Below are 57,671 nucleotides of genomic sequence, written 5' to 3'. Positions count from 1 at the left end.
CAAAAGCACCGAAATTCCCTCCTCTGACTAAAGACGCGATTACAACTAGAGATTAATCCTGGCGTTTGAAGTGGGTGCAGATAACATCAATCGCTTGTGCAGGAATAACAACCTTACCATACTCTTCCATAACTGCCGGAGTCATTGAGGAGCCTTCACCAAATTCAGCAAGCAAAGCAATCAATGCCGCATGTTTGGTGGAATCTACCTCATCTGGCTCAAAATGCAAGAACCACTTGTCTTTATAAGAATAAAGTCTCCCAGCATCCGTAACATGCTGACGCAACATATGTGCAGCTTCAATGAGCACTTCAAAGTCCTTGAATGCATAAACGATGGAATCGCTTTGCTCGAGTGTAACTTCCATTTCATATACTTCTTCAGGAAGATCATCTTCATGACCTGAACCATATTGTTGCGGATCATATTTTCCACGTGTGACAATGACAACCATCCCTTGAGCGGGAAGTGCGAATACTTCGACAGCAAGTGGACCTGTGGCATCAAATCCAAGTTCGGAATAGGCCTGGTCCATCATTTCAGTGAACAGTTCATGAACCTTAGGTATTTCCTGCCACATATCTTCTTTTTGTATTCCGCGCTCGCTCAGATCGTCAAAGGTCAGGAAAATCCGTATCTTATCGTGACTTAGTCGTTCTATTTTCATACAGGATCTCCCCTTTATAAGCAAGTCTTATAACAGATTATGAAGCACAAAACAATATGTGCTGAAAATAAATCTATGTAGTTATGTTATCATTTTATACCTCTAAATGCACGAAGTAAAATCGACAAAAAAAGAATCATTCCACAGCCAATCCAGACTGTGGATGATTCTAATTGGAGGTTTTGGTTTATAAACCCGGTACTGTTGTGTTTGTTTGACTTAAAATTTGCTCAACTTCATGCTTCACATCGGGATTGGTGCGAATAAAATCTTTGAGCATGCTCATATTCGCTTCTTTTTCCTGCGGTGTAATTGCTCTTGCGGTCTTTGCTGCCGGATTTTTGTGAGATTCACCATGTTGATTTTGCTTGCTTGTGAACCCGTCCATACCCGGGAAAGTCATTTCCATCATCTTATGTTTTGCCTGATCCATCATATTTCTTGATGAACCCGATGACATCATGGGCAATTTGCCTTTGGACAGCCATGAACTTGCAGCAACACCAATGACAAGACCCCAAAAAAAGGATGACGTCTTCATTACACCAACCTCCTTCAAGTGTTAAAATCATGTTTAGTGTTTGCGGGAGTGAGCGATCTCATTCCGTATAAATACAGGAAAGCGAGTTGAAATCATGTTCAGACATACCGCCGCATTGATCATTGCTGCAAGTTTGCTGCTGTCAGCTTGTGGGACAGCGGAAGAAAAAACATCTGATAATTCCGTACCAGCGGGCGAATCAACTACCACGGTTCAAGAAGAGCAAGGTAACTCTAACCCAACTGAAACAGAAGAACCCCGAACTGGTGTGCCCGAGCCTTCAACGGAAGATTCAACTGCGACAGAAGAAGAACCTGAATCTTCGGAGAAGGTTTCTACAGAAGAGAAAGTGGAAAAGACGTATCATATGAATCAAAATTATTATATTAAACCAAACGATGAAGCGAGCCCAAACAAAGTGGTCTTGTTAACTTTTGATGATGGACCCAAAGAAGAAAAAATGATTACTTCACTGATCGACACTTTAGATAAACATAACGCTAAAGCGATATTTTTCGTCAATGGATATCGGGTAAAAAGCCATCCGGAATTGCTCAAACTCATACATGAACGGGGTCAGATTGTAGGCAATCATGCCTGGGATCACGAGGATCTCCAAAAAATGTCCAACGCTGAGGCGGCAAAACAGGTTACAGATGTCCAAAAAATAGTGAAGGATACCATTGGTGAGGAACCGCAATTCTTCCGTCCACCTTTTGGTTCGGGGAATGATGCACTGAAGGCTGCTGTGAAGAAAAATGGCATGTTATATATGACATGGTCTAATGGTTCCCTCGATTGGGATAAAAGCACCAAAGACAAACCGGAAAAAGTCATTCAAAATGTACTGGACCAGTTAAATCCCGGAAGCAATATTTTGATGCACGAGTTGCCATGGACGGTTGAAGCATTGGATGAGTTGCTGACCAAGCTCGAAAAGAAAGGTTATTCCTTTGTTGATCCCCGTGCAATTGAATTGTAAGCTCGTTAAATTGTAATTTTGCACATTAAAATAAAACAGCCTTGATCCAATGGATCAAGGCTGTTTCTCTGTGAGTGCTTTTTCCGCGGGCACTCTTAACGTGATGATATGCATCTCCGCAGGACAACCTAGTCGGAGAGGAAGATGATTAGTACCGTATCCTCTGCTAACAAGCATTTTGCCTTCTTGGTGAACGCCCTCCGGACTTCGCTTCAGGGAGTACCACCCGTTCGATACGGGATGATACGCTTTGCTCAGGAACAAAGGTCCGAAAAATGGTAAAACCAATTGTCCGCCATGTGTATGACCGCTTAAAATAAGATCTGCATTTTCTTGCAAGCGAAGGGCCTGCAAAGGATCATGAACGATAGCAATTTTGCAAAAACGGTTACCGATCTGCTGTAGTAATACATCGCCCTGTTTGGAACGATAGTCTATGCCGATCAGGCTCAATCTGTCGTTGCCCCTTTGTAGATATTCCACATCATCCTGAAGGAGCTTAACGTCCGATTCCCGAAGGATTCGCGCAAGTTGAGCGGTACCTGCCCTCTTGTCATGGTTGCCATACACCGTAAATGAAGGAGCAATGTTCGATAAAATTTTCATGTTATGTCTAACCAAAGACCATGAGATTCCTTTTTCCGCAACATCCCCGCCGATGAGAACCCAGTCCACCTTGTTTTTAACGTATTCCAGATCCTTCTGCTTCAGTTTGCGCTTGTGCGTGTCGGATACATACAAAATCATAGCCCCGTCAAAGGATGTTGGCAGATGAGGTACTTCAACCTCTTCTTCAATCATTTGATGAATATGGGCTTCACTCCACATATGAAAAAGTAGTAAAACTCCTATCAAAATGATTAAACCTGCGATTAACAGTACTACCACGGCAAGGGAAGGAACGTATTCAGAGGGGGTGCCCCTTCAACCCCCCACCAAACCAGACTAATCGTTAACATGACAAAAATAAAAATGAGTGAATTGACAAACCTTTTGCTCAATTTTAGCCGACGTGAAGGATGTAATTCTGTCCGTGTAGGAAGCGAACCCGCTTCGGGGATCGATTCTTCCGTTGAATTTGGCGTTTTTTTGGAGCGTGATGGTGCCCTTTGAGGAAGTACTGGACTTTCCAGTTTTTCTGTATAAGGCTTGCGCTGTGATCTAGGTAAAGAAACGGAAGTAATTGGTGTGATTCCGCCAACCTCAGCAGCTGCTGCCGTTTCAGCAACGATGCTTACTTGAGAAGCCACCTGACGCTCGGATTTCTCTTTTTTATCCGATTGACGATGGCGCTGACTGCCATATGTCTTCATTCTACTTAATGGCTGATTCATGATCCCCTCCGAAAACGTATCGCTAATCCGGACACCAAATCAATAATAAAGTGACATAGTATAGGCGCCCATAATGTGCCGGACTGCAAGTAAATCCAACCCAATCCATAACTTGAGACAAACACCCAGCCTGTTGGAATCCAGTGGCGCAAATAACGAATATGGATAACTGCAAATAAAATACTTGTCCAGTAAGGACCGATGGCATGTTGGATGGCTCCACGGAATAATAATTCCTCACACACAGCAACAATGGCTGCTATACATACAATGTGCCAGATCGGACGCCCACGGAACAGCATATCGTTAATTCCACCGTCATCCATGCTTTCCTGAGGTATAACATACGACAGTACCAAGTCCATAACAAGCATAACGCCTGCAAGACCAAGACCCCACCATATAAATTGGTAATTGTCAGGCCATGCGAGTACATCTAACAAGTTTCGTTTCTGCAATAAGATCCACACAACTCCGATAATCAGTGTCAGACCTTGTGTAAAGTATAGATTGATTAAAAGCAAACGCTCGGTAAGCTGCTGTGGCTCAGCCTTCTGAATCTTGAACTTGGGAAACTTGAATTTTTTCATCGGATGCGTCTGTCCTCTTGAGTTAAATTTGATGGATAACAATTACGTTGTCCAATCGGATAGTATACTAAATGATAGCCAAAAAACCAAATAGGTTCAAGGCCTGCCCCAAGTCCTGGTTTTGTGTCCGTGTCATTACTTCATTAAAGCAGTAAAATCCGATTCATCAAACAGCACATATTTCATCTTCTTGTAGTATGTTCAGTAACTATTGTATTGCTTATAATGGCTTTGTTTATGTATGAACCGCAAAACATCTGCAAAACAATTTAAAACATTTAAGCCTATTGACATGCTCATGTCAGCCATGATACATTATGAAAAAATTAGTCACGTTAAACACGATGATGGAAAAAAGACGTTGCTTCGTCTTACAGAGAGCCGATGGTAGGTGTGAATCGGTGGCAGGCAAATGGTCTTGAGCGCTCCTGAGTTATTGCATTGAAATTGGAGTAGGTGCAATCGGTTTAGACCCGTTATCCTCTTCGGTCTTCATTGACCGCTAAGACTGTCGTTGCGAAACGGCGGTGAATTAGGGTGGTACCACGACAACTCTCGTCCCTTATTGCGCAAGCAGTATGTGGATTGAGAGTTTTTTGATTTATTTTAAAGGATATCTGTGGGATCACTCTATTTGTTTCACCTTCCCCCTCTGTTGCGACACCGCGTTGTTGGGCGGAAGAATCAATCTGGTTTTAAGGAATACCTCTTCGCTGAGGTCAGACCTTGACGATATAGATACACATACCTAAGGAGGAAGAAACCATGTACAAAGTGTTAGTGTCGGACCCAATCAGTGATCTGGGTATCCAGCAACTGGTGGATGCAAATGATGTTGTTGTTGAGAAGAAAACCGGTCTTAGTGAAGATGAACTTGTTGCCATTATTGGTGATTATGATGCCCTCTTGGTTCGCAGCCAGACTCGTGTTACAGATCGTATTATGACGGCTGGTACCAACCTTAAGGTGATCGGACGTGCAGGTGTTGGTGTAGATAACATTGATCTGGAAGCTGCTACACAGCGCGGTATCATCGTTATTAATGCACCTGATGGCAATACCATCACAACCTGTGAGCATACGTTTGCCATGATGATGGCATTGGCACGACACATTCCTCAGGCATATGCCAAGACTATTCAGGGTACGTGGGATCGTAAAACCTTCCTGGGTGTGGAATTAAGAAATAAAACGCTCGGTGTACTGGGTATGGGACGGATCGGTAGTGAAGTTGCCAAGCGCGCCAAAGCATTCGGAATGGACATTCTTGCTTACGACCCGTTCCTCACGGAGGAGCGTGCCGAGAAGCTGCAAGTGAAGTTGGCTAGTGTAGATGATATCATTCGCAATGCGGACTTCATGACCGTACACACGCCATTAACACCGGAAACACGGCATATGATTTCACGTCCACAATTCGAAGTGATGAAAAAAGGCATGCGTATCATCAACTGTGCTCGTGGTGGAGTTGTAGATGAGATGGCACTTGTCGAAGCCATCGATCAAGGTATTGTTGCTGGAGCAGCATTTGACGTATTCGAAAGCGAGCCGCCAGCCGCTGATCACCCGTTCCTGAATCACCCAAGCATTATCGTTACGCCTCACCTTGGTGCGTCCACAGTAGAAGCACAAGAGAACGTGGCTATCGATGTGTCGGAACAGGTACTTCACATTTTGCGTAACGAACCGTTTAAAAACGCGGTTAACATGCCGGCTGTTGCACCAACCGTGATGAACAAATTGCAGCCGTATTTCAAACTGGGTGAAACGTTGGGTAGTTTTGCAGCACAGATTACACAAAATGCAGTGCAGGAGATTCGGATCGACTATGCTGGTGAACTTTCTGAAGTAGATACTTCTCCTCTCACTCGTTACATTGTGAAAGGGATTCTCGCCAGACATTTGGGTGGGGAAGCCAACATCGTTAACTCCATGCATCTGGCCAAAATCCGTGATCTGAATGTGGTTGTAAGCCAGACCTCAGCAACTAAAGGATTTACTAACCTGATTACCGTAACATTGGTTACAACTCAGGATGCTGAGGAACGTCGTGTAGCAGGTACATTACTTGCAGGTTATGGAGAGCGTATCGTTCGTCTGGACAAATTCCCGGTAGATATCGCACCGGAAAGTCATCAAATTTTGATCTCCCATAACGATAAACCAGGTATTATCGGACGTGTAGGAACCCTGCTTGGACAAAACGATGTCAACATCGCATCCATGCAGGTTGGACGTAAAATTATTGGTGGTGCAGCGATCATGATTCTGACCGTAGATAAAGCTGTTCCAAAAGATGTGCTTGTGCAGCTTGCTGCGCTGCCTGAAATCAATACTGCTGTTGAAATTGTTCTGGAATAATCAAATATATTCCTATATGTAAAAGGAAAGACGGGCCCCTCGTGGTCCCGTCTTTTTTCGTGTACCCGTTGAAATATCGGTGAAGAAGTTTGCAAACAAAATATTTGTGGAATTGGAAAAGGGGTGCCCCTCAACCCCATATGAACTCCGCTTCTTTTGGTCAATGGAAATAGTCTTAATACGTAATCGAACTATTAACTTAACTGAATAATGTTTAGTGTAGACCCCGGAGGAGACAGAACGGCTGCGCCAACAAGCCCGAATAATTGTAACTGTATTGTAGAACCAGCGGTAACGGTAACCATAAAGTCAGACTGCAGCTGGCTGAGAGAAAGTGCTGGAGATACTACACTCGCTGGAATTGCTGTACCGTTAAGTAAAACCCGAGATTGGATAGCAAGTGCAGCTGTCAGATTTATTTTATATGAGATATAATAACGACCTGCATTGGTTAACGTGAAAGTGTCATTTGTCCCATTGACGGTTATACCTGTGCCAATATTTTGGTTATTCGGTAATGGAACGAGTGTACCACCCAATATTACAACAATCGTACCATTAGTGTTCTCAGCAAAAGCCGAGTTAGATGTTACAGATGTTCCGGTTGCACCAGTGGCTCCTGTTCCACCAGTCGCACCAGTTGCTCCGGTGCTTCCCGTTACGCCGACTCCCGTTGCTCCGGTTATACCTGTCGCTCCGGTTTCCCCAGTAACACCAGTTGCTCCGGTTACACCTGTCGCTCCTGTTCCACCAGTCGCACCAGTTGCTCCAGTACTTCCCGTTACGCCGACTCCCGTTGCTCCGGTTATACCTGTCGCTCCGGTTTCACCAGTCGCACCAGTTACTCCAGTACTTCCTGTTACGCCGACTCCCGTTGCCCCCGTTATACCTGTGGCTCCGGTTATACCTGTCGCTCCTGTTACCCCAGTGACACCAGTAACTCCGGTACTTCCTGTTACGCCGACTCCCGTTGCTCCAGTTATACCTGTGGCTCCGGTTTCCCCCGTCGCACCAGTAACTCCAGTACTTCCCGTTACGCCGACTCCCGTGCCTCCGGTTACACCTGTGGCTCCTGTTCCCCCAGTTGCACCTGTTGCTCCCGTACTTCCCGTTATGCCGACTCCTGTGGTTCCAGTTATACCTGTGGCTCCGGTTTCCCCCGTCGCACCAGTTGCCCCGGTACTTCCCGTTACGCCGACTCCCGTTGCTCCAGTTATACCTGTCGCTCCGGTTTCACCAGTCGCACCAGTTACTCCAGTACTTCCTGTTACGCCGACTCCCGTTGCCCCCGTTATACCTGTGGCTCCGGTTATACCTGTCGCTCCTGTTACCCCAGTGACACCAGTAACTCCGGTACTTCCTGTTACGCCGACTCCCGTTGCTCCAGTTATACCTGTGGCTCCGGTTTCCCCCGTCGCACCAGTAACTCCAGTACTTCCCGTTACGCCGACTCCCGTGCCTCCGGTTACACCTGTGGCTCCTGTTCCCCCAGTTGCACCTGTTGCTCCCGTACTTCCCGTTATGCCGACTCCTGTGGTTCCAGTTATACCTGTGGCTCCGGTTTCCCCCGTCGCACCAGTTGCCCCGGTACTTCCCGTTACGCCGACTCCCGTTGCTCCAGTTATACCTGTCGCTCCGGTTTCACCAGTCGCACCAGTTACTCCAGTACTTCCCGTTACTCCAACTCCCGTGGCTCCTGTTATACCTGTCGCTCCGGTTTCACCCGTGACACCAGTTACTCCAGTACTTCCCGTTACGCCGACTCCCGTTGCTCCTGTTATACCTGTGGCTCCGGTTTCACCCGTGACACCAGTTACTCCAGTACTTCCTGTTATGCCGACTCCCGTTGCTCCGGTTACGCTTATTCCCGTTGCTCCAGTCAATCCCGTTACGCCTGTTGCTCCTGTTTCGCCTGTAGCACCAGTACTGCCTGTTACACTTACTCCTGTGGCTCCTGTGATCCCCGTCGCCCCAGTCAACCCTGCAGGGCCTGTCGCTCCTGTTTCACCTGTAGCTCCAGTACTACCTGTTACACTTACTCCTGTGGCTCCTGTGATCCCCGTCGCCCCAGTCAACCCTACAAGACCAGTCGCTCCTGTTTCACCAGTTGCCCCGGTTGATCCCGTTACGCTTAGTCCCGTGGCTCCTGTAATTCCAGTCGCCCCGGTTAACCCTGTAAGACCAGTCGCTCCTGTTTCACCGGAACTTCCTGTCACTCCAACTCCAGTTGCACCCGTCACACCCGTTGCGCCTGCTCCAGCGATCAACGTGTAATCTGGTGAAGTCCCCGGCGTTCCCGTTGGTGATGCTACATTCGCAATATACGTACTGCCGTTGAACGTTACAACCTGGCCAGCTGGATACGTCGGGGCTACGGCCGGATCAAATGGTACGATACCACTTAAACCTACGCCTGTCGCTCCTGTTACGCCCGATGCTCCTGTAGCTCCAGTACTTCCCGTTCCACCAATGCCGGTTGCTCCTGTAACTCCCGTTGCTCCTGCGCCCGCAAGCAATGTGTAATCCGGCGATGTGCCCGGCGTTCCTGTTGGTGACGCCACATTCGCGATATACGTACTACCGTTAAACGTTACAACTTGACCCGCTGGATACGTTGGGGCTACGGCTGGATCGAATGGTACGATACCACTTAAACCTACGCCGGTCGCTCCTGTTACGCCCGATGCTCCTGTGACTCCGGAACTTCCTGTTACTCCAACGCCAGTTGCACCCGTCACACCCGTTGCTCCTGCTCCAGCGATCAACGTGTAATCCGGTGAAGTCCCCGGCGTTCCCGTTGGTGACGCCACATTCGAGATATACGTACTGCCGTTGAACGTTACGACTTGACCCGCTGGATACGTTGGAGCTACGGCTGGATCGAATGGTACGATACCACTCAAACCTACGCCTGTCGCTCCTGTTACGCCCGATGCTCCGGTGCTTCCGGTTACTCCAACTCCAGTTGCACCCGTCACACCCGTTACTCCTGCTCCAGCGATCAACGTGTAATCTGGTGAAGTCCCCGGCGTCCCCGTTGGTGATGCCACATTCGCAATATACGTACTGCCGTTGAACGTTACAACTTGACCCGCTGGATACGTTGGGGCTACGGTTGGATCGAATGGTACGATACCACTCAAACCTACGCCGGTCGCTCCCGTTACACCTGATGCTCCTGTAGCTCCGGTACTTCCCGTTCCACCAATGCCGGTTGCTCCTGTAACTCCCGTTGCTCCTGCGCCCGCTAGCAATGTGTAATCCGGTGAAGTCCCCGGCGTTCCGGTTGGCGATGCCACATTCGCGATATACGTACTGCCGTTGAACGTTACGACTTGACCCGCTGGATACGTTGGGGCTACGGCTGGATCGAATGGTACGATACCACTTAAACCTACGCCGGTCGCTCCTGTTACGCCCGATGCTCCTGTAGCTCCGGTACTTCCCGTTCCACCAATGCCGGTTGCTCCTGTAACTCCCGTTGCTCCTGCGCCCGCTAGCAATGTGTAATCCGGTGATGTGCCCGGCGTTCCGGTTGGCGATGCCACATTCGCAATATACGTACTACCGTTAAACGTTACAACTTGACCCGCTGGATACGTTGGGGCTACGGCTGGATCAAATGGCACTAGGCCTGTCAATCCCGCCCCGGTTGCTCCCGTTACACCTGATGCACCTGTAGGTCCTGCACCTGCAAGCAATGTATAGTCTGGCGAAGTACCTGGCGTTCCCGTTGGCGAAGCGACATTTGTAATGTAAGTACTGCCACCAAACGTGACGATCTGTCCAGCTGGATATGTTGGTGCTAATGCGGGATCGAATGGCACGATGCCACTTAATCCTGCACCTGTGGCTCCAGTAACACCAGTCGCCCCCGCAGCAGCGATTAATGTGTAATCCGATGAAGATCCCGGTGTTCCTAGAGGACCAGCTACACTCGTAATGTAAGTACTACCGTTATACGTAATTACTTGACCTGCTGGATAACCCGGGGCGAGCGCTGCATTAAATGCCACGGCTCCTGTCAAACCAGCTCCGGTTGCTCCCGTTGCTCCATTGGTTCCACCCGACAGTAAAAGAGTGTAGTCTGGAGAACTTCCTGGTGTACCCAAGGGACCGTTTACATTAGCAACATAAAGACTACCCTCGTAGCTTACTACTTGACCTTGAGCATAAGTTGGTCCCAGTGCAGGATCATATGCAGTAATATTGTTCAAGCCAACACCAGGTGCTCCTGCAGGACCCTGTGCTCCCTGTGGACCAACTGGGCCAACCGGTCCTACTGGTCCAATTCCTCCGGGTGTTCCAGTGGCCCCTGGTACCCCAGGGACTCCCGGGACACCTGGTACCCCAGGGACTCCTGGCACTCCCTGTGGACCGGCTGGTCCGGTAATCCCTCCAGTTCCAAGAGTTGTCGTGGCCCGGCTTAGTGATATGGAGATCGATCGAATTAATCCCACAAGTTTATCTTTTTCTGCAGGAGGTACTTCCAGAAGCAGCGTCACACTTAACAAGTCATCCAGTAAGTTTTGCAAGTTACCTGCGAGATTAATAAGAGGAACAGGGACAACCTCTGAACCTGCAATCGTTAATTCCAATACGGCTTGTAATTCTGCCTTTACTCCGGCACGAAATCCGGATTGATTTACAAAAGTAAGTAACTGGCGTAATCCATTCTGTAATGACAGTATATTGGCTGAAGTCGGCTGACTGATTGCAGCAGGAATAGCCACAGCCAATGAACGCAGTATGGATTCAAACTGCTCCAGTTCGCTTGTGGTTATTGGAATAAACGGAGAGCCCGCTCTAAAAGATCTGCCTTCCAGAAAAGCTTTAATATTGACCCTTTTTCGATCATCGGACATGCTTAACTCAATCCTCCTCTATCTTGCTTGCTTTTCAAGCTTATGTCACATAGGAAGGAAAATTATCTTGGACACTCTTTTTGGTCAAAAAAAGACCATTCATGTTCCACGTTGAACAAGATTAAACGGTAGTCTTCAACAAAAAAACACCCTCCATAAGGGGGTGTTTCCGCACTTTTTGTATGAAATTCAGGCTATTTCGATGAATCCAAAGGAAATTGCAAAATAAACTCTGTTCCTTCGCCAAGCACACTATTGACGGTAATCATGCCTTGATGCGCATCAACAATATTCTTCACAATCGCTAAACCAAGCCCCGTACCTACACTTTCTCCCCGAACACGAGCCTTGTCTGCTTTGTAGAATCGTTCGAAAATAAATGGCAAGTCGGATGAAGGGATACCTACACCCTGATCCTTCACAGAAACTCTGACAAATGGAGCACGAAGATAAGTGACCCGCTCGGCTGAGATCATTACATTTTTGCCAGTAGGCGTATGTCTGAACGCATTATCCAGCAAATTCGTAAATACTTGCTCAAGTCGATCCTCATCTGCCTGTTGAAGTTCAATGGTTGGTTGTTCAAACTTAAATTGTAGTTGAATTCCCTGTTCTTTTGAACGCACCGAGAACTTCCGATATACACGTTCAAGCAGTTCTCCGAGGTCAACTTCCTTCATCACCATGTCCGTGTGTCCAGCTTCCATCCGCGCAAGGTCAAGCAAGTCTTTAACCAGTCTGCCCATCCGTAGAGACTCATCATGAATGACCTGGATCAGTTCTTCGCTCTCTTCCGGTGAGGTAGCCATGCCGTCCAAAAGAGCTTCACTGTAACCTTGCATCATGGATAGCGGAGTTCGTATCTCATGAGATACGTTAGCCACGAAATCACGCCGCATTTTTTCCAGACGCACTTCTTCTGTTACATCTCTTAAGACAGCCACAGCCCCTCTAACAACACTGTCAGCATACAACGGTGCCATCTGAACAGACCAAACACCTTGCTGTACATGAACATTGGAGTTCTGGTCCCCACCTTGCTCCATCACCATTCTGAACAAAGGAAGAAGGGGCTCAGGTACATCACGTGAAGTCTTGTCAGACTGCTCGGACTCTTGTCCTTCGTCCATTTTTGCCCAATCGAGATCATACCATGCCTGCATGATCTTCTCTCCTGGCGGATTCGTCAGAATAACTTTGCCTTCACCATCAAATGTAACCACCGCATCGGTCATACTGCGAAGCACACTCGCCAAATGTTCCTTCTCATGGTTAAGGTTTCGAATATTATCTTCCAGTTGGGCAGCCATATGATTAAATGTGTTGGCAAGTTCACCAATCTCATCACTCGTTACCAGGGAGAGACGTGTTCCGTAGTTCCCTTTGCGAATCGCATTGGCTGCCTGAATCAATTGCTGCATGGGCTGCGTTATTTTGGTGAATAGAAACAATGCAAAAAACGTGGTTAAACTGAATCCGATAATACAGATATAGGTGAACAACCGCTTAATATCTCTGGATTCGGATTCTGCAAAGTTCGTATCAATGTAGGGCAGCAAAAAAAGACCCAGCGCTATAAGGACACAACCCACAAGGCAGATAATAGTGATCCATAACTTCCCGACCAGTGATCTCCAGAAACTAAAACTACTTCGGTACTTCCAGTTTATAACCCACACCCCACACCGTCGTAATCATGGCCGCCGATTCAGGCGATACCTTGTTAAGTTTCTCGCGAAGACGCTTCACGTGCGTATCCACGGTACGAAGATCGCCAAAGAATTCGTAATTCCATACATCTTTGAGCAATTCTTCTCTGGAGAAAACTTTGTCGGGAGATGTTGCCAGGTAGTGCAGCAATTCATATTCTTTTGGTGTAAGACTAATCTCTTCGCCACCAGCGGTTACCCGGTGGGCATCATGCTCAATTACCAGATGCGGGAACACGATGTTGTTACTCGAATTGCTCTCCTTGGAGAGATAAGCTGTCGCGGAAGCTCGACGCAAAATCGCTTTGACGCGATAAATCACTTCACGCGGGCTGAATGGTTTTACAACATAATCATCAGCGCCAACTTCGAAGCCTTGAACCCGGTTAATCTCTTCACCTTTTGCGGTGAGCATCAAAACCGGTGTTGATTTCACCTGACGAAGACGGGTACACACTTCAACTCCATCCATACCCGGCAACATCACATCAAGCAAAATCAGCCCGTAGTCCCCTGCTGTTGCTTTACGCAGTGCAGTTTCCCCATCCTCAGCTTCATCGATTTCATAACCTTCTTTTTCAAGATACATTTTCAAAAGCCTGCGGATTCTCTCTTCGTCATCCACGACCAGTATTCGATTCTCATGTTCAGCCATGCCTCTCCAGCCCCTTTGCAATAACTCCTCATCACTTCTATTATGTTCGATCTGGCGAACAATATTTGAATACCCTTCAATAAAAAGGTACGTTTGTGTTTCCCGCTTCTAAACCCAACCTTTGCAAGACGAGTCTGTCCTAGTCCGCTCCAGCATAAGAATGTAATCCGGCAATGATCAGATTCACTCCAACCAGCGTAAACATGACCACCAGGAAGCCTAGAACTGCAAGCCATGCAGACTTCTGACCTTGCCAACCTCTGGATAAACGCAAATGCAGATACACACTATAATATAGCCATGTAATCAATGCCCACACCTCTTTAGGGTCCCAACCCCAAAAGCGACTCCAGGCAATCTGAGCCCAGATCATGGCAAAAATTAATGCTCCCAGCGTAAATATCGGAAAACCAATGGCAATCGCACGATAACTTATCTCATCCAGATCATCGGCATCAATTCCATCCATCATTGGCTGTAACGCTTGTCCAAGTGGTCTGCGCACAAGAAGTCGTACAATTCCATACAGGATCAGACCTACAATAAGTGACCAAACCACCGTATTCAGCTTACGCCCGGCATTTACCCCGTTCATCCAGGAAGGCGTCTCAAGTAAAGGTTTTTTCATGCCAAGAAACGGTGTCATGCTCTCCACTTCGCTATTATATGGTGCAAAAATCGGAGGCATGCGATAAATCACTTTCTCTATTGTACTATTTTCCTGTACCTCTGTGTCAATGCTGACCGTTTTCTGTACAAAAACCGCCTCGTAACCAGCTGTACGAAAGGCAAATACCGTTCCGATGAATCCGATGACTACAACGATCGTAACCAGGGTGAATTCAACCCATCCTCGTTGACGTCTTGAAGATTTGTCCTTACCACTGAAATCAACAGTACGGAGCAAATACATGAACCCTGCGGCAAAACCCACGGCGAAGAATGCTTCACCAAGCGCCGCCAACGTCACGTGAATTTTCAGCCAGATGGACTGAAGCGCCGGGATTAATGGCTGTACCTCCTGAGGAAATACAGCGGCGTACGCCATAATAATAATGGTAAGTGGTAACGCAAACAAACCCAGTAATGACTTGCGGTATATGGCATATACCACAATAAATGCAACCATAATCATCATGGACAGAAAAGACATGAACTCATACATGTTACTAACCGGGATATGACCTGCCCCAGCCCATCGGGTTACAAAAAATACGATATGTGCCGCCAAGGCGACAGTCGAAGCGATAAAAGCTCTTTTACCCCAGCGATTCATATGGTCCAGAGGATCACGATTACTCCATTTTTTGCCCATGACTGCGACAGCATATAACAAGAATGCAGCACAATAGAGAAAGAAAGATACGATAAATGCGTCGCTGCTGAAATCCAATAAATTCATGCCTGGTTCCCCCCGTTATCCAACGACTTCTCTTCCACTTCCAGATTCATCTGTTTCAAGACGGCCGCAACTTCACGCCTGAAGCCAAACCAGTTTTTGTTGGTATGTCCACCCAAGGTGAGCTGTTTATCATCAAAACGAATCCAGATGCGGCGATGATGCCAATAAAAACCCATGACCAGACCCAACATAACAATACCGGCTCCTACCCACACAAAAGGCATTGCCTTATCCACTCTTATATTGAGATAACTTACGGACTGAATAATATCAACCTTGTCCATGCTGTCTACTTCCAGCTGTAGAGGAATCTCAGCTCCAATCAACTGTTGGTTAATCGCATCTTGTTGAAACCGTTGTTTGTCAATCTGCTTCGCAAAGTACAGATATTGTATCCCCTCTTCGGGCAGATCTGGTCCCTTGATGAGAAAGAGAAAAGCAGGTGCATTAGGTGAAGGCGATTTTGATTTGGGCTGACCATTCTCATCCAATCCAAAGTCCATAAACTTTTCTTTTACCGTGAGCTTATAAGGACCAGCTTCAAATGTTCTTTGGGTATCTACCATATCAATCTTAACTGGCCCATATACTTCACCCGTCTTTGTATTGACCAGATCAGGCGTTACGGACCGAATGGTGGGTGTTAGATCATAATCAAACTGATATGCTTTCAGACCGTTATAATTCAATGGATGATTCACGCGTACATCATGTCTGGCCACCTCAGCTAACTGAGGTTTCTTCGAAAGATCCGAACAGTCTGCTGTACATTCATACAAAACAACTTTTGTTTCGAACAGTTTCGGAACGGTTTTATTGAGGTTACGGAATTGCTCAGGTACTTCTTCCTCACTGTAGAATTCAACATTGAACTGTTCATTTTGCAGATACATCGATGTATTCGGGATCTTTTTGATCTCACCTTCAGGAAAAGCGACGTGCTCGTCCAGATTCAGACCTGGAAGCCCTCGTGCGAGTACCGCCAGCAAAAATATAATGAGTCCAATATGGATGACATATGGGCCCCATCGACTGAATCGCTGTTTCTCTGCGAGTAATGCATCCCCCTGGGTGTGCACGCGGTATCCTTTCTTTTTCAACGGCGTAACCGCTTTCTTAATCCAGTCTTCTGGTGCCTCTTCGATGGTACCTTGGTACACCAGACGCTGTCTTGTCAAAAATTGCGTATGTTTACGTATTCTCTGTTTATTCAGTGCTTTGTAGAGCGGTAGGACGCGATCCAGACTGCATATCACCAATGATGCCCCAATCAGCACCAGCAGTAGAATAAACCACCAGGATTCGTATGTATGGGATAAACCCAACAGATAATAGATATGACCCAATTGACCGTATGTTTCTTTGTAATACACGGAAGGATCAATATTCAAGAATGTACTTTCTTGCGGATAGATTGTACCAAGCATAGAACCTACCAGCGTAAAAACAATCATATAGACGGCAATTTTGACGGATGAAAAAAAGTTCCATATGCGGTCAATGATGTTGGGATTACTACGCTGTGAACGGCGCGCCATGCCATCATAACGCATTTCCAGCACTTCATCCGATTTAGCTTCAGACTCCAGCAGCGGTTTCCCACATGCTTCACATAGTACAGTGCCAACCGGATTCTGGTGTCCGCACTCACATTTGGTATTTTGGAACACGAATAGACCTCCTGTCAGGGCTGCTTCGCCAGTTGCGAAATTTGAGCGTCAAGTGTGTCCAAATCAAGTTGCCCGATATGAATGGTAGAGATTTTGCCCGTGTCGGATACAAAGAATGTTGTTGGCATCGGAGAGATCCCGAAATCACGAACCGAGTTTTTCTCCCTGTCAAGCATGATTGGAAACGTAACCCCAACCTGCCGTACAAAATTATCCACGGTCATCTGGTCTTCTCCAACATTAATTCCGACAAATTGTACTCCCTGGTCCTTCCATTTGTCAGCCTGCGCCTGAAGTGCAGGCATTTCTTTAACACAAGGTTCACACCATGTGCCCCAGAAATTGATCACCATCGCTTTTCCTTTGTACTCATCAGACGTATGAACTTGACCATCCAGGCCCAGCAGTTCAAAAGAAGGAGACTTGTCCCCTTCCTTTGGCTTGCCATTCGAGCCGGATACCGATGTGGTAATCGCATATCCGCCCAACACCAGGATCAATAACAAAATGACGATTTGCACCGTTCTTCTTGATTTCCCCATGTGCTGCTCCCCTTTTATGTGACTGTAGCATTCGCATCTTATTGGTCTAAGACAACTGTGAACATCCTATGAACAATTATAGCGAATTTCGTCACAAAACTGCGGCGGTTTTATGAAAATTGTGTGTCCTCACATTACCTTTTTTTCATTTTTTTGGCTGGTTCTGATTGTGCGAGGGTAATCAGGTTGTTGACTTCTTCTTTGGTCAGATTACGTGTCAGACCACGTTTCAGGTTTTGTAGCAAAATACCACCAAACGAAATCCGTTTCAGACGGGTTACCGGATGGTTGATCGCCTCGAACATGCGTCTAACCTGACGGTTACGTCCTTCATAGATCGTAATGGAAATGACCGACTCATTAGCGGCTGTATCCACATCTTTGTACTCTACCTCTGCAGGAGCAGTCATGCCGTCATCCAGCATAATGCCTGTCTTTAATTTCTCCAGAGCTGTACCATGCGGCACACCTTTAACCGTTGCATGATACGTTTTGGGTACGTGATGCTTCGGATGCGTCAACAAATGTGCAAACTCTCCATCATTGGTAAGGATCAATAAGCCCTCTGTGTCATAATCCAGACGACCCACAGGATATACGCGTTCCTTGACACCTTTCAGGTAGTCGGATACAATTTTCCGACCTTCCGGGTCAGATGCACTTGTGATTACACCTTTTGGCTTGTTCAACATCAAGTACACTTTTTTCTCACTGCGGATTGGTTTTCCATTAACCGTAATCATATCCTCTTCGGGGTTCGCTTTTGTACCCAGTTCGGTTACGACCTCCCCGTTAACTTCTACTTTGCCGGACAGGATTAGTTCCTCGCTCTTGCGGCGGGATGCAATGCCTGCCTGTGCGATAATTTTTTGTAATCTTTCCATGTTTGTCATGTCACCTCACACTAATGATACCCATCACGCAGGGAAATCACAAGGATAATCCAAGGATTTTGCAAACTGGCGACACGAATATGCATTTTAGGCGACCTTCCCCTTTGAGATTGACGCAAAAAAAGCCTACCTTTACACGACCTGTTGAACACAGATGGTGTAAAGATAAGCCTTTTCCTCAAATCATTTAATTGGAAACTTTTCCTGAAACTGCAACTTGTTTTTTGGCAGGTTTAGTACTCTCTTTAATGAAAGTCTGCAATGTCTTGGAAGTAATATAATAGGTACGTCCACCGTACACAAATGTCATCATACCAATGACCCGGTTGTTCTGATCCAGAACAGGGCCACCTGAATTACCTTGTGCCATGGATTTCACAATACTGCCGATTCCCTTTTTACCTGGAACGTCCGAAGCTTGGGAACTGAACACTCTGCTTTTTGCTATCGTATTGTAGGTTGAAGGAAAATCTTCATCCAGGATGACAAGATCACCAGCAGGATTTTTGGGGAATCCAATGGTATAGACAACCTGGTTATCCCTTGCGTTTGCAAACGTGACCGGTTGGGCGTCTATTTCCTTGTCCAGCTTCAGCAGCGCCATGTCTGTCACCGGGTCTGTCTTAATAATCTTTGCCTTTACAGGCTTACCCAAGGAACCCGGACTCGCAACAGTCAGTGTGCCTTCATCACCATCAGACAGTTCAGCATAACTCTGAACGACATGATAATTCGTGAGCACTTCATCCTTGGAGATCAGTATCGAGGTACCAACATCATAATATACCATATCGGGTTCATCCTGCTTGACCAAACGTACATTCACGACTGGAAAAGAATCCGCTGTGACTGCCATTTGTGCACGCAGCTGTTTGTCGAAGTAACCTGTAAAATGTATCGTCTGAACGGCTTGAGCTGCCGCCAGCCCCGTTGACCCTGCGAGCATTGCAATAGCAAGCACGCCTGACATTCCGACACGGAGCATTCGTTTCCAACTCTTCTGCATGTCTCACTCTCCTCCGCTATTATTCTAGCATATCTAATATATCGGAAGGAAAGGAGATATCTTTTAACCAAAAACGAGCAAACAAATGGCAAGGGCAGCAATAAAACCAACGACATCGGAAAACAACCCTACTTTGAGTGCATATCGACCGTTTCGTATACCTACAGCCCCAAAATAAACAGTCAGCACATATAATGTGGTATCTGTACTCCCCTGAATCGTAGATGCCATACGTCCGATCATGGAGTCAGGGCCATGGGTTTTGATCAGATCGGTTGTAAACGCCAGAGAGCCTGTCCCCGTTAAAGGACGCAGTATTCCGAGTGGCAACACTTCGCCTGGAACACCCATCCAGGACACCAGCGGAGCGAACAGGCTAATCACAAAATCCAGTGCACCCGAGGCACGAAATACGCTGATTGCGACCATCATGCCCACGAGATGCGGAATAATACTGATTGCAGTAGAGAAACCATCCTTGGCCCCATCAACAAAGGATTCGTAAACCGGGACCTTTTTGGTAAACGCATATAATGGAACAAACGCGATAATAACCGGGATGGCCCAGACGGAGATCCAGTTGATGAAGGTTAACAAAGGTGCTCATCCTTTCATGCCGGGATTGCCACTTTTCGGTATGCGCGGCGGTTTGTGTAAAGCCCTGTTCCGATACCAGCGATCGGCGATTATAGCAGCAAGTGTAGCGATAATGGTAGCCATCAATGTTGTTCCCACAATCTCTGTTGCATTGGCGGAATGATAGTTTAAGCGGATGGCGATCAGCGTTGTCGGAATAATGGTAATACTAGCCGTATTCAGAGCCAGTAAGGTGCACATCGCAGGAGAAGCTGTTTGTTTGTCCGGATTAAGCTCCTGCAGTTGTTGCATGGCTTTGATTCCCATCGGAGTAGCCGCATTTCCTAGCCCCAGCAGATTCGCACTCATATTGGAGAGAATATAACCCATCGCCGGATGATTTTTGGGCACATCGGGGAACAGGAAGCCCACAACCGGACCGAGCAGCTTGGCAATCCGGGCCAGGAGGCCAGCATCCTCAGCCATTTTCATCATGCCCATCCAGAACACAAGCACACTAATCAGTCCAAAACAGACCGTGACTCCCGTTGCCGCCCCATCAAAAGCGGCTTGCGTGACCACTTCGATATTGCCGTTGACGGCTGCAAAAGCAAATCCGATTAAAATCATGAGCAGCCAAATTAGATTAATCATGGATTATATCCTCCCTTCAATGACGATTTAGCTAAGGAGACAACAGGTGGCTTAACACGGCACGCCATGCAGCTGCCCAGGAAGAGACATCACCGATTCCACCCAGCGTTGCATCTTCTGTCTTCGGTTCAGGAGGAATATAACTGCCTTTGCGATACACCGGAATTGAGCCAACAAGTTTGCCGTCAAGCTGCATATCAATGCGACCTGCCAATCCGAACGAAGGATCTGTCGATTGTTCCTTGCCTTCGACTTTCGTTTCCGACTGGGCGCGATTTTCGTGCAGAATCAACTTTTTGGTCAATGAACTTTTCTCACTCTCGGCCAGAGGATACCAGAATCCCCGGCCCGTAACGACATCTGTATTTTGCACAGGCTGTTCTTGCTTCGCGATCTCTACCAAGGGGAAGTATTCAAACCCGAAATCAAGCATCCGAGCATGATCGTTCCAATCGTTTCCGTCGTTCAGCGTTACCGCGGCGAGCTGCTGTCCATTGCGTGTAGCCGAGCTGACCAAACATCTGAAAGCTTTCTTGGTGTAACCGGTTTTCACTCCATCTGCACCTTCGTACATCCGCAGCATTTTATTTTTGTTGTGCCAGGAGTATTCCCAGCTTTCATTGGGATTCGGTGCGGATTTGTCTTCCGTGGCTACGATGCGTTTGAACACTGGATTGTGCAACGCATATGCCGTTAATCTGGCCAAGTCATTGGCTGTGGAATAATGACCTTCTGCATCCAGTCCATGAGGGTTCATAAAATGAGAATGCGTCAGACCGATTTGCTCCGCCTTTTTGTTCATTAACAGGACAAAACCTTCTTCCGATCCACCGACATGTTCTGCGATCGCAGAGGCCGCGTCATTGCCTGAACGGAGCATTAGCCCGTACAACATGTTTTCAAGCGTCATCTCTTCACCTAACTTCAGATAGAGAGAAGATCCTTCTTTGGCAAAAGCTGAGGGAGACACTTTCACTTTTTCATCCAGCTTGCTGTGTTCGATCGCTACGATTGCTGTCATGATTTTGGTCAAACTGGCAATTCGCAGTTCCTTATCCCCATCTTTGCTGTATAAGATCCGGCCTGATGTGACATCAATGAGAGCAGCGCTTTGCGCATGTGTAGACGGACCTTGAATCGTTGCCTGGGCTTGAGTAACCCCTAATGAAGACAGCAAGAATACAGGGATAAGCATGCATGCAAGAACTTTCGTTATTTTTCGCATCAATTCATTCCTCCGGGTCACTTGGAATCTTGTACTATCTTATGTTCGGACAACTTGGAGTATGTCCCATAGGGTAAAAACAGCAAAAATCCCTCACGCTTGAATGCGGGAGGGATCATGACGAAATGATTCAGCTGTACGTTGATGGATCTGGTGTAACCGGTACACCTGTAGCATTCGCTGGTGTTGTATTCCGTTGGAACATGCCTTGAATTCGGTCCAAAACATAAGGGGTGGAGTCAATGAGTTTCTCAAACAGATGTGTGGAGTTATCGAGTGGTACAATGTGTACCCCCTGTTTACCTACCACCAGGAACGCAATAGGACGTATGGATACACCGCCGCCGCTACCGCCACCAAACGGAGAAGCAACTTTAGCTGAACTCGCATGTTCAGTAGAGGTACCCGTAGCACCACTTTTGCCACTACTTTCTCCATTAACGTGAAAATCACTACCACCGGCAGCAAATCCGAATCCTACCTTACTTATTGGCAGAATCACGGTACCATCTGGTGTTTCGACTGCATCGCCAACAATTGTATTGACATCCACCATGGCCTTGATATTTTCCATTGCGGTTTCCATTAAGCCTTGAATTGGATGATCTGACATTTATATTCCCTCCAGTTTCAATGTAAGCTAGGTTTGATCTAACCATATCATCCCCAAACTTGAAGGGACTTATGTAATAAGCATTTTAAATACACTCACCAAATCCCAACCTTACATTCCCAAAAACAGACCGACTATGATGGGTTTTTATACTGTTGTCCCACTAAGCTTTTTCTTTTGTTTCTCCTTATGCCTGCGGCGCTGTTCCTGAAGAAGTTTGAACCACATCCGCCATCCGCCTTCAACTTGAAGCACACGGGTGAGTAGTGTAACTCCAGCAATCAGAACGGCTGTAATCCGAATTTTCACTCTGAAATCGAGCTCCGTCTTAAATTCCATTTCATCGGACCATACCGGCATAACCTGAAGCACGGGTGTTTCATCAAAGCGGATCTGATAGGTGAGAAAACCAATAATAATGGACTTGATGCTCCATACCCAGCCCGTCAGCACCGCTGTATATGCAGCATCACCAACGCCGATGTGGGTAGCCCAGGACAGTTGAGTCATATGTACGCGTGTGAGTGTTTGCTTCAGCCACAGCTTGAGCGCGTCCGTTGCCCTAAGCATAATTTTCACATCTTTAGCCCACTTCTTGACTTTGCGTTTGTTGACCCGCTCACTTCCCTGGGCCTCACCTCTCGAATGATTCATGGATTGTTCGGTCTTGACCAGAAAACCTTCCTTCATATTACGAAAAACAATACTCGGGATCTCATAGTTAATCCGCACAATTCCATAGAGAAGACGAACATTAATATTGGCGTAATCATCACTTTTATGTTTACTGAATGTAAAATGTACATGAACATTTGAGATGAGGACTGCGGCAATCAGCAATGCGAACAACAAACCGATTCCTCCAAGCCAAATCCACACAGGCCTTACCTCCAAGCCCTCAATTCTTTTCTCGTCTAGTATGACACTCTGAATAGGAAAAAATTCACGTCTGACCTAAAAATCCCATTTCATATTTGTATGGAACCGGTCCTTAACCTTTTATATACACAAATTGGACTAAAGATTAGTTACACTGGTCACTCCGATGACAGAATAACCTTCCGATCGCTGTTATCCCCAGATTTTTTTGATTCCCTTTTCTAAAGGGTAAATCCGAGGATAAGCATATGCTTCCGATGCAGCTTTCTTTCAAAAAGCTTTTAGGCGAACACTCCGTTTCTTCAGATTATTTCTGTCCTCTCCGTTATGTGTAATGTTTAGTTCAATTTATAAAAAAAGGCACAAAAAAACCGACTACACTTTGGGTGTCGGTTAGTATGAGCTTGCAAAATTAGAGTGAAGAATCCGTATTATCGTCTTCGTTGTCGATATGACTTAGGTCATCCGCCGGATCAGCACTTTCCGGTTCCAGTTGTTGCAAATCCAGTTTGTTGAATAACATTTGTGTCTCTTCCTCCAGGTTCTCCGAATCTTCGAACAAGCCTGGTTCCGGAAGGTCTTTAATTGAAGCCAGTCCGAAATAATCCAGGAATGACTTGGTCGTTCCGTACAGAATTGGTCGTCCGATCGCCTCGGCTCGTCCCACTTCAATAATCAAATCCTTATTCACAAGTGTATGGATGGCCCGCTCCGATTTTACACCACGGATTTCCTCAATCTCTACCCGTGTAATCGGCTGACGATACGCCACAATGGCCAGCGTCTCCAGAGCCGCTTGGGATAAGGACGTTCGTGCGGGAGAGTATGCCAGTTTCTCAAAATATACAGCGTGGTCAGGCAAGGTGCCCAACTGAACTACACCAGCGATCTTGAGAATCTGTACACCTCGTCCCTGCTGTGAAAATTCATGAATCATCTCCTCAATCGCGTCCGTTACAAGTTCCACTCGCTGGTCGACGATCTCGGCGATTTGTTTGATACTCAGACCCTCTTCTCCGGACAAAAACAGCAGGCCTTCAATAATCGATTTCAATTTCGGAAAATCCATGATTCTTTGTTTCCCCTCTCCACTCCATAACGATATCCTCAAACATCCGTTCCTGATAACAGACAATCTGCTTCATCTTCATCAGTTCCAGCACCGCCAGAAAAGTGACAACAATCTCATGGCGATAGATATGTTCATCCATCAACTTGGAAAATAACAGTCTGCCTCCCGGCCCCATACTTTCCAAAGCGCCGATGACATCCCGTATCCGGTCCTTAACCGAAATCTCATCCCGTTTGATCCGGGTTACAGTTGTACGCTTCTCAGCCTTGCGTAGCGCCTTCTGAAATGCTGCAATCAGGTCAGAGGTGTGTAAACCCTCAACCGGGTTCGATTGGGCTTCTACGGGCATATAGGGGCGCAGATCCTCGGGCTCTTTGGAAAATATAAGGCTGCGTTCCCACTCCCGTTCATGAAGATGACGCGCAATTCCCTTGTACTTGCGATATTCTATCAGACGTGCAATCAGCTCTGCACGTGGATCATAATCTTCTTCTTCCATAAAATCATAATCCTCGAAGTCCTCAATGACCGGTGGTTTAGGCAGTAAAAGTTTGCTCTTGATCGACAGCAATGTTGCTGCCATGACCAGAAATTCACTCGTAATATCCAGTTCCAGTTCCTGCATCGAATGCAGGTACGCCATGTATTGATCGGTAATATCGCTGATGGGAATATCCTGGATATGAATTTCAGCCTTGTCAATCAAATGAAGCAGCAGATCCAAAGGCCCTTCAAAAGTCTCCAGTTTGTATGTAACTACCGTCACTAGACGAATCCTCCCGCCAGAAAAATACAAAACCCTGCTAAGCCGTACGAATCCGGTTTCCCGTGTTCGTCTGCGCAAAGCAGGGCACTACTATTAAATAAGCACTATTTTAGCTGTTTCGTCAAGTTTGCCATCTCAATTGCCGCCGTAGCTGCATCCCAACCTTTGTTACCCGCTTTGGTTCCGGCACGTTCAATCGCTTGTTCAATATTTTCTGTTGTAACCAATCCAAAGATTGTAGGCACGCCAGTTTTCAGGTTGATTGCTGCTACCCCTTTAGCCATCTCGTTGCACACATAATCGTAATGCGTAGTGGATCCACGAATGACAGTTCCCAGGGTAATCACCGCATCATACTTGCCGCTCTCCGCCATTTTCTGCGCAATCAGAGGGATTTCGAACGCTCCTGGAACCCAGGCTACATCCACTTCATCATCCTGCACGCCGTGACGTTTGAATGCATCAAGCGCTGCGCTAAGTAATTTACTGGTGATGAATTCGTTGAAACGTCCAACGACAACTCCATAACGTGATCCTTCTGATACTAAATGTCCTTCAAAAAATTGTGGCATTCAAGTCATCTCCCTAACGATATAATGTAATGTAAGTAACGGAAATCCTAATTAATCTCTTCCATAAATTACATGGTGAACGTTATTCATCTAAAATATATTTACTGTTCGTTTTGTTCGATATCATCAAACTTGAGCATATGCCCCAGCTTTGCTTGCTTTGTATGAAGATAAACCGTATTGTCCTCGTTCTCTTCCATCTGGATCGCAACACGCTCTACAACTTCAAGTCCGTATCCTTCAAGGCCTTTAATTTTACGAGGATTGTTAGTTAACAGTCTGATCTGACGAACCCCAAGGTCTTTCAGAATTTGAGCGCCAATCCCGTAATCACGCAAGTCGGCAGCAAATCCCAGCTTCAGGTTTGCATCCACCGTATCCAGACCTTCCTCTTGCAGCTTATAGGCTTTGAGTTTGTTGATTAGCCCAATGCCCCGGCCTTCCTGTCTCATATAGAGCAGTACGCCGTTGCCTTCCTCGTTAATCTGTTTGAGTGCCGCATCAAACTGAGGACCACAGTCACAACGATGGGAATGGAATACATCACCAGTCAAACATTCAGAGTGCACACGTACAAGTACGGGTTTGGAACCATCTATTTCACCTTTGACCAAAGCCACATGCTCCTTGTTGTCCACAGCGTTTGTATAAGCCACCGCTTGAAACTCGCCAAAGTCCGTTGGCATACGTACAGCCACTTCACGTTGGACCAGCTGCTCTTTTTCGTTACGGTAACGAATCATGTCCTGAATACTGATCAGCTTCAGATCATGTTTGCGGGCAATCTCTTGCAGATCCGGAAGTCTGGCCATTGTGCCATCTTCCTTAATCACTTCACAGATCACGCCTGCGGGATATGAACCACACATAATGGCCAAATCTACCGCCGCTTCTGTATGCCCGGCACGACGAAGTACACCGCCATCTTTTGCAATCAGCGGAAACATGTGACCAGGCTTACGGAAGTCCCCAGCTTTCGCTTCAGGATCGATCAGACCTTTCACGGTAATAGAGCGTTCATGTGCCGAGATACCTGTTGTCGTATCTTTGTGGTCCACAGAGACGGTGAAGGCTGTTCCATGGAAATCCGTATTTTGTTGAACCATCGGTTTCAGATTCAGTTCGTCCGCACGTTGTTGTGTAATCGGAACACAGACCAGACCTCTACCTTCAGTAATCATGAAATTAATGACTTCAGGTGTCGCCTTTTCGGCCAAAGCGATAAAATCGCCTTCATTCTCCCGATCTTCATCATCCACAACAATGACGGGTTTGCCACGCATGAGATCATATATGGCTTCTTCTATCGTATCCAAAATGGATTGTTCTGACATGGGTCCACCTCCAGTTTATTTCTGTTTCTATTTATGCAAATCCGTGATTGGAGAGAAAATCTTCACTGATACTGCGCGGCTTGCCAGCACCCGTCTCTCGATGTCCTCTCCCATACTGGAGCAGATGATCCACATATTTACCCAAAATATCGCATTCGATATTAATGGTATCCCCTGTCTTTTTCACATTTAGTACAGTTTCACCAATGGTATGCGGGATTATGGAAACCGTGAATGCGGTATCCGACGTATGGACAACGGTCAAGCTAATGCCATCCAGTGTAACCGATCCTTTGGGAATCAGATATTTGAACAACTGGTGATCATCAGGTTTGATCTCAAACACAATTGCATTCTGATCACGTGTTATACTGCCAATCACTCCGGTACCATCGACATGGCCCTGAACGATGTGTCCGCCAAAACGACCGCCGGATTGCATGGCCCGCTCCAGATTAACTTTACTGCCAGATTGCAGCTGACTGAGATTGGTATGGCGATAGGTTTCAGGCATTACATCGGCGGTAAAACCTCCACCTTCGAGCGTTGTCGCAGTTAAGCACACGCCGTTCACTGCTACACTATCACCAATCTTCAGATCGTCCATGATGGCGGAAGCTCCGATATTCAGGACCATCGCTTCGCCTTTCCGACCAATACGCCGGATCTGACCAACTTCTTCCACCAAACCGGTAAACATGCTGCCGCCTCCCTTCTTTAATTTATAAAGAGTCTAACTTGTTTCTTTAAAATTCATTTATTTATTCAGGCCACACCGGAATACCGCCAATGCTGATATTATCTCCAACTTTTTCGATCTCCAACTGATTCAATTGAATCGCCTGATTCATACGTTCCACACCTTCGAAGCGGAAGCTTCCAGGTGTATCATAACCGCCTACAATCTTCGGTGCGATAAACATGAGCAGTCGATCGACCAACCGTGCCTCCAGCATGGCTCCATTCAGAGTGCCCCCACCTTCAAGCAAAATCGAACCAATCTCACGCTCACCCAACTTGCTAAGTCCGCTTAACAGATCCACACGTGGTCCAGGACCACAGCGTATAATCTCAACACCGTAAGCTTCCAAACGTTCAGCAGCTTCAGGACTGGCTTCGTCTGTGGTCAGCACCCATGTTGGAGCAAGACCATCCTTAACCATTTTGGCACCTACGGGAAGACGTAACTTGGAATCCACCACAATGCGCACCGGACTAATGCCTTCCACTTGTAAACGGGTTGTAAGTTCCGGATTATCGGCAATCACTGTGTCGACGCCAACCATAATTCCCTGGTGACGATGACGAAGGGCATGCACAATCTCACGAGCGGGCTCGTTGGAGATCCACTTGCTGTCTCCGCTGCGAGTAGCAATTTTGCCATCCAAAGTAGTAGCCGTTTTCAGTGTCACAAAAGGTAGACCCGTTGTTATAAATTTAATGAATTTTTCATTCATGCGTCTTCCACGCTCACGCAGTACGCCAACTTCAACTTCAATGCCTTGTTGACGAAGCATGCTGATGCCTCTGCCGGATACTTGCGGATTTGGATCTTCACAACATACGACAACACGTTTTACCTTTTCATGAATCAGGCGTTCACTACAAGGTGGCGTCTTGCCATAATGACTACAGGGCTCAAGTGTAACGTATACCGTACTTCCTTCTGCATCGCTGCCTGCCATGTTAAGGGCATGCACCTCCGCATGACCGGTTCCACGTTTCAGATGGCTCCCCAGACCTACAATACGACCTTCTTTCACAACTACACATCCAACGACCGGATTAATCCCCGTCTGTCCTTGTGCTCGTTCCGCCATATCCAATGCCAGTGCCATATAAAATTCATCATTGATCATTTCCAAATCCGTTCACCCCGCGGTTTAAAGTCTTGTTTATTAAAAAATCCCCGTCGAACAATCAGTTCGATGGGGATGATGAGAGACAAATGTCACCAGCAGGAGTGAAATGGATACAGCACGCCAACACTTTGCCCAAAACTTCATTTCGGGCAAGTGAAAATAGACACATACCTTAATGAACATCAATTACAGGTAAAGAGCTTTTATAGTGTGGCATATGTATGGAACTGTCCGGCGTAACCGGATCTTCCCTGCACAGTGCAAGACATTACCAATGTAGACTGTACAGCAATACTCCTGCTGAATGCAAACCTGTTAGGTCTGCACCTCTCCTTCTCCCATCCAGACTATACTGTCGGTTCTGGAATTACACCAGATCAGCCATCTGCCATAGGCAGACAGGTCACGGACTTTGCATCAAGTGCTGGACATGTGTCCTTACACTTCCTGCATCACCGCCGGTAGGGAATTGCACCCTGCCCTGAAGGATTGCTTTCGTTATTACTTGGATGTTAGCACTTTAATGCCAAAAAATCAATTGTTTTTTGTTCCTTTTTGTCACATACTAACTTTTAATAAGCTAAGAAACAACAAAAAACCGCTTCCTCTTAAGGAGGCACGGTTTTTGCTTGGAGGCACATTTCACATCCATCGCAGCATTCTACATATCAGGAAAACACCAGCTCGCCATATGCTTTAATTCTTTGGCATTGTGGAATGGAGTGCGATCAGGTTCTTGCAGGGGCGAAGTCGGAAGCGGGAACTCTCTTGCCACCCTTCTGACCCAACTTGTGGAATCAATCGCAATAGCCGAGCATTTCCAGCGTCCATTCGCTCTGGGTCGAAACGTCCCATGCAAATCTGCTTTTCCCGGCATCTCTGGAAAGACTCCATCCAGATATTCAACGATGACACGCTTGTCTCTGACTTCATGACAGTATACAGTCACCCATACACCTTCCCGAACCCGAACAGCATACACATCTCCAGACTGTACCTCCCCGGTACCTGCATCAGGAGATGCCTTTGGTACTTTTCCGCGAACACTTCTCTTCTTCTCCAATGCTCCTAAGATCGTGTCCTTTACAGCTGGATTCTCATCAGGCTTATCCGCAAGAGATATATTACTCAGATCAAAATCATGAAATATCTTGTTCAGGTTGTTCTCATTGATTCCGACAGATGAATCCCACCACGCCAGAGGGGCCTGCACTTCAACCCGAACATTGGGGCGTGCGTCACGTTGCATGTAAGTGGTGAATTCCGTGATCATTCCAGGATGTTCCGGCGTATCCAATATGCCAATCAGAGCTAACGTCTCAAGCAAATCACGGTAGGCATATTCCTTCTGTGTAGGCAAAAGACGTTCCTTCTTGAGCGCTACTGCTGCCTTGCTGTAGCGTGTTTTGGGAGGTAATTCGCGCAGCACTGTTAACACCGCACGGAATGTCCAACGGTCGTAATCATTGGGTATTGGAAGCTCCTGCGCTGCAGCCAACTCTCGAAGTGCCAGCACATATCCAAAAGGATCACCGTCCAACGGGGTTCCATTGGTCATGCGCCAATACCATTGCAGCGTCGTGTCGGTTGCTTGATCTACACTTAACCCGCAGATCTTGCAAGTGTTCGAAGATGGATATGGCGTATGTCCATGACTTGGCATACTGCTCGCAATAAGCTTGCCCGTAAGCAACGAGCGCCAGATCATGGGTGCTGACCACAAAGAGGATACAAAAGCCTGCGCTGCATCATTCAGCGTCCATTGATTCGCAACTTTTTTCAGCTCAGTAATCGTTTCATCATGTTGGGGACGTACAAATCGATTCGGTTCATGCCCCGCTGCCTCAAGCGCTTCTCGATCCTTTACGGATAGACTATCCGGAACGACATGGCGCGATGCCTGCAGTTCTTCATCCCACAACGTGCGCTCACTATAAATTTGTTTTAACAAGCTTAGCTGAGTAACCGTATCCAAGGTTTTATTCATCCTTTCTAATCATCGATTTCAAGTATGTAAAAAAACAAAAAAAGTGCTTCTATAAAAAGAAGCACTTCATGTTTGGATCCAGTTAAGGTGAAGGTATTAAGCTTCTACTACTTCAACAGTTTCCATTTTGTCTTTACCTTCTAAAGCGTCCACGAACTCCATACCTTTAGTTACTTTGCCAAATACAGTATGTTGTCCATCCAAATGTGGTTGCGGTTGGTAGCAGATGTAGAACTGGCTTCCACCTGTGTTACGGCCAGCATGTGCCATAGCAAGTGTTCCGCGCTCATGTTTGTTCGGGTTAATTTCACAGTTGATTGTGTAACCTGGGCCACCTGCACCGCTACCGTTAGGGCATCCGCCTTGAGCTACAAAGCCCGGGATAACGCGGTGGAATGTAAGACCATTGTAGAAACCGGAGTTAGCCAGTTTCTCAAAGTTTGCTACTGTGTTTGGAGCTTCTTGATCGAACAGATCGATCAGAACTTCTCCGCCGTTTGCCAATTTAATTTTCGCTTGTTTCGCCATATGTAAATGACTCCTTTCGTATTGACCATCGTTAATGGTGCCAGAACGCATGACCCTGGGTCAAGCATTACAGCACTTTTCTTAGTGTACACCGAAAATGACTGGATCGCAAAAAAAACGGAAACTTTTTTTCATAATTTAGTCCGAATATACAAAAAGCAGACGAAAAAGGAAGTTCCCTTTTCATCTGCTTCAAATTTAAAATCCCTATATCCTGAATAATGCAGAAACGCATTATCGTTTGACGAATTAGCGAGTTACTGGCTGTTTGCCAATGCGCGCTGGTACCAGGTCATTCTGGATGATATCTTGATACGTCTCACGGCGTACTACGACATCTCCTTGACCGTCTTTGACAAACACAACAGCCGGACGACGAATACGGTTGTAGTTGCTAGCCATGGAGTAGTTATATGCACCTGTACAAGCTACAGCGAGCAGATCGCCGCTCTCCACTTTTGGCAGGTCCAGATCCCAGATCAACATATCGCCACTCTCGCAGCATTTACCCGCAACAGATACCGTTTCCTGAGCAGCCTCATTTGCACGGTTGGCAAGCACAGCTTCGTACTTGGATTCATACAAAGCAGGACGTGGGTTATCGGTCATCCCACCATCAACGGCAACGTATTTACGCACGCCTGGTATGTCTTTGCTTGTTCCAACAGTATACAGCGTTGTTCCTGCTTCACCCACGATGCTGCGGCCTGGTTCAACCCAGATCTCAGGTACGGCATAACCGATTTGGGCAAAATGATTTTTAACTGCGTCTGTAATAGCCTTCACGTATTGCGCAACTTCAAGCGGCGTATCTCCATCGATATAACGGATTCCGAATCCACCACCAAGGTTAACCACTTTGAAGGCAACATTAAGACGCTCATATACACTTGCTGCAAATTCAGCAACACGTTGAACAGCCATCTGGAAACCTTCAACTTCGAAGATCTGGGAACCGATGTGGGAATGCACACCGAGCAATACCAGGTTAGACTGCTTGGAAGCCAAGTCAATCGCTTCAAATGCCGTACCATTACCGATATCGAATCCAAATTTGGAATCCGTTTGACCTGTAGAAATATATTCATGCGTATGTGCCTCAACACCAGGCGTCACACGAAGCAAAATGTTTACTTTACGATTTTTGTCCGCTGCTACAGCCTGCAACAGATGCAGTTCATTGAAGTTATCAACAACAAAGCATCCGATCTCCGCATCAAGAGCCATTTCAATCTCTTCCAGCGTTTTGTTGTTACCGTGGAAATGAATGCGCTCAGCCGGGAATCCTGCTTGCAGTGCAGTAAACAGTTCACCGTCAGATACAACATCCAGGGAAAGTCCTTCTTCAGCTGCAAGTGCACACATTGCCATTACACAGAATGCTTTACTTGCGTAAGCAACCTGGAAACCCAGTCCGGAAGCACGGAATGCTTCCATGTACTCTCTGCAACGCTCGCGAACCAATTGCTCGTCCACAACGTACAGGGGAGTTCCAAATTGTTCTTTCAGATCTGTTGCATCAACTCCGCCAATCTCCAGATGTCCTTGTGCATTTATTTTACTTGTACCATGTAAATACATAATCTGCATTCCTCACTTTTTTGTATACTGGAACAGTTGCTATTCCAATGATTTTACACCAGTATATCAAATTAGGCAGCGAGATGAATGGATTTTTCGGAAGATCATTTGTGTTTTTTACTTTTTCGCAGTTCCCCGTCCGGATCATCGGACATTTTGGTGTTGTCACGGGTTTTGTTAAATGATGGACGTTTTTTATTTTCCAGCAGCGGAAGCCGGAATAAAAAGTTACCCAAGGCCTTTGCATTAAACGGTATAAAAGGCCAGAGATACGAAGAATTGTACGACCTGTGAACGGTGAGCGCCAATATGAGTAGTGTACTGCCCACGACTAATCCCGGAACCTTAAATATCGCAACAGCGACTAGCAGAACCAACCTGACCAACCTGTTGGCGAGACCCAGCTCGTAACTCGGCGTGGCAAACATGCCGATGGCTGCGATAGCCATATAGAGTACAACCTCATTGACAAAATATCCTGTTTTGACGGCGATATCCCCGACTAGAATTGCCGCGATCAAGCCCATTGCAGAGGCCAGAGGTGTAGGCGTATGGACCGCGGCCATCCGTAATAAATCGACGCCCAGTTCAATCAGTAGAAACTGTAGAATCAGCGGCAGCTTTACATTTTCCTGCGGACCAATAAAGTCAAGTCCCATCGGTTTAATCGAAGGATCAATAACCATGAGAAGCCATAGTGGAAGCAAAAACAACGATATGAGAATCCCTGCAAAACGCACCCATCGTAAATACGTTCCCATCAAGGCAGTCTGTCTATTCTCCTCGGCATGCTCACACAGGTCGAAGAAGGTCGTAGGCAGAATCATCACACTGGGGGAAGTGTCCACGAAAATGACAACTCGTCCTTCCAGCAAATGGGAAGCTGTAACATCTGGTCGCTCGGAATACCGAACGAGTGGAAACGGATTCCAACCCTTGTTGATAATCGCTTCTTCCAGCTGTTTATCGGCGGAGGGAATACCATCGATATCCACTCGCTGAATTTTTTCACGAACTGAATCCACTTGCACTTTATCCACAATATCGTCAATGTACACCACGCAGACATCGGTTTGTGTTCTCCGCCCCACCTGCATGATCTCAAATTTCAATCCAGGGTCGCGTATTCTGCGGCGCACCAAGGTTACATTGGTCAGGAGTGTTTCGGTAAAACCGTCTCTGGAACCGCGGACTACCCTTTCCAATGAAGGTTCTTCGGGTGAACGTACCGGATAACTCCGGGTATCCATAATTAAGACCGAGCGGTCCCCTTCAACAAACATTGCGCTCATACCAGTAAGAACCTTGTTGATGACCGCACTCATCTTCTCGACTTTTTCCACCTGAATATGGGGAATGTAACATTCAAAATAGGATTTGAGAGCATGTCCGGACACGTCATCCGGCGTGAGATAGGTGAGTCTTTTCAACACCTCAAGCAAAATCTCATCCTTGGCAAAGCCGGTGATCATCAGCAATCCAACATGCTTGCCACCCAGAACCATTTCCCTCATATTCACGTCAAACGATTCTCCGAGCCCCAGGACCTGTTGCAGTGTATATCTATTCTCACTCATGCGTGGGGAGATATCATCGTTTTCCTGCCAATATTGTACGGATTCCTCAATGCTGTCGGACATCTCATTTTGTTTTTTCTTACTATACGCTTTCTCCTCTTCTTCCTTCTGAATCTCATAAGCAGACTTGTGTAACATCTCTTCCGTTATACCTTCACTATTTTCCTGGCCTGTGTGCTCTGTTTGTTCATCCATCTTCCATCCTCCTATGGCCACGAGTTACCGCTGATATATGAAAAAATCAAACAGGGAACCTGTCATTTTGCCCAAAATCATGGCGAGCAGTAATCCAAACAAATAAGGTTTCATGCCCAATCGTTTGGCTAGCACGGGTAGTACATTGAGCACCTCAGTGAGCGCCGCGGCGAGCAGACCGATGAAGACGCCACAGAACAAACCAACGATTGGACTGAGCATCAGCACCCCATGCATTTTCCAGTGCCAGAAATCCGCCACCGTCCCGAGCAGTGAACCACCGATCAGCGCCCCTTCGTACCAGTGAGTCTTGTCATACGATTGCGTAAGTTGAGCCAACCTGGGAATCATATCGAGCACCAGAATGAGCGCAATTACGCCGCTCCCTACGGCAATTCCCCCTGCAATACCCAATACAATGCTGATTGCTCCATTAAGAACGCTCATCCGCATTCATCTCCCTGCGTTCCTGCTCGTGCATGCGTTCGCTTTCTTCAATCACCACATATTTATCTACATTTTGCTGGTATAGGAACATCTCCACTTCCAGCGGGGTAGGTTCCTCATTCCACTTTTTCTTGAACAAATGATTAAAAAATACTGCCATTCCGAATCCAATGCCAATGGAATACGCCACTTGGAACAGATAGGGATGTTCGTCCCGATGCCCAGTAAGCATCTCCACAATTCGAATCTGTACTTCCTGCATGTTCACATCAGCATGAAAATTCATAATGGTTAAGGCTGATCCGAAGAAAAGCAGCAGCCAAACCAGAATGAACAGGGACTTGGAAGGTTGACCATTTCCCGCAATGACTTCAACCAACGTATGACCTGATCCCATCAGTTCCACACTTACCTCCGGCAAGATGCGCCGAATTTGGGGAATAATCTGCAATATATCAATGAGGATCAGATTGCCATCCTCCGGTCCAGGGCGCAGCAGTTCAAGCTCCAGTAGCCTGCCCTCCTGGTCTTCAGAAGAGGTCAGTACATGTGCGATGTCTCCAAGCTTGACTGCTCTGCCCCTCTGGATGCGAATACGGCTGCGCAGACGAATATAGACCATTGGAGTGGGTGTCTGGGACATCCATAGCACTCCTTTACTGCGTAATTTAAGTTAGTATTTGAAGAATGTGCAAATTTATTACAAACGGGTTGGAAAAAGATCGGGAGGTGGTGCTAGCGCTACGGGATGGATCGGTCATTGGTCGCTGTTGCTCGGGGGAGGATACACGCAGACACTCCGACGGCAGACCAACCTTCTGATCGCTGTTGTCTCCAAATTCTTTTGATTGATTTCTAAGGGTTAGAAATTTGGAGACAAAGGCGAACGCTTCGCTTCTTCAGGTCTAATCTGCCGCCTGCGTTAATTATGTATCCTTAGATGAACCCTCACGCTTCGCTCCTTTTGACCGATTCCATCCCTCCGCTGCCCGTCGTCCTCCCGTTTCCAAACGTTTGAAATAAATAGGCTGGGGAGGAGGCAGGGAGGGAATTAAAAGATGAGCTTTTTGGGGTTATTTTGCTCAAAATTCTATGACGTTGGAGTTTGTCTTCTGCATGCGTCTTAGAATACAACTGTGTAGAAATTTGGAAACAAATGTGCACGCTTCGCTTCTTCAGGTCTAATCTGCCGCCTGCGTTGCTTATGTATCCTTAGATGAACCCTCACGCTCCGCTCCTTTTGACCGATTCCATGCCTCCGCTACCCATCGTCCTCCCGTTTCCAAACGTTTGAAATAAATATGGTGGGGAGAGGCAGGGAGATTTAAATGATAGATTAGGGCTTTAATTTGACTTAAATGGAGGAGTGACTATTGACCGATTTGAGGGACAACTGAGTGTGAAGCATTATTACACATATCAAAAAAGTCGCCGTGTGGGCGATCTTCGATATCGGTAGATAAGTTCACGGATCATGTACAATAACTCAACAATTATGTTATTTTTCTCTTTTGTTCAATTCACTTCTGAATCGTAAAGGGGTTGAATTCATTGTTTTGCGGAATTGGTTAATGTAATAACTTGTGCTGTTAAAACCAACCTCATAGGCAATTTCGGTGATGCTACGCTTGGAGGATTGCAATAGTTCAATGCTTCTTTGGATGCGGTACTCGATCACATATTGCATGGGTGTTGTTCTCAGTATTTGCTTGAAGTAACGACATGTCTCTGATCGACTTAACTGTCCAATCCTCGCAATATCTTCCAATCTAATCGGGTCAGCATAGTTGAGATGAATCCATTGCAACATGTCTTTCATTCGTTTGTTTCTGCTCATCTCCGATGAATCATGTTCCAGGGAATATCCGTTCATAATCAACAATTTCCACACATCCAGCACCGCAGAGGCAACTTTCACTTCGTAAAAAGGAACCTTTTCCACCAGCTCCTTTCTAATCTGTGCAATGGCACTCAGGATCTGTTCTCCCCAAGCGTTAGCTCTTTCGATATACAGAAAAGGCAAATTAGTTGCTGTTACATATGGATATACGTACTTTATATACAAATCCGAAGGCATGATAACATGTGGGGACAAATTCAGACATAAATAAATGCAGTTCTCGCTCACACCGTGATCTTCGGCCATATGCATTATTCCACTGTTGATAAAAATCCCGTCACCTTTGGACAACATCATCTTTTGATCGTTGATATGGAACAGTGCCGTGCCCTGAAGAACGGTAACAAACTGCAATTCATCATGCCAGTGGAGAGGAATATGACCGTGAACATTCTGAACAATGGTTGTCTCATAACAGGCTATAGATAATGTATCGGTACGGTGTTGCGTCATTTCTTTCAAATGTTGATCAATGATAAATTCGTTCTTCTGCATGGCCCTCATCTCAATATAGTTATATTTTTAAGTGCAATATTGATATTAATGTACCGCATTTCTCCTTAATATAACACTATTCTTATATTTAAGGTGAGGCGAACAAGAATGACAACTTCTGCAAAATCCAAAATTTCAGGCATCGTACTCGTTCTGACCGGAGCCATCTGCTGGGGCATTGGGGGTACGGTATCTCAAAAACTGTTTCAACTGGATGGAATTGAGGTCAATTGGTATGTCACTGTGCGATTGTTGATTGCTGGGTTACTATTACTGGTTATTCAATCGTTTACTAATGGACGATTTCAGATTTTTGATGTGTGGAAAAATAAAAAAACTGCTGGACAGCTGATCATTTTTGGATTGGTCGGCATGCTTACCGTCCAGTATACGTACATGGCATCCATTAAACACGGCAATTCAGCGGTAGCTACACTCCTGCAGTACCTGTCCCCTGTCATGATCATGATTTACATCGCACTCCGTAAGCACTCTGTCCTTACACGCAATGACCTTGCATGCGCCGTTCTGGCTCTCGGTGGGTGTTTTCTCCTACTGACGAACGGCTCACTCACGCAGTTATCTGTCTCTTGGCTCGCAGTGATGTGGGGCATATTATCCGGGGTTTCAGCTGCATTTTATACGCTGTATGCCGTGCAACTAATTAAAAAATTCGATTCACTTGTTGTGGTTGGCTGGGCTATGATCATCGCTGGTTTGGGAATGAGTTTTATTCACCCGCCTTTGAAAATGAATTTTGCTAGCATCACGCTCGAAACCTACGGTTATTTGATATTTACGATCCTTTTTGGAACCATGATTGCTTTTTGGTTTTATATTGCGAGTCTCAAAAGTCTTACACCCAAGGAAACTAGCCTGCTTGGGAGCGCAGAGCCCCTTGCTGCTGTTGGAACAACTGTCTTATGGCTCCATGAACCTTTTGGCTTCTATCAATGGATTGGTATGGCATGTATTCTTGGCATGATGCTGGTCATGCAGTCCAATCGTTCGAGATCTCCCCGGAGTAACAACAAATAACCTTCCTCGCCATAATGCGCGATAGAAGGTTGTTAGTTGTCGTATATTGGTGCATAAGCGCCAATATTGTTGTTGCAATCCCAGAATCACTGCGCGATCTGGTCGCGGATGGATTGCAGTATTTTTTTCTCCAGACGTGATACCTGCACCTGAGATATTCCCAGCCTGCTGGCAACCTCGGACTGGGTCTGATCCCGGTAATACCGAAGATAAACGATTAACCGCTCCCGCTCACTGAGACCACCGATGGCTTCGTTTAGCGCCAATTTGTCAAACCAACGTTCCTGAGACTCGTCGGCAATCTGATCCATTAACGTAATAGGATCACCGTCATTCTCGAATACCGTCTCATGGATGGAGGTCGGTGGTTTGTTCGCTTCCTGGGCAAATACAACTTCCTCCGGGGTTACTCCCAGCTCTGCGGCAACTTCCTTGATCGTTGGCAGACGATCCAAATGTTTGGACAGTTCGTCCCTTTTTTTGCGAACTTTATTCGCCATCTCTTTCAGTGAACGACTGACCTTCAGGGTACCGTCATCCCGCAGGAATCGCTGGATTTCTCCGATGATCATCGGTACCGCGTAGGTTGAGAACTTCACGTCATAACTGAGATCAAATTTATCTACTGACTTGAGCAGACCGATACAACCAATCTGGAACAGATCTTCCGGATCATATCCCCTGTTCATAAAACGCTGTACGACGGACCAGACGAGTCTGATGTTGCAGTTCACCAGCGTATCCCGTGAAACATGGTCACCCGACTGACTGAGCGCAATCAGCCGTTTGACCTCGGCATCGTCCAAATAGGTCTGTGAAGATGGTTTCACTTCAGCATCCATAAGAACACCAACCCCTAATTATACAATGCTTTCTTGGATTCAATCCTTTTTTTCATCTTGATGGAGGTGCCTCTGCCGGGCTCACTGCTGACTTCGAATTCATCCATGAAGTTTTCCATAATGGTGAAGCCCATGCCCGACCGCTCAAGTTCGGGTTTGGACGTATATAGCGGCTGCTTGGCCAGTTCAAGATCTTCGATTCCTTCACCGCGGTCTTCCACAATAATCGTAATCATGTCTTCCCGAATCTCGGCCTGGATGGACACAACCCCATCGGAGTTGTTGTTGTATCCGTGGATGATGCTGTTGGTCACGGCTTCCGAAATGACCGTCTTCAGGTCACTGAGCTCGTCCATCGTTGGATCAAGCTGGGAGATAAACGCAGCAACGGTTACCCGTGCAAACGACTCATTCTCTGACTTGGCCGCGAATTGCAGATTCATGAAATTTGTCCCTGTTCCTTCATTCATGAGACGACCTCCAGACCTGAGAGAGCAGTTCCCTCATTTTCGTAAATCGGCATAATCTTGAACAAACCCGACATTTCCAGCAAACGGTACACTGGCGAATTGACGTCACAGACCACCATCTTGCCGCCTTTATTCTTAATGAGCTTGTATCTTCCCAAAATGACACCCAGACCCGAACTGTCCATAAATTGCAGATCTTTCAGGCTGAGTACGAGATGCTCGCTTTGTCTCCGCTGGATGGCTTCATCCATTTGCATCCGTACCATGTCAGCTGTATGGTGATCCAGCTCCCCGGATAATCGTACAATCAGAATCCCGCGATGGTGTTCCATTTCTACATGCAAGTTCACGTTTGCTCACTCTCCTCCCTGTCTTAGAACAAGGATTTCTACGCTTCCGAAGGCTTTTCCTGCCCCCCGACAAAACTAGAAGAAAACCCCTATTTAACTACAAAATATGTTCGAAGGATACGTGCAACTCGCAGAAATCGCCGTTTAGTCAAACAAGTTGGACGTGGTCCGCTTGAACAGCTTCCACCAGCCAGCCTTATTCACATCCTGCGGAGCCTGGATATCGAACTCCTTAATCACGTCATTGCCCTGGTAAACCACCAGTTTACCTATACTTTGCCCGGCTTTGATTGGAGCTTTCAATTCTTTGGCAACCAACAATTCATGCCGGATGTCGTTGGATTTGGCTCCTTTGCGCATCAGCACACTATAATTTTGTGTGGCATTTAGAGGCAACTCGGCAACTTCGCCTTTTTCGATTTTCAGACTGCCCAGCAGATCCCCTGCCTTGTAAAGAGCCTTCATCGTATATTGACTAAAGGCATAGTCAAACATCGAAGACACTTCGCTATTCCGTGTTTTGGTATTTGGTTCACCAAGTACCACGGAAACGACACGCAGTCCATCTTTGGACGCCGTTGCAGACAAGCAGAATTTCGCTTCGGATGTATAACCTGTTTTCAAACCATCTGCCCCTTCATAAAAACGAACCAGCTTGTTTGTGTTCACCAGCCAGAATGGCTTTTCCGTATCTTTGCGAAGGTAATCCTGATATGCACCGGTGTACTTCGTAATCCCGGAATGCTTCAGCAATTCACGGCTCATGACGGCAATGTCATGGGCGGAAGAATAATGATTATCGACTGGAAGGCCGTTACAGTTGGCAAAATGAGTATCCTTCATGCCAAGCTCCTTCGCACGCTCATTCATCAGCTGTACAAAAGCTTCTTCCGAACCAGCAATCTTCTCGGCCATAGCCACTGAGGCATCATTGCCTGAAGCCATCGCGATCCCTTTTAACATATCATCGACCGTCATTTCTTCCCCAGGCTCCAGGAAGATCTGCGAACCGCCCATGGAAGCTGCATATTCACTCGTTCTTACTTTGTCCGTCAGCTTCAGCTTGCCCGAGTCGATCGCTTCGATCGTAAGCAGCATGGTCATAATTTTTGTAATGCTCGCAGGAGGCAGCTGATCATGACTGTTTTTCTCATAAATGACGGTCCCCGTATCTGCATCCATTAAGATCGCAGATCGCGCCGACGGGGCCAGATCAGTTCCTCCCGCTGCCTTCGGTGTTTCTTCAGCTAATGCCATTGATGCCACAAGGGACAGCAGGATACAAAGGGTCATGAACGATGCCATTATTCTTTTCTTCACAAGGTTACCTCCTCAAATGACTTGCTTACTGCATGTTCCATGCATGTACTGCTAATCATTGTCGGCCCGTTTCCAGTAAATTATTCCATGTAAAGCATGATTTCCCGAACTTTTATTGAAAAATGTGGCCAAAGCAAAAAAACGTACTGCACTCAATGAATGAGTAACCGTACGTTTAACACAACAAAAAAAAGGTTACCTCCCGATGATCTCTCATACAAAGAGGTAACCTTCTCTACTCAAATCTTGCTTACATTTGTGGAATAACTGCCACTACCAGCGCCAGGAACGACTCACGCACACGTTCCGTCGTTTCCATCACCTCATCATGTGACAGCGGCTGGTCCAGAATTCCGGCAGCCATGTTGCTGATACAGGAAATACCGAGTACTTCCAGGCCTGCGTGGCGTGCCACGATCACTTCAGATACAGTGGACATGCCCACTGCGTCTGCGCCCAATGTACGCAGCATTCTGATCTCTGCCGGTGTCTCATAGTTCGGACCGAGCATACCTGCGTATACCCCTTCACGTACGTTAAAACCTTGTGATGCGGCCGTATCCTTCGCCAGCGCACGCAAACGGCGGCTATATGCTTCGGACAGATCAGGGAAACGCACGCCCAGTGCAGCGTCATTTGGTCCGATCAGTGGATTTTTGCCTGTAAGATTTAAGTGATCAGAGATCAGCATCAAGTCTCCAGCTTCATACGACGTATTCACACCACCCGCAGCATTGGTTACAAGCAAGCTGCTTACACCCAATTCTTTCATAACCCGCACCGGGAAAGCTGTCAGTTCAGGACCATATCCTTCGTACATGTGGAAACGGCCTTTCATCATCACGACTGGACGACCTTTGATGGTTCCGACCAATAGTTCACCTTCATGTCCTTCTACTGTGGACACCGGAAAATGTGGAATATCCTGATAAGCGATGCTTACACCATCTTCAATCAGTTCTGCCAGTACGCCAAGACCCGAACCCAAAATCAAACCGACTTCCGGCTTGATGGAGCTTTTGCTTTGAATATAAGATGCTGCTTCCGAAATCATTTGTTGGTTTAATGCTGTCATGCGATGTATGTTCCTCCTTGAGTTGAAACGATCCGTCTTATGTATAACGGCGTTTGGATGTATTCAATTTATTTTATCCTAAATCGGCCCAATGTTCCGCATTTATTTGTGAATGCCCTGCGTCAAAATCTATCTTGCCCTCGGATGATGGGTTTCATAGATTTCTTTCATGGTTTTGCGACCATGATTGCCGTATTGTTGTCCAGGCTGCTCCACGTGACCCAGCATGTCCTGAACCGCACGTGTATCCGCCCCATTGGCAATCAGGTGCGCCGCAAACGAATGACGCAGCGTATGCGGCGTAATTTCTTCCGAGATTCCCGCGTCCACCGCTGCTTTTTTGAGCAGCTTCCAGAAGCCCTGCCGGGTTAAACGTCTGCCGGATACATTCACGAATAGTGCCTGCTCGTCCGAATCGGTTTTGAGCAACTTGTTGCGGAATTCCTCCACATATACACTTGCCCAATGTGCTGCTGGTGCACCGATGGGAAGGATACGTTCCTTGCCCGCCCCACCGCATCGGATAAAGCGCATACCTGGCTGTACATCCCGAATGTCAAGCGCAATCAGTTCAGAGACCCGAATACCCGTAGCATATAACAGTTCAAGCATCGCTCGATCTCTCACACCCTGCGGTGAACGAGTATCAGGCGCTGTCAGCAGTTGTTCGATCTCCTGGATACTTAACACCTGTGGTGGCGTCTTGTCCGCCTTGGGAGCTTCCACATCAAACGTAGGGTCCTGTATAATATCACCCCGCCGCATCAAAAAATGAAAGTAGGAGCGCAGAGATACGATGCTGCGGGCAATGGTTGCATTGGCACGTCCTGCCTGTTTGAGCTGACCTGCAAACAGGACGACATGTGTGCGTCTGACCTGATCGGCTTCGCGTATGCCATATTCCTTATCTGCAAATTCAATGAACTTGTCCACGTCTCGGAGATACGATTCAAGCGTGCTGCTCGACATCCCTTTATCATCTTCCAAGTATAAGGCATAGGCGTGTATCGTCTGTTTCATGTACAACGCTCCTCAACTGACAGACCTGCCGTTCTGGCAGACTGCTCCCGTATTTGCATCCCTGGCTGTTTGAAGCTACTCCCCGTACCAATAGAACAAACGGAGACGCTCTGCCATCGTAGGACGTCCTTCTCCATTACCCGGCCAATCCGTTTCCTGAAATACTTTGATTGCATTGCCAGTCGGCATCTGATATTGATCCACAGGTGAGATCCAGCCATTAAACAGATCCAGAACATGATAGAACAGATAAACTAATGCAGCAAAAAATATTATAAATCGAATAAAACGGAGCCCTCTCCGCACTGATATAATCATGGGCGCGTCCCCTCCTGATTCGAATCCGGTATTGTCCTTGAATCAGGGTATGTCCATAAACACAGGTTTATGCCATCCGGGGGAAACTCCAGATCATGTCCGGTGCCAAAAAAGCTCTCCCGTCAAAACCGCCGGTGAGAGCTTGAAGATATGCTATGTTATTCTTCATCTTTGGGTTTCTGTTCATTTTTAGCTTTGCAACGATAACAAATTCCATGAAAGTCCAGTCGGTGATCTACTACCGAAAAGTTGAATTCCCGCTCCAAACGCTCTTCAAGCGGTCCAAGCCAGTCTTCACGTATTTCATCCATACTTCCGCATTGAACACAGATTAAGTGATGATGGTGATGCTTGGATGTATCTCCGCGCAGATCATAACGCGCTACACCGTCGCCGAAGTTGATTTTCTCTACAACATGCAGCTCACTCAGCAGTTCGAGGGTACGGTACACGGTTGCCAGACCGATTTCGGGAGCCTTTTCTTTAACGAGCATGAATACGTCTTCTGCGCTCAGATGATCTTCTTCATTCTCAAGAAGTACTCTTACGGTGGCTTCCCGCTGGGGCGTTAATTTATATCCTTGGGACTGTAGTTGCTGCTTAATTTTATCAATCCGTGCTTCCATTTTCTCCCTCCCCCTAGGAAATCACTGCACACTGCAACTTAACCCACTCTTTTCATTATAGGGGGAGTGCGTAATTAAAGTCAACATTTTACACTATGCGGTTACACGTTAGGCCGGTAGTAGCATTGGCGTGACCCAGCGCATCATCGCAGGTGTAACCCATGTTTCAAAAGACGCCACACCGAGCAGTAGTGCAGCCATAACCAAAGTTAACACTATATATGAGGCAAAAGGCCTTTGTCGACCAGGTGTTCGCTGCATCAAAACACGATTGCGAATGATGTATAACGAGAACGTCATCGCCGCCACACTGCAGATCAGGAGGATCGGAATGACAAATAGATTATGCGGCGCCACGGAAACCAGTGCAAACAGCAGCCCTTTCCAGGAATACTGCCCAACAAGGTACCCCACTGTGAATCCAATGAGCACACCTTTCAGAAAATCCAGAACCAGTATACCGGGCAGTCCAACGACGGATAAACCCAGAATAAAGATCAGACCCACCCATTTCAGATGGAGCATGGCAATGTCCCAATATGCCCCGGTCTCTGTCACCTGTGCACTGTGCTGCACGGTCATGAAGAAATTGCCGAGATAACCCTCCAGATCCTGACGTTGCTCAAGAGACAAAGCGTTCACCATGAGCGCGCCAAAAATGACGCCGACCAGAAACAAGACAGCCACGAATACATATAACGAAGTCTGACCTTTAAATGTAAAGTAGGAAGAGCGCATACAGGTACGAGTCCCCTTTCCGGTATCATGCTGCAAGGATTCTCAATTCCATCCTCATAGTCATTCTTATGAACCGGAACGCACCTGTATGACTTCTTGTCCAGATTGGACCTCTGTAAAGCCAAAGCCATATGAGTTGAACTACAGAATATTTACACGGGTCACTCCGAAGCTTTTTCCTGAACAGCAACCTTTCCGTACGTACCGCCACCTCCAGAGGACAGCTCCAGTTGTCCGTTCCGTGCAGCCACAATCAGGCCTGCCAGCACAGGTCCAACAACCGCATCAAGCTCTTCCTCTCTGATGCGATGAAGTACATTCATTTCCGTACCAAAATGGTCCAGTAGCTGGCGCAGTTTGGCTTTGCCAAGTCCGGGGATGAACTCCAGTGGTACCTGATAATGATAGGCCGGTCTGTTTGCAGGGACATGAGGACTCTCCCGATCAGAGATCGCCAGAATGCGGTCCAGCACCCCCTGAACCAGCTTCAGACTGCCACAGTGCGGACAACGCTCTGCTGACATCGCTCGCTCATCCATAATGCTGCCACATGCTGCACAGTAAGTACGGTGATACTTGCCCAGTCTTGGATTCAGTCCATAATTGGCCGCAATGCTCCTGCCGGCTTCTCCTTGAAGTGCCATTCGGAATTCATCAAAAGAAGGAGACGCAACTTGCAGTTCGTTATACTCCCGTCCAATCTTACCAAGGGAATGAGCATCCGAATTGGTCAGAAAAGGTACATGATCCAACTCTCTAATATAGCTGGCCATGGATGAGTCCGAGCTTAACCCCAGCTCGACAGCATCCACAAGACGGGTATCCAATACATCGCCCATACGGGGCGCAGTACTGCCATAGATGCCTTTATGCGGTGTAAATACATGTGCAGGCACAATAAGCCCACCACGTGCCTTAATCTCAGCCTGCATCTCTAGAGCGGGCACGTACACCCGCTGAGAACTGAGGTTCACATTTTTCATATAACGTTTCATCCAGTCCGTGAAGGACTTCATCGTTTTCAGATCACGGAAATACGCCAGCATATGGTACTCACGCATTCCAGGCTCGCGCAACTCAATCTCTGTACCCAGCAAAATGGTGGTGTCCTGGTAGGCAATGCCGCCTCCCTCAATCTCGGACATGGTACCACTCTCCAGCAATTGCTCAATATCCATCTGTACAACAGGAGAGTGACAATCAATAACACCAAGCAAATGAATTCCTTTGTGATCCGATGCTTCCCGAGCAATATTCTCAAATGTCAGATCGCGACTGCCGCTGATTTTAACAGCCTCGCCGCGTGAGGTTCGTCCAATGTGAATATGCAGATCTGTGTAACAGGGATCCCACATCGTGGACGTTTCCAGTTGGTCTTGCATGCCTAGAACCGTCCTGTCGTTCTGTAAAGGTCCCACGCGTACACGGCCATCATCGTTTTGGCATCGCTAATCCGGTTCTCGTCCATGAGCGCATAGGCTTCCTCCAGAGTTATTTCGGCAACTTCAAGGAATTCATCTTCGTCCAGCGCCATGTCCCCTGCTTCCAACTCTTCAGCGATGTAAAGATGAATGATCTCATCCGCGAACCCCGGTGACGTGTAGAACGAACGCAAATGACGCAGCGACTTCGCCACATATCCTGTCTCTTCTCGCAATTCACGTGCTGCTGCAACCTCTGGTTCTTCACCCGGGTCCAGTTTCCCCGCAGGAATCTCCACTTCGGTGCGCCCCATTGCCTGACGATACTGATCTACAACAAGCATGCGATCCCCGTTTAGAGCTAGTACCGCTACAGCGCCAGGGTGCCGGATTATCTCACGTGTAGCCGTCTGGCCGTTCGGCAGTTTAACGGTATCGACTTGAAGTGAAATCACTTTGCCCTCGAAGATTGGCTTAGTGGATACGGTCACTTCATCCAGTTTTGGATTGGCAGGTTGTGCTGCATGGATGGATTGGGCAGATTGGTTTGGTTTCATTGGTTCTTCAACTCCATATCGTAGGATTATATATAAATGGACTAAGAATATTTACACTAACCACTCCGATGACAGAACAACCCTTCGATCGCTGTTATCCCCAGATTTTTTTGATTTCTTTCTCTAATAGATAAAATTTGGTGATAGCTTATGCTTACGATGCAGCTTTCTTTCAGAAAGCTTTTTGGCGAACACTTCGCTTCTCTTGGTTATTTCTGTCCTCTTCGTTCTTTTGTAAAGGATTAGCTCAATTTATATATTCGGTGAATGTATAATTCTCTGATTTTGGGCATATGGTGAGCGTATAGAATTCTCACAGCAAATATAAACGAATCAGGGGGACTTTCGATGAACAGTTATATGACGCCTCAATCCGTACACGTGGTAGGACAAGCCCGGCAAGTACAGCTCGTACTCAAACAATGGTTGCGCGAGTGGGGCCCGGATGCCAAGTTAATCGATCTGCTCGCTGGACGCAAATGAATGGGTCATTAATCCATTCACCCATTGACTCAATTCGACCCTAAATAAACGAGTCTTCTCCCTTGAAATATAACATGAATTTACAAAAAGTCCGAATCCGATACAGACCGGGTTCGGACTTTTATCTAACAATATGTGAGGTAACATGTGCGCTATATTATTTCTTGTCAGCTGCCGTTTCCTGAATAATAGCTACGACTACCTGGGATAACTTCACAATGTCTTCGGCACGAATACGTTCTTTGGTTGTATGAATATCCTCATACCCTACCGCCAAGTTCACTGTTGGAATGTCGAATCCGTTAAAGATATTGGCATCACTGCCACCACCGGAAGCAAACGTACTTGTCTCCAGCCCAATACTGCGGATGGCACGCTGTGCAAGCTGTACAACTTCGTGTTCATCATGGAAGCCAAATGCAGGGTAAAGGATCTCACTTCTGAATTCAGCCGTTGCACCGTATTTGCGACATGTCGTTTCCAGCGCGTCACGCATCTGTGCAACCTGCAATTCAACTTTCTCCTGCACAATACTGCGGGCTTCCGCTTCAAGCTGTACAAAGTCACATACCACGTTGAGTGGTGATCCACCCTGGAATTTGCCAATGTTTGCTGTCGTTTCATCATCAATTCTGCCCAGTGTCATCGCTGCAATTGCTTTGGCTGCTACCTGAATGGCGCTGATCCCGTCTTCCGGGTTCACGCCCGCATGTGCGGACTTACCATAGATGCTCATTTGAATTTCAGCTCTGGCTGGTGCAGCTACACAGATCGTGCCTACAGCTCCATTAGAGTCAAGCGCATAACCAAACTCGGCATCGATATCCTTCGGATTCATCGCACGTGCGCCCACCAGGCCAGACTCTTCGCCAACTGTAATGACCAATTGAATTTTGCCATGAGGAATCTTGTTTTCCTGGATCACACGAATCGCTTCGAACAATGCCGCAATCCCTGCTTTATCATCTGCTCCCAGGATCGTTGTTCCATCACTGCGAATCCAGCCATCTTCACCCAGTTCAGGCTTAATTCCCTGTCCTGGCGTCACGGTGTCCATATGACATGTGAAAAAGATCGGTGCAACCCCTTCTGTTCCTTCGGCTTCCCAGGTAATGACGAGATTTCCGGCGCCATGTCCGGTTTGCTCCATCGTGTCGTCCTCATAGACATGAAGACCAAGCTCTGCAAACTGTTCTTTTAACACCTTCGAGATGTTCTGTTCATTTTTCGTTTCACTATCAATCTGCACCAGTTCCATGAACTGATCGATAACACGTTGTTGTTTAATCATAGGACTTTCCTCCCTCTCGTGGATACGGTACAATACAATTACTATGGCTTGTTTATTTTATGTTGAAAGGAGTTCTCTCATCATGCAAAAAAAGAAATGGTTCAAAATCATCATCTATCTCATGCTGATCGCCATGATCGGGTCCACCCTTTTCATCGCTCTCGAACCGTTACTGTTCGGATAGCAACATGAAGCCTTTCGACGAACTGTTTACAGACGTTGAAGGGCTTCTTTTTCGCTAATCCAATTGATGTGATATGGAAAAATGCGATTAAAGTATGGAACAATCTCGCGTGCTACCTGCTCCACTGTATAAGACTTGCCCGTTATATCCTCCAGCGAGGTAACGCCATACTGCTCAATTCCACAAGGAACAATCCCCTGAAAACCAGCATGTTGAATGCCTGAGCTGATGTTAAATGCAAACCCGTGACTGGTCACAAAACCGCGGCGATGTTTGCAACGATTAAACTTGATGCCGATTGCAGCAATCTTCATATCGCCAATCCACACACCCGTGTAACCCTCTTTGCGTCCGGCTTCAATGCCCTGGTCTGCGAGATAATCCATAAGTACCTGCTCAAGTTTCCGTAAATAGCCGTGCAGATCCAAGTCTTCATCCCGACCAAGAATCAATAACGGGTAACCTACCAACTGGCCCGGGCCATGATAAGTAATATCACCGCCGCGGTCAATTTGAAACAAAGAAATCCCTTGCTCACGCAACTCTTCCGGACTGAGAAGCAGATGCTCCGGATGATTTTGTGAACCGATCGTATACGTAGGCGGGTGCTGTAAAAGCAGCATCTGCTCCGCTCCCTCGCCCTCGTCCAATCGCTGCACAATCGCTTTCTGGCGGTTCCAAGCCTCTTCATAATCAAGCATTGGTATGTATGCAACATCCAGCGGCTTGCTCATGATTCCCCACACCCTTCTGCTTCAGGTTCAGTGTACAATTGAGCACCTGTCCGTAGACAGCAGGAAAAGTGCACGGCCTCCGGCACATACACTTTCCCGACAACTATTTACTTAATACACCTTGGTCTCCATGGTATATCCTTCAAGGTTTTCTTTGACACGTTGCAAGAAACGTCCGCTGATTACGCCATCCAGGATTCGGTGATCCAGCGACAGACACAGGTTAGCCATCGAGCGAACAGCGATCATATCATTAATAACCACTGGTTTCTTGACAATCGACTCGAATGTAAGAATCGCTGCCTGTGGATAGTTAATGATCGGCTGGGACAGGATCGAACCAAATGAACCGGTGTTGTTCACCGTGAACGTACCACCTTGCATATGGTCCAGCTTCAACGTTCCTTCACGTGTTTTGCGAGCCAGTTCATCCACTTCACGGGCCAGACCTGCAATATTTCGCTGATCGGCATGTTTGATTACGGGTGTAAGTACGGAATCTTCGGTTCCTACCGCCATGGACAGGTTAATGTCCCGTTTGACGATAATTTTGTCCACTGCCCATACCGAGTTCATGATTGGGTAGTCTTTAATCGCGTTAACGACTCCCTTCATCATGAAGGACAGATATGTTAGATTGATGCCTTCCTTACGCTTGAACTCATCCTTGAGTTTATTGCGCAGCATCACAAGATTGGTTACATCCACTTCGATCATTGTCCATGCATGCGGGATTTCCGATACGCTTTGACGCATATTCCGGGCAATGGCATTACGCACAGGGGTAACATCAATGAAATACTCCGATCTTCCCTGGCCGCCACCTTCCACTTCGATCTGTGGAATTTTCGGACTTTCGGTTAAATGAATGCCTGAATGTCTCACAGGAACACCTGCATCAGACGCTGAGATCGCTTCTCCAGCGGTTAAACCCATTTCTCCTTTTCCACGATTCACTCCGCTGAATGGAGAAGCAGACGGCACACCAGAAGGTGTATGCTGCGCTGCAGGAGATAATGCTTGTGCAGACGATCCAGCCGCGTTACCTCCCTGTGCAACAAATGCCAGCACATCTTTGCGGGTAATACGACCACCGGCTCCAGTGCCTTGGATGCTTTGCAAGTTCAAACCATGCTCTGCTGCCAAGGATTGCACTGCCGGGGAATACCGATTGCGCATCGGCTGGTTGGGATCATGTGCTGCTGTATTTGACGCGGCAACAGGAGTAGGGTTCGCATGTTGCTGCACTTGCTCCTGTTGCTGCGATACTTGTGTTACTTGCTCGGCCGCTTCTTCGTCAGAAGCTGCGACCTGCATGCGGCAGATTGCTTCACCAACAGCAATCGTTGTGCCCTCTTCCACCAAAAGGTCACCCATAATTCCATCCACAGTGGATGGAATCTCGGCATTAACTTTATCAGTGATTACTTCACAGATCGGCTCGTACTGTTCCACACGGTCGCCCGGTTTTTTCAACCATTTGCCTATGGTAGCCGAGACCAGCGATTCCGCCAATTGCGGCATAATGACCTCGATCCATTTCATACGTTCAGCCATTTGATTATCACTCCAAACTTTACTTTTAAACGATCCAAATAACGAAATTAAAACTCGGCAAGTGTACGCATTGCTGCTTTGGCTTTGTCCTTGCTCAGCATGTAGAATTTCTCCAATGTTGGGCTAATTGGCATGGCCGGCACATCAGGTCCGCAGAGACGCTGAATCGGTGCATCCAGTTCAAATAGACATTCCTCACTAATAATTGCAGCAACTTCGGCACCTACACCACCCGTTTTGTTATCTTCGTGTACAATCAGCACTTTGCCTGTCAGACGAGCGGAAGCAATAATCGCTTCACGATCCAACGGTTGCAATGTGCGCAGATCCAGGACGTGTGCTGTAATGCCTTCTTCACGCTCCAGCTCCTCAGCCGCCTGCATTACAAAATGTAGCGGCTGACTGTAACCGATCACCGTAATATCCGCACCCTCACGAAGTACGTTGGCTTTACCAATCGGAACGATGTAATCATCTTCAGGCACATCTTCCTTGATAAGCTTGTAGCATTTTTTATTTTCAAAAAAGAGTACCGGGTCCGGGTCGCGAATAGCGGCCTTGAGCAGTCCCTTGGCATCGTATGCCGAGTAGGGAGCTATAATTTTCAGACCAGGTGTACCAAAGAAAATCGATTCCGGACATTGGGAGTGATACAACCCACCGAAGATCCCGCCACCAATCGGCGCACGGATAACAATCGGACAGCTCCAGTCATTGTTGGAACGATAGCGGATCTTCGCCGCTTCACTAATGATCTGGTTGGTTGCCGGCAACATGAAGTCCGAATATTGCATTTCGGCAATTGGCTTCATGCCATACATCGCTGCACCAATGGCAACACCTGCAATAGCGGATTCAGACAATGGTGTGTCCATCACTCGCATTTCGCCAAACTGATCTTGCAGCCCTTTAGTTGTGGTAAACACACCACCTTTGAGACCTACGTCTTCACCAAGGATAAAAACATTCTCATCCCGTTCCATCTCTTCTTTCATCGCGAGACGGATTGCATCAATATATTCCATCACTGCCATACTTACCGTCCCCCTTCTTCGCTGTCCGCATAAACGTGCGTCAGAGTGTCCTCAGGTTTAGGATATGGCGCGTTGTCTGCATATTCAGTTGCTTCTTTCATTTCCATCGCAAGCTGCGAAGCCAGATCCGCATCCCGGGCTTCGTCCCAGATGCCGCAATCGATCAAGTAGTTCTTCATGCGAGGAACGCCATCTTTCTTCCAGTTCTCCTCAACTTCCTCTTTGGTCCGATAAGCCAGATCATTATCGGAGGTGGAATGAGGTGACAACCGATACATCATCGCTTCAATCAGTGTTGGGCCTTCTCCGGCTATAGCACGGCGACGTGCTTCCTTCACTGCAGCGTATACTTCTAATGCATCGTTTCCATCTACACGCAGTCCAGGGAACCCGTATCCTTGTGCTCGATCGGATATTTTGCCGCTCAACTGTTTGTGAATCGGTACCGAAATTGCATATTGATTGTTCTCACACATAATAATGACAGGCAATTTATGCACACCTGCAAAGTTGGCTCCCTCGTGGAAGTCACCCTGATTGCTTGATCCTTCGCCAAACGTAACAAAAGAAACAAATTCCTGCTTCTTCATCTTGGCAGCCAGCGCAAATCCAACAGCGTGCGGAACCTGTGTTGTAACCGGGCTGGAACCCGTCACAATCCGTAGCTTTTTGTGACCGAAGTGACCCGGCATTTGCCGACCGCCACTATTCGGATCTTCCGCTTTTGCAAAAGCAGACAGCATCAACTCACGCGGAGTCATGCCTACCGCCAGTACAAAGCCGTAATCGCGGTAATAAGGTAAATAATAATCGTGATCCCGATCCAGACCAAAAGCAGCGCCTACTTGCGCAGCTTCCTGTCCTACACCGGATACGTGAAAGTTAATTTTGCCAGCCCGTTGCAAGAGCAAGCAACGCTCGTCAAACTTGCGTGCGAGCAGCATGTATTTGTACATATCCAATACTTCACCATCGCTAAGTCCCAGCTGTTGATGCCGATGGACCGCGTCTGCAGTACCTTGTGAACTCATAGAGGTACCTCCTTTTAATCAGAGCCTGTGCCACTCTTACTACCCGATCTTATAACCTGGTACTAAGACTTGGCTTAACCTTATTATAATCCCTTTTACCCAAAAAAGGAAAGGACCTTTCTCATAAGCTTGTTTGGCTTACATTCCAATGGCCTTTCCATCGACCGCCAGCATGGCTTCACCCATAATTTCCGACAGAGAAGGGTGCGGATGAATGGTTTGTCCGACTTCCCAAGGTGTGGCATCCAGCATCTGAGCCAGAGAAGCCTCAGCGATTAATTCCGTCACATGGGTGCCAATCATATGTACCCCCAATATATCATTCGTCTTGGCATCTGCGATCACCTTCACGAATCCATCCCGACTTCCGTAAATAAGCGATTTGCCAATGGCCGAAAATGGGAACTTGCCTGTTTTAATATCATAGCCACGTTCTTTGGCTTCTCGCTCGGTGAATCCGATGCTTGCTGCTTCCGGACGTGTATACACACAGCGCGGGATGCGATGGGATTCTACAGCATGTACCGATTCGCCCGCCAGATGATCCACAGCGAGAATGCCTTCATGACTTGCAGCATGTGCAAGCTGTAGACCGCCGATGCAGTCACCAATGGCGTAGATGTGACCTTCGCCTGTCTGTAACTGTTTGTTCACAGCGATGAACCCACGCTCCAGTTTGATATCTGTATTTTCGAGTCCAATATTTTCGACATTAGCCTGACGTCCAACCGACACGAGCATTTTCTCCGCTCTCAGTGTTTCCTGCTTATCGTCACCAAGATGCACATCAATCTGGATGCCCTCTTGATCCGTGTTATATGTTTCCGTTAGAACAGTGGCCCCTGTCAGGAAACGAACACCTCGTTTGCCAAGCAATCGCTGCATTTCTCTGGCAACATCCTCATCCTCGGCAGGCAACACGTGAGCAGCTGCTTCTACTACTGTGATGTCTACGCCAAAGTCATTCAGCATGGATGCCCACTCCAGTCCAATCACACCCCCACCGACAATGATGAGTGATGCAGGAAGTTCATCCATACGCAGGGCTTCGTCACTGCTCATTATGAACTTGCCGTCCGGTTCCAGGCCCGGCAGCACACGTGGACGCGAACCAGTCGCAATGATGAGATTGGTTGGAACTACCGTATCCATCTCGCCATCTTCAAACTCTACAGCGACTGCTCCGCTCTGCGGTGAAAAGATGGATGGTCCGATGACGCGACCTTTCGCGTGTACAACCTGGATTTTATTTTTTTTCATCAAATACTGAACGCCCTGATGGAGCTGTTCGACAATTGCATCCTTACGCGCCTGTACTTTGGGAAATACAAGTGTGGCTCCAGCTGTCTCGATACCATACGTCTCGCTCTCTTGAATCTCGGCGTACACTTCCGCGCTTTTCAGCAAAGCCTTACTCGGAATACAGCCACGATGCAGACAGGTTCCACCAAGCTTGTCCTTCTCAATAATAACGACTTGTTTCCCCAGCTGTGCAGCCCGGATTGCGGCTACATATCCACCGGTTCCTCCTCCAAGAATTGCAACATCACATGTAATTGGCATCTCTCATGCTCTCCTCTATGAATCAATTTCAATATAATTTATGATGGCTTAAATCATGGTTTGGCTTATATCCTCTATATGCCATTGTACTCTCCTTGAGCGGTCAACTCAAAGTTTGAACCATTCACACATGGACAGCCTATGCATTCCAAGCTATGATGGAATCAGGTATGATCTGTAAGCGTAACCTTTATTTAATGTCGACTTTGGCAGAAAGGGTATAATGCTCATGAATACAAGATTGGTCTTTGCGCGATTTTTGGCAATTGTTGTTCTGGTCATCCCCGGTTTAATGGCAATGAAGGGTTTTCTGATGATGAAAGATGCCCTGTTCCTATATTATGCCGAGCACGGGAACGAACTGATTTCACCAGGGTTCCAGTGGCTTTCCTTTGGCGGTGGACTTGTCCTTTTTGCCGCAGGTATGAGTTTTCTGGGAGGCTGGATCTTGTTCCGTGACCGCAAGCGTAATTATGTAGGTCCCCGTTTCCGGTCCAAAAGTGTACCCGAAAAAGCAGAGACGCCCGGAAGGACTCCATGAGTCCGGGCTTTTTGTGTGTTTATACAACACATACCGACAACTTTACATAGACAGGATGGAACATCATGGTATCATTTCTAATCACGTTACAACGATTGCTCAAAGGCATTTTCCATGCGTTCAAAGACCCCAAGTTTCTGGCTCTGTTCGCGTTAACGGCAGCAACGTTACTGTCAGGCACTTTATTTTACACTCGTGTTGAAGGTCTGCACTGGATCGATGCGTTATACTTCTGTGCGGTTACCCTGACTACGGTGGGACATCCTGAATTTGTGCCAACCACCGGATTCAGCAAAGCCTTTACCGTGATCTACATGTTTGCAGGCATTGGTCTCACCTTTGCCATGATTGCCAGAATTACAGCAGGTATTCTATTCCCTCGCAAATTAAAGACAGAAGAGGACCCGGAGTAATCTCCGGGTCATTCGTATAAGGCATCCCGCAGTTTGGTAGACATACGTGATTCTTTGGAAGAAGACTTCAAGATCGTTCTACGCAACGTCAGGTTACTTGCCTGCAGTCGCTCCGCTTCTGCGAACAGTTCTGCAAATAATGCCTGCGACGCTTCATCTAGAGACCCCTGCTCTTTCAAGCTTTCATATCGCTTTTGAAGTGATGTTAATGCTTCACTCATACTAAACACCTCTTTTCACAACTCCTGTTAATTAGCTACCGTAACCAATACCTTAACAATCCATATAGTAACACAAAGCTGCGCAGATTAGTTCTGGCACTTTCCAAAGATTTTGTGGTACTCTGTAATGGTCGCTTTTTTTGTTGAATCCCGTATGTGAGAGGAGTAGCAGCACCGTGCAAACAGGACGTATTACCGTAATTACTGGACCCATGTTCAGTGAAAAATCCGGTGAACTCATTCGCCGTTGTCAGAAATTAATACAATTTGGCCGTAAAAAGGTTGTGGCCTACAAACCAGCCGAGGATGATCGGTTTGCCCAGGACGAGATCGTAAGCCGAATTGGTTATCGACTCCCTGCCCATTCCATTCCCCGGCAATTAACCCCGGAATCCGTAGAAATGATCTTGAACCAAACCATAGATGCTGATGTTGTTGCATTTGATGAAGTACAATTTTTCAGCAGTGCCATTATGGAACTTGTCTCGGAGTTAGCGTATTGTGGCAAACATGTCATTGTGGACGGACTTAATATGGATTACCGTGGTAAGGAATTCGGATATGTCGGCGGTTTGCTTGCCATGGCAGACGACATTGAGAAACTCTCGGCTTTCTGTGCGGTATGTGGCAGCCCGGATGCAGCCTTTACGCAACGTATCGTCAATGGGGAGCCTGTTACCTTGGGTCCGGTTGTCATGATTGGCGATTCAGAAGCTTACGAGCCACGCTGTCGTTGCTGCTTCATTCCTCCTCACAAAGTTGAATGCTCATCATAATTGCAAAAGATTTTTGATATCTTCCAAAAAGGCCCCTTGGGGCTTTTTTTGTTATAGAGCAAACATTCGCACAAAAAAGCACCGCTTCACAGCGATGCTTCCAGAGTCACTTCCCGCTAGTCACGGGAAACAAAATATTTGTTGGTCATGTAGTAAGCGTCACCACGCGACGTTTCCACCATTCCTTTTTTGGCATCCAAAAATACAATCTCTTTACACTTTGTACAGTACCATTTTGTGCGCTTGTATGGGGATTCCGTCACATAAGCCGTGCCACATTTACAATCAATCTTCATTAATAACTCGGTTGATTTATAAGCACTGGACAAGCGTTCCAGGTTATCCTGCTGCTGTGTAGGCATAATGGTCTGCTGATAATCCGATAAATGATTTTGAACCTTGAAGTCTGCTACCAATCCTGCATTCAATCCAAAAAACTCCTTGCCGATTTCGGTCACGAAGCGCTTCTCATTTCTGTAGCAATCCAGCCACTCAATAATCTGCTTATTAGACAGTGGAACCGTACCCTTGATACCGCTGTTTAAGGTGTAGGTCATGATGTATAAAGTATCGTCTTGTCTACCTGAG

59 protein-coding genes, 1 riboswitch and 1 other annotated feature (2 of these 61 cut by a window edge) are annotated in these 57,671 nt (G+C 47.0%); of the genes, 8 read left to right on the top strand and 51 right to left on the bottom strand.

The window, feature by feature from the left end; translation table 11 throughout:
* The 3 genes from prsW to MKX68_RS22385 form a co-directional block, all read right to left on the bottom strand.
* A protein-coding gene (gene prsW / locus MKX68_RS22395; protein ID WP_062835211.1) for a glutamic-type intramembrane protease PrsW crosses the window boundary here: on the bottom strand, positions 1 to 9 show its beginning. Its footprint begins 687 nt before the window's first position; 9 of the gene's 696 nt are visible here — the first part of the coding sequence; it begins with the start codon at positions 7 to 9; its stop codon lies beyond the left edge, outside the window.
* A 43-nt stretch (positions 10 to 52) separates the two neighbouring features.
* Positions 53 to 667, bottom strand: a complete 615-nt coding sequence (locus tag MKX68_RS22390) for a genetic competence negative regulator (RefSeq protein ID WP_338587613.1) — start codon at positions 665 to 667, stop codon at positions 53 to 55.
* A gap of 187 nt (positions 668 to 854) precedes the next feature.
* Positions 855 to 1,208, bottom strand: coding sequence for a hypothetical protein (locus MKX68_RS22385; protein ID WP_338587614.1), 354 nt, complete (start codon positions 1,206 to 1,208; stop codon positions 855 to 857).
* A 94-nt stretch (positions 1,209 to 1,302) separates the two neighbouring features.
* Between MKX68_RS22385 and MKX68_RS22380 the strand changes: the two genes are divergently transcribed.
* Positions 1,303 to 2,190 (top strand): polysaccharide deacetylase family protein, encoded by an 888-nt coding sequence (locus MKX68_RS22380; protein ID WP_340914116.1) that lies wholly within the window; start codon positions 1,303 to 1,305, stop codon positions 2,188 to 2,190.
* A gap of 54 nt (positions 2,191 to 2,244) precedes the next feature.
* On the opposite strand, the gene MKX68_RS22375 is transcribed toward MKX68_RS22380, so the two are convergent.
* The 3 genes from MKX68_RS22375 to MKX68_RS22365 form a co-directional block, all read right to left on the bottom strand.
* Positions 2,245 to 2,991: a metallophosphoesterase gene (locus tag MKX68_RS22375; RefSeq protein ID WP_340914115.1), complete on the bottom strand. Its 747-nt coding sequence runs from the start codon at positions 2,989 to 2,991 to the stop codon at positions 2,245 to 2,247.
* Positions 2,992 to 3,071: 80 nt separating this feature from the next.
* Positions 3,072 to 3,524, bottom strand: coding sequence for a hypothetical protein (locus MKX68_RS22370; RefSeq protein ID WP_338587619.1), 453 nt, complete (start codon positions 3,522 to 3,524; stop codon positions 3,072 to 3,074).
* Positions 3,521 to 4,114, bottom strand: coding sequence for a CPBP family intramembrane glutamic endopeptidase (locus MKX68_RS22365; RefSeq protein WP_340914114.1), 594 nt, complete (start codon positions 4,112 to 4,114; stop codon positions 3,521 to 3,523). The genes MKX68_RS22370 and MKX68_RS22365 overlap by 4 nt, the downstream gene beginning before the upstream one ends.
* A gap of 335 nt (positions 4,115 to 4,449) precedes the next feature.
* Positions 4,450 to 4,680, top strand: a binding site (T-box leader).
* A gap of 199 nt (positions 4,681 to 4,879) precedes the next feature.
* On the opposite strand from MKX68_RS22365, the gene serA reads away from it, so the two are divergent.
* The gene (gene serA / locus MKX68_RS22360) at positions 4,880 to 6,475 is read left to right on the top strand and encodes a phosphoglycerate dehydrogenase (protein ID WP_076209897.1); all 1,596 of its coding nucleotides are present in this window, start codon (positions 4,880 to 4,882) and stop codon (positions 6,473 to 6,475) included.
* 194 nt (positions 6,476 to 6,669) lie between these two features.
* On the opposite strand, the gene MKX68_RS22355 is transcribed toward serA, so the two are convergent.
* The 26 genes from MKX68_RS22355 to MKX68_RS22230 all read right to left on the bottom strand — a co-directional run bounded on the left by MKX68_RS22355 (position 6,670) and on the right by MKX68_RS22230 (position 37,480).
* Positions 6,670 to 11,340: a BclA C-terminal domain-containing protein gene (locus MKX68_RS22355; protein WP_340914113.1), complete on the bottom strand. Its 4,671-nt coding sequence runs from the start codon at positions 11,338 to 11,340 to the stop codon at positions 6,670 to 6,672.
* 194 nt (positions 11,341 to 11,534) lie between these two features.
* Entirely contained in the window at positions 11,535 to 12,932 is a 1,398-nt protein-coding gene (locus tag MKX68_RS22350; protein ID WP_253501426.1) for an ATP-binding protein, read from the bottom strand.
* Between the two features lie 55 nt (positions 12,933 to 12,987).
* The gene (locus MKX68_RS22345; RefSeq protein WP_036607918.1) at positions 12,988 to 13,704 is read right to left on the bottom strand and encodes a response regulator transcription factor; all 717 of its coding nucleotides are present in this window, start codon (positions 13,702 to 13,704) and stop codon (positions 12,988 to 12,990) included.
* A gap of 139 nt (positions 13,705 to 13,843) precedes the next feature.
* A complete protein-coding gene (ccsA, locus tag MKX68_RS22340) occupies positions 13,844 to 15,106 on the bottom strand; it encodes a cytochrome c biogenesis protein CcsA (protein WP_074095662.1) in 1,263 nt (420 codons plus the stop codon).
* Entirely contained in the window at positions 15,103 to 16,776 is a 1,674-nt protein-coding gene (gene resB, locus MKX68_RS22335) for a cytochrome c biogenesis protein ResB (protein WP_340914112.1), read from the bottom strand. The genes ccsA and resB overlap by 4 nt, the downstream gene beginning before the upstream one ends.
* A 14-nt stretch (positions 16,777 to 16,790) precedes the next feature.
* Positions 16,791 to 17,318: a redoxin family protein gene (locus MKX68_RS22330; protein WP_017687661.1), complete on the bottom strand. Its 528-nt coding sequence runs from the start codon at positions 17,316 to 17,318 to the stop codon at positions 16,791 to 16,793.
* Between the two features lie 134 nt (positions 17,319 to 17,452).
* Entirely contained in the window at positions 17,453 to 18,202 is a 750-nt protein-coding gene (locus MKX68_RS22325; RefSeq protein ID WP_062835222.1) for a pseudouridine synthase, read from the bottom strand.
* Between the two features lie 196 nt (positions 18,203 to 18,398).
* Positions 18,399 to 19,217, bottom strand: a complete 819-nt coding sequence (locus tag MKX68_RS22320) for a S1 family peptidase (protein WP_340914111.1) — start codon at positions 19,215 to 19,217, stop codon at positions 18,399 to 18,401.
* Between the two features lie 63 nt (positions 19,218 to 19,280).
* Complete coding sequence (locus MKX68_RS22315; protein ID WP_017687658.1) at positions 19,281 to 19,814, bottom strand: spore maturation protein; 534 nt, start codon at positions 19,812 to 19,814, stop codon at positions 19,281 to 19,283.
* Between the two features lie 6 nt (positions 19,815 to 19,820).
* Positions 19,821 to 20,447, bottom strand: coding sequence for a nucleoside recognition domain-containing protein (locus tag MKX68_RS22310; protein WP_017687657.1), 627 nt, complete (start codon positions 20,445 to 20,447; stop codon positions 19,821 to 19,823).
* A gap of 31 nt (positions 20,448 to 20,478) precedes the next feature.
* Positions 20,479 to 21,672 (bottom strand): D-alanyl-D-alanine carboxypeptidase family protein, encoded by a 1,194-nt coding sequence (locus MKX68_RS22305; RefSeq protein WP_133385356.1) that lies wholly within the window; start codon positions 21,670 to 21,672, stop codon positions 20,479 to 20,481.
* Positions 21,673 to 21,802: 130 nt separating this feature from the next.
* A complete protein-coding gene (gene ytfJ, locus MKX68_RS22300; protein WP_339782962.1) occupies positions 21,803 to 22,285 on the bottom strand; it encodes a GerW family sporulation protein in 483 nt (160 codons plus the stop codon).
* A 147-nt stretch (positions 22,286 to 22,432) separates the two neighbouring features.
* A complete protein-coding gene (locus tag MKX68_RS22295) occupies positions 22,433 to 23,164 on the bottom strand; it encodes a DUF2953 domain-containing protein (protein WP_340914110.1) in 732 nt (243 codons plus the stop codon).
* Positions 23,165 to 23,576: 412 nt separating this feature from the next.
* Entirely contained in the window at positions 23,577 to 24,233 is a 657-nt protein-coding gene (gene scpB / locus MKX68_RS22290; protein WP_340914109.1) for an SMC-Scp complex subunit ScpB, read from the bottom strand.
* Positions 24,202 to 25,002, bottom strand: a complete 801-nt coding sequence (locus MKX68_RS22285) for a segregation and condensation protein A (RefSeq protein WP_076328266.1) — start codon at positions 25,000 to 25,002, stop codon at positions 24,202 to 24,204. Before MKX68_RS22285 ends, scpB begins: the two co-directional genes overlap by 32 nt.
* A 104-nt stretch (positions 25,003 to 25,106) precedes the next feature.
* Positions 25,107 to 25,574, bottom strand: coding sequence for a 6,7-dimethyl-8-ribityllumazine synthase (gene ribH, locus MKX68_RS22280; protein WP_017687651.1), 468 nt, complete (start codon positions 25,572 to 25,574; stop codon positions 25,107 to 25,109).
* A 101-nt stretch (positions 25,575 to 25,675) separates the two neighbouring features.
* Entirely contained in the window at positions 25,676 to 26,908 is a 1,233-nt protein-coding gene (locus tag MKX68_RS22275; RefSeq protein WP_091028885.1) for a bifunctional 3,4-dihydroxy-2-butanone-4-phosphate synthase/GTP cyclohydrolase II, read from the bottom strand.
* 31 nt (positions 26,909 to 26,939) lie between these two features.
* Complete coding sequence (gene ribE, locus MKX68_RS22270) at positions 26,940 to 27,608, bottom strand: riboflavin synthase (RefSeq protein ID WP_036607839.1); 669 nt, start codon at positions 27,606 to 27,608, stop codon at positions 26,940 to 26,942.
* A 61-nt stretch (positions 27,609 to 27,669) separates the two neighbouring features.
* Positions 27,670 to 28,773: a bifunctional diaminohydroxyphosphoribosylaminopyrimidine deaminase/5-amino-6-(5-phosphoribosylamino)uracil reductase RibD gene (gene ribD / locus MKX68_RS22265; protein WP_176872572.1), complete on the bottom strand. Its 1,104-nt coding sequence runs from the start codon at positions 28,771 to 28,773 to the stop codon at positions 27,670 to 27,672.
* Positions 28,774 to 29,096: 323 nt separating this feature from the next.
* A riboswitch (FMN riboswitch) is annotated at positions 29,097 to 29,263 on the bottom strand.
* A 168-nt stretch (positions 29,264 to 29,431) separates the two neighbouring features.
* Positions 29,432 to 30,721, bottom strand: a complete 1,290-nt coding sequence (locus MKX68_RS22260; RefSeq protein WP_340914108.1) for a hypothetical protein — start codon at positions 30,719 to 30,721, stop codon at positions 29,432 to 29,434.
* 132 nt (positions 30,722 to 30,853) lie between these two features.
* Positions 30,854 to 31,285, bottom strand: a complete 432-nt coding sequence (locus MKX68_RS22255) for a peptidylprolyl isomerase (protein ID WP_017687646.1) — start codon at positions 31,283 to 31,285, stop codon at positions 30,854 to 30,856.
* A gap of 249 nt (positions 31,286 to 31,534) precedes the next feature.
* Positions 31,535 to 32,866, bottom strand: coding sequence for a diaminopimelate decarboxylase (lysA, locus tag MKX68_RS22250; protein ID WP_017687645.1), 1,332 nt, complete (start codon positions 32,864 to 32,866; stop codon positions 31,535 to 31,537).
* 104 nt (positions 32,867 to 32,970) lie between these two features.
* The gene (locus MKX68_RS22245) at positions 32,971 to 34,638 is read right to left on the bottom strand and encodes a spore germination protein (protein ID WP_338587697.1); all 1,668 of its coding nucleotides are present in this window, start codon (positions 34,636 to 34,638) and stop codon (positions 32,971 to 32,973) included.
* Positions 34,639 to 34,662: 24 nt separating this feature from the next.
* Positions 34,663 to 35,091, bottom strand: coding sequence for a stage V sporulation protein AB (locus MKX68_RS22240; RefSeq protein ID WP_340914107.1), 429 nt, complete (start codon positions 35,089 to 35,091; stop codon positions 34,663 to 34,665).
* A complete protein-coding gene (locus MKX68_RS22235) occupies positions 35,072 to 35,728 on the bottom strand; it encodes a stage V sporulation protein AA (protein ID WP_338587698.1) in 657 nt (218 codons plus the stop codon). Before MKX68_RS22235 ends, MKX68_RS22240 begins: the two co-directional genes overlap by 20 nt.
* A gap of 855 nt (positions 35,729 to 36,583) precedes the next feature.
* Positions 36,584 to 37,480, bottom strand: a complete 897-nt coding sequence (locus MKX68_RS22230; protein WP_340914106.1) for an AraC family transcriptional regulator — start codon at positions 37,478 to 37,480, stop codon at positions 36,584 to 36,586.
* A 108-nt stretch (positions 37,481 to 37,588) separates the two neighbouring features.
* On the opposite strand from MKX68_RS22230, the gene MKX68_RS22225 reads away from it, so the two are divergent.
* Positions 37,589 to 38,518 carry a DMT family transporter gene (locus MKX68_RS22225; RefSeq protein ID WP_340914105.1) on the top strand — a complete coding sequence of 310 codons (930 nt, stop codon included), beginning with the start codon at positions 37,589 to 37,591 and terminating at the stop codon, positions 38,516 to 38,518.
* 86 nt (positions 38,519 to 38,604) lie between these two features.
* Here MKX68_RS22225 and sigF read toward each other — a convergent pair whose 3' ends face one another.
* The 11 genes from sigF to MKX68_RS22170 all read right to left on the bottom strand — a co-directional run bounded on the left by sigF (position 38,605) and on the right by MKX68_RS22170 (position 47,255).
* Positions 38,605 to 39,360, bottom strand: coding sequence for an RNA polymerase sporulation sigma factor SigF (sigF, locus tag MKX68_RS22220; RefSeq protein ID WP_036607856.1), 756 nt, complete (start codon positions 39,358 to 39,360; stop codon positions 38,605 to 38,607).
* Between the two features lie 14 nt (positions 39,361 to 39,374).
* Complete coding sequence (gene spoIIAB / locus MKX68_RS22215) at positions 39,375 to 39,830, bottom strand: anti-sigma F factor (RefSeq protein WP_338587703.1); 456 nt, start codon at positions 39,828 to 39,830, stop codon at positions 39,375 to 39,377.
* Positions 39,827 to 40,180: an anti-sigma F factor antagonist gene (gene spoIIAA, locus MKX68_RS22210; protein WP_017687636.1), complete on the bottom strand. Its 354-nt coding sequence runs from the start codon at positions 40,178 to 40,180 to the stop codon at positions 39,827 to 39,829. Before spoIIAA ends, spoIIAB begins: the two co-directional genes overlap by 4 nt.
* A gap of 144 nt (positions 40,181 to 40,324) precedes the next feature.
* Positions 40,325 to 41,500, bottom strand: a complete 1,176-nt coding sequence (locus tag MKX68_RS22205) for a D-alanyl-D-alanine carboxypeptidase family protein (RefSeq protein WP_340914104.1) — start codon at positions 41,498 to 41,500, stop codon at positions 40,325 to 40,327.
* 250 nt (positions 41,501 to 41,750) lie between these two features.
* On the bottom strand, positions 41,751 to 42,575 hold the full coding sequence (locus MKX68_RS22200) for a purine-nucleoside phosphorylase (RefSeq protein ID WP_036607861.1): 825 nt from the start codon (positions 42,573 to 42,575) through the stop codon (positions 41,751 to 41,753).
* 129 nt (positions 42,576 to 42,704) lie between these two features.
* Positions 42,705 to 43,595 carry a tyrosine recombinase gene (locus MKX68_RS22195; RefSeq protein ID WP_036607863.1) on the bottom strand — a complete coding sequence of 297 codons (891 nt, stop codon included), beginning with the start codon at positions 43,593 to 43,595 and terminating at the stop codon, positions 42,705 to 42,707.
* 75 nt (positions 43,596 to 43,670) lie between these two features.
* Positions 43,671 to 43,913: a DUF4227 family protein gene (locus tag MKX68_RS22190; protein ID WP_017687632.1), complete on the bottom strand. Its 243-nt coding sequence runs from the start codon at positions 43,911 to 43,913 to the stop codon at positions 43,671 to 43,673.
* 158 nt (positions 43,914 to 44,071) lie between these two features.
* Entirely contained in the window at positions 44,072 to 44,539 is a 468-nt protein-coding gene (fur, locus tag MKX68_RS22185; RefSeq protein WP_090922447.1) for a ferric iron uptake transcriptional regulator, read from the bottom strand.
* 108 nt (positions 44,540 to 44,647) lie between these two features.
* Positions 44,648 to 45,277, bottom strand: coding sequence for a stage II sporulation protein M (gene spoIIM, locus MKX68_RS22180; RefSeq protein WP_017687629.1), 630 nt, complete (start codon positions 45,275 to 45,277; stop codon positions 44,648 to 44,650).
* Positions 45,278 to 45,438: 161 nt separating this feature from the next.
* Positions 45,439 to 46,659, bottom strand: a complete 1,221-nt coding sequence (locus MKX68_RS22175) for an endonuclease Q family protein (protein WP_340914103.1) — start codon at positions 46,657 to 46,659, stop codon at positions 45,439 to 45,441.
* 2 nt (positions 46,660 to 46,661) lie between these two features.
* Positions 46,662 to 47,255, bottom strand: a complete 594-nt coding sequence (locus tag MKX68_RS22170; RefSeq protein WP_051447058.1) for an NUDIX domain-containing protein — start codon at positions 47,253 to 47,255, stop codon at positions 46,662 to 46,664.
* A 348-nt stretch (positions 47,256 to 47,603) separates the two neighbouring features.
* Here MKX68_RS22170 and MKX68_RS22165 point away from each other — a divergent pair, with 348 nt between their 5' ends.
* On the top strand, positions 47,604 to 47,738 hold the full coding sequence (locus tag MKX68_RS22165; protein WP_338587711.1) for a Z-ring formation inhibitor MciZ: 135 nt from the start codon (positions 47,604 to 47,606) through the stop codon (positions 47,736 to 47,738).
* Between the two features lie 157 nt (positions 47,739 to 47,895).
* Here MKX68_RS22165 and MKX68_RS22160 read toward each other — a convergent pair whose 3' ends face one another.
* Complete coding sequence (locus MKX68_RS22160) at positions 47,896 to 49,029, bottom strand: M20/M25/M40 family metallo-hydrolase (RefSeq protein WP_339782946.1); 1,134 nt, start codon at positions 49,027 to 49,029, stop codon at positions 47,896 to 47,898.
* Positions 49,030 to 49,111: 82 nt separating this feature from the next.
* Here MKX68_RS22160 and prli42 point away from each other — a divergent pair, with 82 nt between their 5' ends.
* Positions 49,112 to 49,213, top strand: a complete 102-nt coding sequence (gene prli42 / locus MKX68_RS22155) for a stressosome-associated protein Prli42 (RefSeq protein WP_017687624.1) — start codon at positions 49,112 to 49,114, stop codon at positions 49,211 to 49,213.
* 26 nt (positions 49,214 to 49,239) lie between these two features.
* Here prli42 and lipB read toward each other — a convergent pair whose 3' ends face one another.
* The 5 genes from lipB to lpdA all read right to left on the bottom strand — a co-directional run bounded on the left by lipB (position 49,240) and on the right by lpdA (position 55,132).
* Positions 49,240 to 49,947 carry a lipoyl(octanoyl) transferase LipB gene (lipB, locus tag MKX68_RS22150; protein WP_340914102.1) on the bottom strand — a complete coding sequence of 236 codons (708 nt, stop codon included), beginning with the start codon at positions 49,945 to 49,947 and terminating at the stop codon, positions 49,240 to 49,242.
* A gap of 111 nt (positions 49,948 to 50,058) precedes the next feature.
* Entirely contained in the window at positions 50,059 to 51,504 is a 1,446-nt protein-coding gene (locus MKX68_RS22145; RefSeq protein WP_340914101.1) for a dihydrolipoamide acetyltransferase family protein, read from the bottom strand.
* A 47-nt stretch (positions 51,505 to 51,551) separates the two neighbouring features.
* Positions 51,552 to 52,538 (bottom strand): alpha-ketoacid dehydrogenase subunit beta, encoded by a 987-nt coding sequence (locus MKX68_RS22140; RefSeq protein ID WP_017687621.1) that lies wholly within the window; start codon positions 52,536 to 52,538, stop codon positions 51,552 to 51,554.
* Positions 52,539 to 52,540: 2 nt separating this feature from the next.
* Positions 52,541 to 53,569 carry a thiamine pyrophosphate-dependent dehydrogenase E1 component subunit alpha gene (locus MKX68_RS22135; RefSeq protein ID WP_036607878.1) on the bottom strand — a complete coding sequence of 343 codons (1,029 nt, stop codon included), beginning with the start codon at positions 53,567 to 53,569 and terminating at the stop codon, positions 52,541 to 52,543.
* A gap of 138 nt (positions 53,570 to 53,707) precedes the next feature.
* A complete protein-coding gene (gene lpdA, locus MKX68_RS22130) occupies positions 53,708 to 55,132 on the bottom strand; it encodes a dihydrolipoyl dehydrogenase (protein ID WP_340914100.1) in 1,425 nt (474 codons plus the stop codon).
* A gap of 223 nt (positions 55,133 to 55,355) precedes the next feature.
* Between lpdA and MKX68_RS22125 the strand changes: the two genes are divergently transcribed.
* Positions 55,356 to 55,673 carry a DUF2627 domain-containing protein gene (locus MKX68_RS22125; protein WP_017687618.1) on the top strand — a complete coding sequence of 106 codons (318 nt, stop codon included), beginning with the start codon at positions 55,356 to 55,358 and terminating at the stop codon, positions 55,671 to 55,673.
* Positions 55,674 to 55,738: 65 nt separating this feature from the next.
* Positions 55,739 to 56,086, top strand: a complete 348-nt coding sequence (locus MKX68_RS22120) for a potassium channel family protein (RefSeq protein WP_036607883.1) — start codon at positions 55,739 to 55,741, stop codon at positions 56,084 to 56,086.
* 8 nt (positions 56,087 to 56,094) lie between these two features.
* Here the strand turns inward: MKX68_RS22120 and MKX68_RS22115 are convergent, their stop codons facing one another.
* The gene (locus MKX68_RS22115) at positions 56,095 to 56,307 is read right to left on the bottom strand and encodes a hypothetical protein (protein WP_340914099.1); all 213 of its coding nucleotides are present in this window, start codon (positions 56,305 to 56,307) and stop codon (positions 56,095 to 56,097) included.
* 176 nt (positions 56,308 to 56,483) lie between these two features.
* Between MKX68_RS22115 and MKX68_RS22110 the strand changes: the two genes are divergently transcribed.
* On the top strand, positions 56,484 to 57,083 hold the full coding sequence (locus tag MKX68_RS22110) for a thymidine kinase (protein WP_062835251.1): 600 nt from the start codon (positions 56,484 to 56,486) through the stop codon (positions 57,081 to 57,083).
* A gap of 116 nt (positions 57,084 to 57,199) precedes the next feature.
* On the opposite strand, the gene MKX68_RS22105 is transcribed toward MKX68_RS22110, so the two are convergent.
* Positions 57,200 to 57,671 carry the 3' portion of a hypothetical protein gene (locus tag MKX68_RS22105; RefSeq protein WP_017687614.1) on the bottom strand. It continues 5 nt past the right edge of the window, so 472 of the gene's 477 nt are visible here — the last part of the coding sequence; its start codon lies off the right edge, out of view; its stop codon occupies positions 57,200 to 57,202.

The sequence above is a fragment of the Paenibacillus sp. FSL M8-0212 genome (assembly GCF_038004645.1).
Lineage (GTDB): Bacteria > Bacillota > Bacilli > Paenibacillales > Paenibacillaceae > Paenibacillus.
Note: the sequence above shows the minus strand (reverse complement) of the source record. Positions and strands in the feature narration are given on the sequence as shown.

Coding starts and splice junctions, on each gene's coding strand:
- MKX68_RS22390 (WP_338587613.1), bottom strand. CDS start 667: ATGAAAATAGAACGACTAAGTCACGATAAGATACGGATTTTCCTGACC.
- MKX68_RS22385 (WP_338587614.1), bottom strand. CDS start 1,208: ATGAAGACGTCATCCTTTTTTTGGGGTCTTGTCATTGGTGTTGCTGCA.
- MKX68_RS22380 (WP_340914116.1), top strand. CDS start 1,303: ATGTTCAGACATACCGCCGCATTGATCATTGCTGCAAGTTTGCTGCTG.
- MKX68_RS22375 (WP_340914115.1), bottom strand. CDS start 2,991: ATGATTGAAGAAGAGGTTGAAGTACCTCATCTGCCAACATCCTTTGAC.
- MKX68_RS22370 (WP_338587619.1), bottom strand. CDS start 3,524: ATGAATCAGCCATTAAGTAGAATGAAGACATATGGCAGTCAGCGCCAT.
- MKX68_RS22365 (WP_340914114.1), bottom strand. CDS start 4,114: ATGAAAAAATTCAAGTTTCCCAAGTTCAAGATTCAGAAGGCTGAGCCA.
- serA (WP_076209897.1), top strand. CDS start 4,880: ATGTACAAAGTGTTAGTGTCGGACCCAATCAGTGATCTGGGTATCCAG.
- MKX68_RS22355 (WP_340914113.1), bottom strand. CDS start 11,340: ATGTCCGATGATCGAAAAAGGGTCAATATTAAAGCTTTTCTGGAAGGC.
- MKX68_RS22345 (WP_036607918.1), bottom strand. CDS start 13,704: ATGGCTGAACATGAGAATCGAATACTGGTCGTGGATGACGAAGAGAGA.
- ccsA (WP_074095662.1), bottom strand. CDS start 15,106: ATGAATTTATTGGATTTCAGCAGCGACGCATTTATCGTATCTTTCTTT.
- MKX68_RS22330 (WP_017687661.1), bottom strand. CDS start 17,318: ATGGGGAAATCAAGAAGAACGGTGCAAATCGTCATTTTGTTATTGATC.
- MKX68_RS22325 (WP_062835222.1), bottom strand. CDS start 18,202: ATGGAAAGATTACAAAAAATTATCGCACAGGCAGGCATTGCATCCCGC.
- MKX68_RS22320 (WP_340914111.1), bottom strand. CDS start 19,217: ATGCAGAAGAGTTGGAAACGAATGCTCCGTGTCGGAATGTCAGGCGTG.
- MKX68_RS22310 (WP_017687657.1), bottom strand. CDS start 20,447: ATGATTAATCTAATTTGGCTGCTCATGATTTTAATCGGATTTGCTTTT.
- MKX68_RS22305 (WP_133385356.1), bottom strand. CDS start 21,672: ATGCGAAAAATAACGAAAGTTCTTGCATGCATGCTTATCCCTGTATTC.
- ytfJ (WP_339782962.1), bottom strand. CDS start 22,285: ATGTCAGATCATCCAATTCAAGGCTTAATGGAAACCGCAATGGAAAAT.
- scpB (WP_340914109.1), bottom strand. CDS start 24,233: ATGGATTTTCCGAAATTGAAATCGATTATTGAAGGCCTGCTGTTTTTG.
- ribH (WP_017687651.1), bottom strand. CDS start 25,574: ATGCCACAATTTTTTGAAGGACATTTAGTATCAGAAGGATCACGTTAT.
- MKX68_RS22275 (WP_091028885.1), bottom strand. CDS start 26,908: ATGTCAGAACAATCCATTTTGGATACGATAGAAGAAGCCATATATGAT.
- ribE (WP_036607839.1), bottom strand. CDS start 27,608: ATGTTTACCGGTTTGGTGGAAGAAGTTGGTCAGATCCGGCGTATTGGT.
- MKX68_RS22255 (WP_017687646.1), bottom strand. CDS start 31,285: ATGGCGAAACAAGCGAAAATTAAATTGGCAAACGGCGGAGAAGTTCTG.
- lysA (WP_017687645.1), bottom strand. CDS start 32,866: ATGTATTTACATGGTACAAGTAAAATAAATGCACAAGGACATCTGGAG.
- MKX68_RS22245 (WP_338587697.1), bottom strand. CDS start 34,638: ATGGATGAACAAACAGAGCACACAGGCCAGGAAAATAGTGAAGGTATA.
- MKX68_RS22240 (WP_340914107.1), bottom strand. CDS start 35,091: ATGCGGATGAGCGTTCTTAATGGAGCAATCAGCATTGTATTGGGTATT.
- MKX68_RS22235 (WP_338587698.1), bottom strand. CDS start 35,728: ATGTCCCAGACACCCACTCCAATGGTCTATATTCGTCTGCGCAGCCGT.
- MKX68_RS22230 (WP_340914106.1), bottom strand. CDS start 37,480: ATGCAGAAGAACGAATTTATCATTGATCAACATTTGAAAGAAATGACG.
- MKX68_RS22225 (WP_340914105.1), top strand. CDS start 37,589: ATGACAACTTCTGCAAAATCCAAAATTTCAGGCATCGTACTCGTTCTG.
- sigF (WP_036607856.1), bottom strand. CDS start 39,360: ATGGATGCTGAAGTGAAACCATCTTCACAGACCTATTTGGACGATGCC.
- spoIIAB (WP_338587703.1), bottom strand. CDS start 39,830: ATGAATGAAGGAACAGGGACAAATTTCATGAATCTGCAATTCGCGGCC.
- MKX68_RS22200 (WP_036607861.1), bottom strand. CDS start 42,575: ATGACAGCATTAAACCAACAAATGATTTCGGAAGCAGCATCTTATATT.
- MKX68_RS22195 (WP_036607863.1), bottom strand. CDS start 43,595: ATGAAACAGACGATACACGCCTATGCCTTATACTTGGAAGATGATAAA.
- MKX68_RS22190 (WP_017687632.1), bottom strand. CDS start 43,913: ATGATTATATCAGTGCGGAGAGGGCTCCGTTTTATTCGATTTATAATA.
- fur (WP_090922447.1), bottom strand. CDS start 44,539: ATGGAAGCACGGATTGATAAAATTAAGCAGCAACTACAGTCCCAAGGA.
- spoIIM (WP_017687629.1), bottom strand. CDS start 45,277: ATGCGCTCTTCCTACTTTACATTTAAAGGTCAGACTTCGTTATATGTA.
- MKX68_RS22175 (WP_340914103.1), bottom strand. CDS start 46,659: ATGCAAGACCAACTGGAAACGTCCACGATGTGGGATCCCTGTTACACA.
- MKX68_RS22170 (WP_051447058.1), bottom strand. CDS start 47,255: ATGAAACCAAACCAATCTGCCCAATCCATCCATGCAGCACAACCTGCC.
- MKX68_RS22165 (WP_338587711.1), top strand. CDS start 47,604: ATGAACAGTTATATGACGCCTCAATCCGTACACGTGGTAGGACAAGCC.
- MKX68_RS22160 (WP_339782946.1), bottom strand. CDS start 49,029: ATGATTAAACAACAACGTGTTATCGATCAGTTCATGGAACTGGTGCAG.
- prli42 (WP_017687624.1), top strand. CDS start 49,112: ATGCAAAAAAAGAAATGGTTCAAAATCATCATCTATCTCATGCTGATC.
- lipB (WP_340914102.1), bottom strand. CDS start 49,947: ATGAGCAAGCCGCTGGATGTTGCATACATACCAATGCTTGATTATGAA.
- MKX68_RS22145 (WP_340914101.1), bottom strand. CDS start 51,504: ATGGCTGAACGTATGAAATGGATCGAGGTCATTATGCCGCAATTGGCG.
- MKX68_RS22140 (WP_017687621.1), bottom strand. CDS start 52,538: ATGGCAGTGATGGAATATATTGATGCAATCCGTCTCGCGATGAAAGAA.
- MKX68_RS22135 (WP_036607878.1), bottom strand. CDS start 53,569: ATGAGTTCACAAGGTACTGCAGACGCGGTCCATCGGCATCAACAGCTG.
- lpdA (WP_340914100.1), bottom strand. CDS start 55,132: ATGCCAATTACATGTGATGTTGCAATTCTTGGAGGAGGAACCGGTGGA.
- MKX68_RS22125 (WP_017687618.1), top strand. CDS start 55,356: ATGCTCATGAATACAAGATTGGTCTTTGCGCGATTTTTGGCAATTGTT.
- MKX68_RS22120 (WP_036607883.1), top strand. CDS start 55,739: ATGGTATCATTTCTAATCACGTTACAACGATTGCTCAAAGGCATTTTC.
- MKX68_RS22115 (WP_340914099.1), bottom strand. CDS start 56,307: ATGAGTGAAGCATTAACATCACTTCAAAAGCGATATGAAAGCTTGAAA.